General features: G+C 70.2%; 54 protein-coding genes and 4 pseudogenes (1 of these 58 running past the window's edge). 32 read left to right on the top strand and 26 right to left on the bottom strand.

The genetic code is table 11. The features are described from left to right. The 6 genes from gnd to AB0M76_RS29605 form a co-directional block, all read right to left on the bottom strand. Nucleotides 1–200, bottom strand: partial view of a phosphogluconate dehydrogenase (NAD(+)-dependent, decarboxylating) gene (gene gnd / locus AB0M76_RS29630; RefSeq protein WP_365955850.1) — the 5' end (the start) only. It extends 826 nt beyond the left edge of the window; only the first 200 of its 1,026 coding nucleotides appear in the window; it begins with the start codon at nt 198–200; the stop codon falls past the left edge of the window. A gap of 756 nt (nt 201–956) precedes the next feature. Continuing rightward, nucleotides 957–2,186, bottom strand: a complete 1,230-nt coding sequence (locus AB0M76_RS29625; RefSeq protein ID WP_365955785.1) for a cytochrome P450 — start codon at nt 2,184–2,186, stop codon at nt 957–959. Nucleotides 2,187–2,731: 545 nt separating this feature from the next. Then, a complete protein-coding gene (locus AB0M76_RS29620) occupies nt 2,732–3,043 on the bottom strand; it encodes a hypothetical protein (RefSeq protein ID WP_365955853.1) in 312 nt (103 codons plus the stop codon). Nucleotides 3,044–3,259: 216 nt separating this feature from the next. Continuing rightward, nucleotides 3,260–3,679 carry a hypothetical protein gene (locus AB0M76_RS29615; RefSeq protein ID WP_365955784.1) on the bottom strand — a complete coding sequence of 140 codons (420 nt, stop codon included), beginning with the start codon at nt 3,677–3,679 and terminating at the stop codon, nt 3,260–3,262. Between the two features lie 57 nt (nt 3,680–3,736). Continuing rightward, nucleotides 3,737–4,162 (bottom strand): hypothetical protein, encoded by a 426-nt coding sequence (locus AB0M76_RS29610; protein ID WP_365955783.1) that lies wholly within the window; start codon nt 4,160–4,162, stop codon nt 3,737–3,739. 368 nt (nt 4,163–4,530) lie between these two features. Continuing rightward, nucleotides 4,531–5,091 (bottom strand): DinB family protein, encoded by a 561-nt coding sequence (locus AB0M76_RS29605; protein WP_365955782.1) that lies wholly within the window; start codon nt 5,089–5,091, stop codon nt 4,531–4,533. 181 nt (nt 5,092–5,272) lie between these two features. On the opposite strand from AB0M76_RS29605, the gene AB0M76_RS29600 reads away from it, so the two are divergent. The 6 genes from AB0M76_RS29600 (at nt 5,273) to AB0M76_RS29575 (ending at nt 10,501) form a co-directional block, all read left to right on the top strand. Beyond that, a complete protein-coding gene (locus tag AB0M76_RS29600) occupies nt 5,273–5,452 on the top strand; it encodes an IS3 family transposase (RefSeq protein WP_365955781.1) in 180 nt (59 codons plus the stop codon). Between the two features lie 86 nt (nt 5,453–5,538). Further along, the gene (locus tag AB0M76_RS29595; protein ID WP_365955780.1) at nt 5,539–6,663 is read left to right on the top strand and encodes an alpha-hydroxy acid oxidase; all 1,125 of its coding nucleotides are present in this window, start codon (nt 5,539–5,541) and stop codon (nt 6,661–6,663) included. Between the two features lie 510 nt (nt 6,664–7,173). After that, nucleotides 7,174–7,806, top strand: coding sequence for an NAD(P)H-binding protein (locus tag AB0M76_RS29590; RefSeq protein WP_365955779.1), 633 nt, complete (start codon nt 7,174–7,176; stop codon nt 7,804–7,806). Between the two features lie 347 nt (nt 7,807–8,153). After that, complete coding sequence (locus tag AB0M76_RS29585) at nt 8,154–9,092, top strand: alpha/beta hydrolase (protein WP_365955778.1); 939 nt, start codon at nt 8,154–8,156, stop codon at nt 9,090–9,092. A gap of 10 nt (nt 9,093–9,102) precedes the next feature. Then, a complete protein-coding gene (locus AB0M76_RS29580) occupies nt 9,103–9,822 on the top strand; it encodes a YafY family protein (RefSeq protein ID WP_365955777.1) in 720 nt (239 codons plus the stop codon). An 85-nt stretch (nt 9,823–9,907) separates the two neighbouring features. Then, nucleotides 9,908–10,501: a hypothetical protein gene (locus AB0M76_RS29575; RefSeq protein WP_365955776.1), complete on the top strand. Its 594-nt coding sequence runs from the start codon at nt 9,908–9,910 to the stop codon at nt 10,499–10,501. A gap of 123 nt (nt 10,502–10,624) precedes the next feature. Here AB0M76_RS29575 and AB0M76_RS29570 read toward each other — a convergent pair. Then, nucleotides 10,625–11,224: pseudogene (locus AB0M76_RS29570) on the bottom strand (amidase family protein); the annotation flags it as partial. A gap of 925 nt (nt 11,225–12,149) precedes the next feature. Here AB0M76_RS29570 and AB0M76_RS29565 point away from each other — a divergent pair. Then, nucleotides 12,150–12,398 carry a hypothetical protein gene (locus AB0M76_RS29565; protein ID WP_365955774.1) on the top strand — a complete coding sequence of 83 codons (249 nt, stop codon included), beginning with the start codon at nt 12,150–12,152 and terminating at the stop codon, nt 12,396–12,398. Nucleotides 12,399–12,643: 245 nt separating this feature from the next. On the opposite strand, the gene AB0M76_RS29560 is transcribed toward AB0M76_RS29565, so the two are convergent. Both AB0M76_RS29560 and AB0M76_RS29555 read right to left on the bottom strand, forming a co-directional pair. Continuing rightward, nucleotides 12,644–13,273 carry a hypothetical protein gene (locus AB0M76_RS29560; protein WP_365955773.1) on the bottom strand — a complete coding sequence of 210 codons (630 nt, stop codon included), beginning with the start codon at nt 13,271–13,273 and terminating at the stop codon, nt 12,644–12,646. 456 nt (nt 13,274–13,729) lie between these two features. Beyond that, nucleotides 13,730–14,551, bottom strand: coding sequence for an SDR family oxidoreductase (locus tag AB0M76_RS29555; RefSeq protein ID WP_365955772.1), 822 nt, complete (start codon nt 14,549–14,551; stop codon nt 13,730–13,732). Nucleotides 14,552–14,724: 173 nt separating this feature from the next. Here AB0M76_RS29555 and AB0M76_RS29550 point away from each other — a divergent pair, with 173 nt between their 5' ends. Further along, complete coding sequence (locus AB0M76_RS29550) at nt 14,725–15,093, top strand: dihydrofolate reductase family protein (protein WP_365955771.1); 369 nt, start codon at nt 14,725–14,727, stop codon at nt 15,091–15,093. 75 nt (nt 15,094–15,168) lie between these two features. On the opposite strand, the gene AB0M76_RS29545 is transcribed toward AB0M76_RS29550, so the two are convergent. Beyond that, the gene (locus AB0M76_RS29545) at nt 15,169–16,557 is read right to left on the bottom strand and encodes a hypothetical protein (protein ID WP_365955769.1); all 1,389 of its coding nucleotides are present in this window, start codon (nt 16,555–16,557) and stop codon (nt 15,169–15,171) included. 851 nt (nt 16,558–17,408) lie between these two features. Between AB0M76_RS29545 and AB0M76_RS29540 the strand changes: the two genes are divergently transcribed. From AB0M76_RS29540 to AB0M76_RS29510, 7 genes and pseudogenes are all read left to right on the top strand, one after another. Then, entirely contained in the window at nt 17,409–19,190 is a 1,782-nt protein-coding gene (locus AB0M76_RS29540) for an N-acetylglutaminylglutamine amidotransferase (RefSeq protein WP_365955768.1), read from the top strand. A 156-nt stretch (nt 19,191–19,346) separates the two neighbouring features. Continuing rightward, nucleotides 19,347–21,446 (top strand): prolyl oligopeptidase family serine peptidase, encoded by a 2,100-nt coding sequence (locus AB0M76_RS29535; protein WP_365955767.1) that lies wholly within the window; start codon nt 19,347–19,349, stop codon nt 21,444–21,446. A gap of 255 nt (nt 21,447–21,701) precedes the next feature. After that, nucleotides 21,702–22,077, top strand: a pseudogene (locus tag AB0M76_RS29530) (GNAT family N-acetyltransferase); the annotation flags it as partial. A gap of 621 nt (nt 22,078–22,698) precedes the next feature. Next, nucleotides 22,699–23,991, top strand: coding sequence for an alpha/beta fold hydrolase (locus tag AB0M76_RS29525; RefSeq protein WP_365955766.1), 1,293 nt, complete (start codon nt 22,699–22,701; stop codon nt 23,989–23,991). A gap of 12 nt (nt 23,992–24,003) precedes the next feature. After that, complete coding sequence (locus AB0M76_RS29520; protein WP_365955765.1) at nt 24,004–25,578, top strand: alpha/beta fold hydrolase; 1,575 nt, start codon at nt 24,004–24,006, stop codon at nt 25,576–25,578. A gap of 47 nt (nt 25,579–25,625) precedes the next feature. Then, on the top strand, nt 25,626–26,714 hold the full coding sequence (locus AB0M76_RS29515; RefSeq protein WP_365955849.1) for a serine hydrolase domain-containing protein: 1,089 nt from the start codon (nt 25,626–25,628) through the stop codon (nt 26,712–26,714). A gap of 390 nt (nt 26,715–27,104) precedes the next feature. Beyond that, nucleotides 27,105–27,470: a PRC-barrel domain containing protein gene (locus AB0M76_RS29510; RefSeq protein ID WP_365955764.1), complete on the top strand. Its 366-nt coding sequence runs from the start codon at nt 27,105–27,107 to the stop codon at nt 27,468–27,470. A gap of 110 nt (nt 27,471–27,580) precedes the next feature. Here the strand turns inward: AB0M76_RS29510 and AB0M76_RS29505 are convergent, their stop codons facing one another. After that, nucleotides 27,581–28,546, bottom strand: coding sequence for a LysR family transcriptional regulator (locus AB0M76_RS29505; protein ID WP_365955763.1), 966 nt, complete (start codon nt 28,544–28,546; stop codon nt 27,581–27,583). Nucleotides 28,547–28,646: 100 nt separating this feature from the next. Between AB0M76_RS29505 and AB0M76_RS29500 the strand changes: the two genes are divergently transcribed. Further along, nucleotides 28,647–29,846: a M6 family metalloprotease domain-containing protein gene (locus AB0M76_RS29500; protein WP_365955762.1), complete on the top strand. Its 1,200-nt coding sequence runs from the start codon at nt 28,647–28,649 to the stop codon at nt 29,844–29,846. A 68-nt stretch (nt 29,847–29,914) separates the two neighbouring features. Here AB0M76_RS29500 and AB0M76_RS29495 read toward each other — a convergent pair whose 3' ends face one another. Then, on the bottom strand, nt 29,915–31,669 hold the full coding sequence (locus AB0M76_RS29495; protein ID WP_365955761.1) for an ABC transporter substrate-binding protein: 1,755 nt from the start codon (nt 31,667–31,669) through the stop codon (nt 29,915–29,917). A 205-nt stretch (nt 31,670–31,874) separates the two neighbouring features. Here AB0M76_RS29495 and AB0M76_RS29490 point away from each other — a divergent pair, with 205 nt between their 5' ends. From AB0M76_RS29490 to infA, 4 genes are all read left to right on the top strand, one after another. Next, nucleotides 31,875–33,140 carry an alpha/beta fold hydrolase gene (locus AB0M76_RS29490; RefSeq protein ID WP_365955760.1) on the top strand — a complete coding sequence of 422 codons (1,266 nt, stop codon included), beginning with the start codon at nt 31,875–31,877 and terminating at the stop codon, nt 33,138–33,140. Between the two features lie 86 nt (nt 33,141–33,226). Then, nucleotides 33,227–34,405, top strand: coding sequence for a M6 family metalloprotease domain-containing protein (locus AB0M76_RS29485; RefSeq protein WP_365955759.1), 1,179 nt, complete (start codon nt 33,227–33,229; stop codon nt 34,403–34,405). 448 nt (nt 34,406–34,853) lie between these two features. Further along, nucleotides 34,854–35,618, top strand: a complete 765-nt coding sequence (locus tag AB0M76_RS29480) for a GNAT family N-acetyltransferase (RefSeq protein ID WP_365955758.1) — start codon at nt 34,854–34,856, stop codon at nt 35,616–35,618. 56 nt (nt 35,619–35,674) lie between these two features. Continuing rightward, nucleotides 35,675–35,899 carry a translation initiation factor IF-1 gene (gene infA, locus AB0M76_RS29475; RefSeq protein WP_365955757.1) on the top strand — a complete coding sequence of 75 codons (225 nt, stop codon included), beginning with the start codon at nt 35,675–35,677 and terminating at the stop codon, nt 35,897–35,899. 326 nt (nt 35,900–36,225) lie between these two features. On the opposite strand, the pseudogene AB0M76_RS29470 reads toward infA, so the two are convergent. Further along, a pseudogene (locus AB0M76_RS29470) lies at nt 36,226–37,020 on the bottom strand (AraC family transcriptional regulator); the annotation flags it as partial. A 45-nt stretch (nt 37,021–37,065) separates the two neighbouring features. Here AB0M76_RS29470 and AB0M76_RS29465 point away from each other — a divergent pair. The 3 genes from AB0M76_RS29465 (at nt 37,066) to AB0M76_RS29455 (ending at nt 38,648) form a co-directional block, all read left to right on the top strand. Further along, nucleotides 37,066–37,347 carry an SDR family oxidoreductase gene (locus AB0M76_RS29465; RefSeq protein WP_365955848.1) on the top strand — a complete coding sequence of 94 codons (282 nt, stop codon included), beginning with the start codon at nt 37,066–37,068 and terminating at the stop codon, nt 37,345–37,347. A 154-nt stretch (nt 37,348–37,501) separates the two neighbouring features. Then, on the top strand, nt 37,502–37,801 hold the full coding sequence (locus tag AB0M76_RS29460; RefSeq protein ID WP_365955852.1) for a hypothetical protein: 300 nt from the start codon (nt 37,502–37,504) through the stop codon (nt 37,799–37,801). Between the two features lie 253 nt (nt 37,802–38,054). Then, nucleotides 38,055–38,648 carry an isochorismatase family protein gene (locus AB0M76_RS29455; RefSeq protein WP_365955756.1) on the top strand — a complete coding sequence of 198 codons (594 nt, stop codon included), beginning with the start codon at nt 38,055–38,057 and terminating at the stop codon, nt 38,646–38,648. Nucleotides 38,649–39,253: 605 nt separating this feature from the next. Here AB0M76_RS29455 and AB0M76_RS29450 read toward each other — a convergent pair. Then, nucleotides 39,254–39,694, bottom strand: coding sequence for a hypothetical protein (locus AB0M76_RS29450; protein WP_365955755.1), 441 nt, complete (start codon nt 39,692–39,694; stop codon nt 39,254–39,256). 596 nt (nt 39,695–40,290) lie between these two features. Here AB0M76_RS29450 and AB0M76_RS29445 point away from each other — a divergent pair. After that, the gene (locus tag AB0M76_RS29445) at nt 40,291–40,731 is read left to right on the top strand and encodes a hypothetical protein (protein WP_365955753.1); all 441 of its coding nucleotides are present in this window, start codon (nt 40,291–40,293) and stop codon (nt 40,729–40,731) included. Between the two features lie 205 nt (nt 40,732–40,936). Here the strand turns inward: AB0M76_RS29445 and AB0M76_RS29440 are convergent, their stop codons facing one another. The 9 genes and pseudogenes from AB0M76_RS29440 to AB0M76_RS29400 form a co-directional block, all read right to left on the bottom strand. Further along, the gene (locus AB0M76_RS29440) at nt 40,937–41,554 is read right to left on the bottom strand and encodes a hypothetical protein (protein ID WP_365955752.1); all 618 of its coding nucleotides are present in this window, start codon (nt 41,552–41,554) and stop codon (nt 40,937–40,939) included. A gap of 690 nt (nt 41,555–42,244) precedes the next feature. Then, nucleotides 42,245–42,433: a transposase gene (locus AB0M76_RS29435; protein ID WP_365955751.1), complete on the bottom strand. Its 189-nt coding sequence runs from the start codon at nt 42,431–42,433 to the stop codon at nt 42,245–42,247. Between the two features lie 43 nt (nt 42,434–42,476). Beyond that, complete coding sequence (locus tag AB0M76_RS29430) at nt 42,477–42,935, bottom strand: hypothetical protein (RefSeq protein WP_365955750.1); 459 nt, start codon at nt 42,933–42,935, stop codon at nt 42,477–42,479. Further along, on the bottom strand, nt 42,932–43,444 hold the full coding sequence (locus AB0M76_RS29425) for a sigma-70 family RNA polymerase sigma factor (protein WP_365955749.1): 513 nt from the start codon (nt 43,442–43,444) through the stop codon (nt 42,932–42,934). The genes AB0M76_RS29430 and AB0M76_RS29425 overlap by 4 nt, the downstream gene beginning before the upstream one ends. Continuing rightward, the gene (locus tag AB0M76_RS29420; protein WP_365955748.1) at nt 43,441–43,899 is read right to left on the bottom strand and encodes a DUF3995 domain-containing protein; all 459 of its coding nucleotides are present in this window, start codon (nt 43,897–43,899) and stop codon (nt 43,441–43,443) included. The genes AB0M76_RS29425 and AB0M76_RS29420 overlap by 4 nt, the downstream gene beginning before the upstream one ends. A gap of 196 nt (nt 43,900–44,095) precedes the next feature. Further along, a pseudogene (locus AB0M76_RS29415) lies at nt 44,096–44,212 on the bottom strand (tetratricopeptide repeat protein); the annotation flags it as partial. A gap of 40 nt (nt 44,213–44,252) precedes the next feature. Then, complete coding sequence (locus AB0M76_RS29410; RefSeq protein ID WP_365955747.1) at nt 44,253–45,314, bottom strand: tetratricopeptide repeat protein; 1,062 nt, start codon at nt 45,312–45,314, stop codon at nt 44,253–44,255. Then, nucleotides 45,311–46,693: an AAA family ATPase gene (locus tag AB0M76_RS29405; protein WP_365955746.1), complete on the bottom strand. Its 1,383-nt coding sequence runs from the start codon at nt 46,691–46,693 to the stop codon at nt 45,311–45,313. Before AB0M76_RS29405 ends, AB0M76_RS29410 begins: the two co-directional genes overlap by 4 nt. Before the next feature lie 97 nt (nt 46,694–46,790). Next, nucleotides 46,791–46,985 carry a hypothetical protein gene (locus AB0M76_RS29400; RefSeq protein WP_365955745.1) on the bottom strand — a complete coding sequence of 65 codons (195 nt, stop codon included), beginning with the start codon at nt 46,983–46,985 and terminating at the stop codon, nt 46,791–46,793. Between the two features lie 341 nt (nt 46,986–47,326). Between AB0M76_RS29400 and AB0M76_RS29395 the strand changes: the two genes are divergently transcribed. The 4 genes from AB0M76_RS29395 (at nt 47,327) to AB0M76_RS29380 (ending at nt 50,991) form a co-directional block, all read left to right on the top strand. Further along, the gene (locus AB0M76_RS29395) at nt 47,327–47,866 is read left to right on the top strand and encodes a winged helix-turn-helix domain-containing protein (protein WP_365955744.1); all 540 of its coding nucleotides are present in this window, start codon (nt 47,327–47,329) and stop codon (nt 47,864–47,866) included. After that, nucleotides 47,863–49,176, top strand: coding sequence for an MFS transporter (locus tag AB0M76_RS29390; RefSeq protein WP_365955743.1), 1,314 nt, complete (start codon nt 47,863–47,865; stop codon nt 49,174–49,176). The genes AB0M76_RS29395 and AB0M76_RS29390 overlap by 4 nt, the downstream gene beginning before the upstream one ends. A 368-nt stretch (nt 49,177–49,544) precedes the next feature. After that, nucleotides 49,545–50,108 (top strand): papain-like cysteine protease family protein, encoded by a 564-nt coding sequence (locus tag AB0M76_RS29385; protein ID WP_362636663.1) that lies wholly within the window; start codon nt 49,545–49,547, stop codon nt 50,106–50,108. A gap of 10 nt (nt 50,109–50,118) precedes the next feature. Continuing rightward, on the top strand, nt 50,119–50,991 hold the full coding sequence (locus AB0M76_RS29380) for a hypothetical protein (protein ID WP_365955742.1): 873 nt from the start codon (nt 50,119–50,121) through the stop codon (nt 50,989–50,991). A gap of 73 nt (nt 50,992–51,064) precedes the next feature. Here the strand turns inward: AB0M76_RS29380 and AB0M76_RS29375 are convergent, their stop codons facing one another. After that, nucleotides 51,065–51,556, bottom strand: coding sequence for a 2'-5' RNA ligase family protein (locus AB0M76_RS29375; RefSeq protein ID WP_365955741.1), 492 nt, complete (start codon nt 51,554–51,556; stop codon nt 51,065–51,067). Nucleotides 51,557–51,651: 95 nt separating this feature from the next. Between AB0M76_RS29375 and AB0M76_RS29370 the strand changes: the two genes are divergently transcribed. Next, entirely contained in the window at nt 51,652–51,798 is a 147-nt protein-coding gene (locus AB0M76_RS29370) for a hypothetical protein (RefSeq protein WP_365955740.1), read from the top strand. A gap of 273 nt (nt 51,799–52,071) precedes the next feature. After that, nucleotides 52,072–52,524 carry a hypothetical protein gene (locus AB0M76_RS29365; RefSeq protein ID WP_365955739.1) on the top strand — a complete coding sequence of 151 codons (453 nt, stop codon included), beginning with the start codon at nt 52,072–52,074 and terminating at the stop codon, nt 52,522–52,524. A 386-nt stretch (nt 52,525–52,910) separates the two neighbouring features. Here the strand turns inward: AB0M76_RS29365 and AB0M76_RS29360 are convergent, their stop codons facing one another. After that, nucleotides 52,911–53,057 carry a hypothetical protein gene (locus AB0M76_RS29360; protein ID WP_365955738.1) on the bottom strand — a complete coding sequence of 49 codons (147 nt, stop codon included), beginning with the start codon at nt 53,055–53,057 and terminating at the stop codon, nt 52,911–52,913. 303 nt (nt 53,058–53,360) lie between these two features. On the opposite strand from AB0M76_RS29360, the gene AB0M76_RS29355 reads away from it, so the two are divergent. Next, nucleotides 53,361–53,738 (top strand): hypothetical protein, encoded by a 378-nt coding sequence (locus tag AB0M76_RS29355; protein ID WP_365955737.1) that lies wholly within the window; start codon nt 53,361–53,363, stop codon nt 53,736–53,738. A 315-nt stretch (nt 53,739–54,053) separates the two neighbouring features. After that, nucleotides 54,054–54,257, top strand: a complete 204-nt coding sequence (locus tag AB0M76_RS29350; protein ID WP_365955736.1) for a hypothetical protein — start codon at nt 54,054–54,056, stop codon at nt 54,255–54,257. Between the two features lie 155 nt (nt 54,258–54,412). On the opposite strand, the gene AB0M76_RS29345 is transcribed toward AB0M76_RS29350, so the two are convergent. Continuing rightward, nucleotides 54,413–55,623 (bottom strand): IS3 family transposase gene (locus AB0M76_RS29345; RefSeq protein WP_365955847.1). Its coding sequence is split into 2 segments (ribosomal slippage): nt 54,413–55,332 and nt 55,332–55,623, totalling 1,212 coding nucleotides; the frame shifts between segments, so codons are not numbered across the junction. Between the last annotated feature and the right edge of the window lie 20 nt (nt 55,624–55,643).

The raw sequence follows: 55,643 nt of genomic DNA, 5'->3' as shown, positions 1-55,643 counted from the left end.
ACCATGAGCCACACGGCGCGGGGCCGTTCCAGCCGCTCGACGAGCTCCTCCAGCGAGAAGGCCGGGGTCGCGCCCTCCCCCTCCAGTGCCCGTACGGCGTCGGGGCTGACGTCGTTGACGAGGCACCGGTGGCCGTCCTGCATGAGCCGGCGCACCAGATTGGCACCCATCCGGCCGAGTCCGACCATTCCGAGCTGCATGGGTGCGTCCGATGTCATCGCCGTGCTCCCGTTCTCCCGTTCCTGGCCGCGGGCCCGCATCACGCAACAGGCGCCGTCCCGCGTGCGCGGCACCGCCCGCGCCACCCTTCCCCCTCCGCGCCCACTGTGGCCGCCCACCACGACCCCGGCACCCGGAACTCCGCCACTCGGCCCTGTCGGTGGTCTCAGGACACGGTCTGCCGGATGGCGGTCTGCGGCAGGTGCAGGCCGATGGCTCCGGTGCCGGAGCGGCGCAGTCGGCGTCGACCGCCGCGGCGCCCGGGTGTCCGGGCTGTACGCCCTGGTCGACCAGCACCGGGCGGGGCAGGGCGACGGTGTCAGGTCGCGCCCGGCAGGACACGCGCGTTGTCGACGTAGCGGCACAGCGCGCCGTCCTCGGGGCACCTCAGGCCGACCGAGATGCCCATCCACGGGTACGCGCGGGGTACATGTCTCCGTCCTTGATGCCGACCGGTATGCAGCAACCCACGCAGAAGCACTCGCCTTTGGCGACTTCGAACTCGTCGGCTCCGGTGCCGCACAGCACGCACTCGACGGCCAGAGCCTCGACGCGCCCGCCCGGCTCCGACGGGCGGCATCGCGCACCATGCGCAGTACGTCATCGGGCCCCGCGGAGGGCTTCCCCGTAGTTCCGTACGTCCACACGGCTTCGTCGTCTATAGTGCGGATCCTCGCACGCGGCCCCCTCCGGGTTCCCTGGCGGGCAGCCGTCGGGCCGGGCGGCGCCTCGCCGGGTCACCAGGTGACGTACAGGGCCTGCGGTGAGCGGTGGATCAGCGTGGGCTCCATCTGCGGCCGTGGACGGCCCTGGTCCAGTCGCAGTTCCGGCATGCGGCGGAGGAACAGCTCGAGTGTCAGGCGGAGCTGTTCGCGCGCCAGTTGGGAGCCGGGACAGCCGTGGGGCCCGTACCCGAAGGCGAGGTGCTGCCGGTTCCCGGGCCGGGTGATGTCGAACTCCCCTGCCCGCTCGTATCGTTCCTCGTCGCGATTGGCCGAGCCGTACGCCACCATTACGGCGGCCCCCGCAGGCAGTTCCGTCCCGGCGAGGGTCACCGGTCGGGTGGTGGTCCGCCGGAATGCCTGGATGGCGGTGTCGTGGCGGGCGGCCTCCTCCACTGCCGCGGGGACCAGAGACGGATCGGCGCGGAGCATCCGCCACTGCCGCCGGTCGTCGCCGAGCAGGTGCAGCAGCGTCGTGCCGATGAGGGCGCTCGTGGTGAGGAATCCGGCGATGAGCAGGTTCTGCAGGCTCGTCACCAGTTCGTGGCGCTGCTCGAGGGTGAGCTCGGCGTCACCGGGGGCCAGGGCGGCCACCATGGCCGAGCACATGTCGTCCCGCGGCCGGGCGCGGCGGTCGCGGACGTACCCGTCCAGCAGATGCTGGAGCGCGACCACGTCCTCGGCGGCGGCCGCCTGCCCCTCGGGCGGCAGTGGGCGGAACAGTAGTTCCTCGGCCCGGTAGCCGCCGCGCACGGCAGCGGGCACGTCGGCGGGGTCCAGCCCGATCAGCCGTCCGACCACCATCCCGGGCAACCGCCGGGCGTACACCTCCACCAGTTCGGCGGCCCCGTCCGCCGCGAAGCCGTCCGCCAACTCCCCTGCGCACGCACGGGCGTACGGCAGCAGCGCCGCCACCCGGGCGGCGGACAACCCCCGGTTCAACGGGGCTCGGAGCCGCCTGTGGGCCTCGGCGTCGGTGGACACGACGGTGGGACGGGGCCCGAACCCCCGAGGCAGGACGCCGAGCGCCGCTTCCGAGAGTGGGATGTCCGGCAGCAGGGCGTTGGCCGAGGAGAAGTCCTCCACGCGCAGCAGCACTTCCCGCACGTCCCGGTCGCGCGCCACCAGCCACGCGTCGAACTCGGGTACGTACAGCAGCCCCTCGGACCGGCGGGCGCGGTCGTAGAGCGGATACGGGTCGCGGTACAGCTCGTCACGCCGCGCCTGGACGTCGTGCCATGCCACTGGGGCCTCCGGATCACGGTCGGGACCGGGCGGGGGTCACGGCCGCGGGTGACCTCCGGTGCGCCGGGTCATCTTGCCCGAAACCCGCCCGGTCCGGTAGGGCGCCTGCCAGGAGGCGGTCGTCGCCGAGAAGCGCGACCTCCACGGCGCCTTCTGGGACTTCGAGCAGAGGATCAAGCCGTCGGAAGTCGCACGGCGGCTGCGGGTGAGCGTGAAGTCGGCCTGTCAGTGGCACCAGTTGTGGCGGGACGGTGGTGTGCAGGCGCTGGCATCCCGCGGTCCGGGCGGATCACGGTGCCGTCTGTCCCCGCGGTCTCTGGAGAAGCTGGCCGGGTATCTGGAGCAGGGTCCGGCCGCACACGGCTGGGTGGAGGACCAGGTATGGACCGCCTCAAGGCTTGGAGGCCGCATGGAGGACAACAATGAGGGGCCCGTCCGATCGAACGGGCCCCTCATCAACCTTCATGGACCGACTGGCCCGCGATCGCCCCGCCGGGAGACCCTTGTTCGATCAGCGCCCTCGATCGGGGTACGACAACGGCTTCTTACGACTTCAGGGTCACTGAGCGGCACTCGTCCCAGCCGACTCTGTCTTCACAGATGTTCATGTACTTGTACAATCCAACGCTTCCGGAGCCGCAGCCGCCCTGGCTTCCGTTGTAGTCGGCGTACTCTCCGGTTTCGTTACTGCCGTACGCATTGCCGAAGTGGATGTAGACCTCGTTGCCGTCTCGTTCCATATCGCAGACTTCGAACCGCTGGGTCGAGGTGTCATAGGTTGCGTAGTTGGCCCCGTAGCTGACGGAGTAGCTCGCGGCGTGTGCCGACAGTGCGGTCCCCATCGCGAGCGCGGACACCATGGCGAGTGTGGAAGCGGTTCTGAGTACGGCTCGTTTGGCCCTCATGGATCCCCCATTGGTTGTGGACTGTTGTACTGAGACGAGAGTGATACTGTGCGCCGCCCCCGATTCCCGGACAGCATGTTTCGGCCCGTGCGGTGTCAGATCTGCGCTCCAGGGAGGTAGGTGTGGTGTTTCAACCCCGATTCCGCCGGGGTTGCCGTCAATCTTGGGTCAGCAGCTCGGGATGGACACCCAGCGGCTCCCGTTCCAGTAGTCGGCCTGATCGTTCCCCTGGCCGGACAGGTAGTAGGCCGACACCCAGCCTTGGCTGCCGGCGGGGGTGTCGAGGTCGGTCCACAGCCACCAACGGTTGAAGTTTCCCTGGCCGTCGTTGACTTCGGCTCCCCAAGCCCGGCAGAAGACGTAATTGCTTCCGGCGTAGAGATAGCCGTTGGGTCCGCACGGATGTCCGTTGCTCGTTCCGCAGACCGGGTTCGGGTATCCGCTCGCCAGGGTGAACGTCGTGATCCAATACTTGTTGTAGGCATGTGCCTGCGGTGCGGCGAGGGAGACGTTCGCCGCGAGCGCGAGCAACAGGGCCGTGAGCAGCACGACGGTGTTCCGTACGGTCGTGGCAGCGCGGAAGTGCATGGATTCTCCAGGTGACGTGAAGGGCGCCGAGGAGGCCGTGCTACGGGAGCGGTGTGGCTAGAGGCGGCCGGACCAGTAGTCTTCGCAGGACGGCACCGGATTGGTCTCGGAGGAGATGTCGGTGTCCTTCATCCAGCCCCACGCGCCGTTGTCGGCCTGGGTCAGCAGCCACCGATACGGATGGATGTCGTTGCCGTTGTACTGACCGTTGTCGATCCTGCAGGCGAACCAGCTGGGATTGGAGTACATGTAACCGACCACGGTGTTGGGATAGTCCATGTCCCTGGTTGCGCCCCACACCGGTGCCCCGGAGCGGTTGTGGCACATGTACGCACGGTACGTGTAGTCGCCCCCGCTGTTGACGTTGAAGCCTCCGTTCCAGCATCCGCCGGCCGCATGGGCGGGGACGGCAGTGCCGATCACGGCGCCTGCCAGGACCGTGGCCGCCGCGACCATCTGGGCTGCCATCTTGCGTACGTGCATGAGGGCTCCTTGGTGAAGGGGTAGACGATGGCAGTGCGTCAATCCTTGGTGCTTCAAGGTCAGTTGACTCAGGCCTGTCGTGGTGGAACGACGCTAACGCCGTTGCCCGGAGGCATGCGACCTCTGGAAGTAGGGGTTTCGCCGGTCGGCGTGATGTGGTAGCAGACCCAGGTGACCCCATCGAACCCAGCCCCACCGAACGGCATCGAGCTGCGCCGAGCCCGGGCGAGGATCGCGAGACTGTGCCGGGAGCCCTCACACGCCGCCTGGGGATGACACAGACAGTGCGCGCCGCGGCCATACTCAGGGCCTTGGCCGACCTGCGCGACCTCGCCACCGCCCGCGCCGGCCACGTGAAGGACGTCGCCCTACCTTGTCCGGTGCGCGTACAGGTCCCTGAGCAGAGAAATCTCCGCTCCGTGGTGGATCGTCTCGCGGTTGATGTGCAGCACGAGTGTCGCCATCGGCTCCTTCCCGTACGCGCCCTCGGCCTCGCCGCACGGCCGCGCCAGGCCCTCCTCGCCCAGGCCGCGCACCCCGGTGACCCATCGTGCATACGTCGCGTCGAGCTGGTCCAATGCCTGCGCCGCGGTGCCCGGATACGCGTATGTCATGTAGTCCACGGGCGGTCCGCCGAAGTGTGAGGCGCTGCGCGCGCCCAGCACGCCGACGAGGATGTGCCCGAGGCGCCAGGCGATCGTCGTGACCGGCGCGGGAACCGGCTCCGGATAGGACCAGTCGATTGTGAAGTCACCGGAGCCGCCCTGCACCGGGGCCGTGCCGGTCCCGCGCGGGCGCACGGTCCAGCAGTCCGGTACGGGCTCCCAGAAGAATTCGTCGTCGGTGAGGCCGTCCAGACGTGCGCGCAGATGGTGCTGCCAGTGCCAGTCGAGTTGGTCGACAAGGAGTGTGTTCCAGTCCAGTGCCATGGGTTCCACGCTAGGGCGGGGCCGCTCCGGGCGCTCCTGGGGATAGCCCGGCGGACCAATCCGGATTGAGCAATGCTCAAGACCTGTGGATCGGGCTCGGGGAGGACGTACCTTCCCGAGTGATCGATTGACGGTCATCGAGTAGGCCGGTGTTCGCAGCACCGGTCGGGAAGGCACGCCCGTGCTCACGCCGGTCAGCGCTGACGGCGGCGACCGAAGCCGCAGCCCTGCCGCGGGCCCGTGCTTCCAGTGGCTCACCTATTACAACGACTGGCGGCGTCACGGCGCGCTGGGCTACCTCTCCCCGATCGAGTTCGAACAGCAGCACCACAGGACAGCGAAACGCCAGCTCGCAGCATGAACCCCTGCGTCCATACTCCGGGGGTCACCTCAGCTGGCCGGAACCGGGCTTGCCTGTCGGTGGGCGGGCCTGGTGAGGTGATGTCCGTGGCAGCGGACAAGGACAACCCTGACAGCTCGCCCGGTGGCTGCGGCCGGAGCATGGTGACGCTGGACGACTACTACACTGCGGCGCGTTCCCGGGTCGAGGCCTCTGCCTGGGACTACATCGACGGCGGCAGCGGGGATGAGACGACCCTGCGCGAGAGCCTGGCCGGCTACCGGCGCTACCGGCTGCGCCCGCGCGTCCTCGTCGACGTCTCCCGGTGCGACACGCGCACCACACTCCTCGGCTCCCCCGTAGCCCTGCCCGTCGCCGTCGCCCCCACCGGCTTCCACGGCTTGGTCACGCCCGAAGCCGAGTCGGCCTGTGCCCGCGCCGCGGGAGAGACGGGCGCGCTCATGGTGGTCAGCACGTTCGCGACCACACGACTCGAGGACATCGCACGGGTGGCGCGGGGACCGTTGTGGTTGCAGCTGTACGTCTTCCGGGACCGCAGCGTCAGCGAGGATCTGGTCAAGAGGGCTGAGGCGGCCGGGTACCGGGCGCTCGTCGTCACCGTGGACGCCCCGGTCAGGGGGCGCCGAGTACGGGATCTGCGCAACGCCTTCGCCCTCCCCCCTGGAATGACACCGGCGAACTTCCCCGACACCCCCGCCGACGGCTCTTCGGCCGAGCTGGCCTCGCAGCTGGCCCGCCGCATCGACCCTGCCTTCACTTGGGACGATCTGGCCTGGCTGCGCTCGCTGACCCGGCTTCCGATCGTTCTCAAGGGCGTGCTCACCGCCGAGGACGCGGCCCGCGCAGCCGAGTTGGGGGTAGCTGCGATCGTGGTGTCCAACCACGGCGGCCGCCAGCTCGACGGCTCGGTCACCGCTCTCGACGCGCTCCCCGAGGTGGTCGGCGCCGTCGCCGGACGCTGCGAGATTCTCATCGACGGGGGCATCCGCCGCGGCTCGGACGTGCTGGTCGCCCTGGCGCTGGGCGCCCGCGCGGTACTGGTGGGGCGGCCAGTGCTGTGGGGCATGGCCGTCTCAGGGGCCGAGGGCGCGCGAGCGGTACTGTCCATCCTGGCCTCCGAGTTGGAGACCGCCATGGCACTCTGCGGCCGTACCGACCTCGCCTCTCTGGACACGAGCCTCCTTCACCCCACACCCCACCGCCCCTGTTAAGAGATATCCGGCAGGTCGCTCTGCAGCTGGTGCTCATGCCGACCGCGGCGACTGCTGACACCGAGGCGTTCTCGCTGGTGTAGCGACAGCGGATGCCCCGCGCCACCGCTCGCCGAAGGATCAGGCCCTAACCGATGCCTGTCGGCAGAGAGGTGGCGCTGCATTTCAGCCCAGCGATGAGGCCAGTCCGGGCCCGCCGTAGGCACAACGTGGCCCTGGCCGGGTACTGGCGGCCGGGCGGGCCGCTAGGCTCGTGACCGGTCCGGCCTGGTGCGTCTTGCCGAGTCACGCTTCCGTCCGGCGGGGGGTTCCCGGTGTTGCTCGACATCGTGTGCCGCCCGCCGCGGTCCGTCGCGTACGGGCGTCCCCGTGCCGCGCCGTACCACCCGGCCACGGTGCGCCGAGCAGTGCGGGGCTCTCGAGTTGATCGCCGTGAGCCCGGCACACCGGAACCCGGGCTCGGTGCCGCGCCTCGCCCAAAGGACCAGCCCGCACACAGAAAGCCTGATCATGCAGCTCACCGTCCTCGGCGCCACGGGCCCCATCGGCCAGCACGTACTCCAGCAGGCCCTTGCGGCCGGGCACCGGGTCACCGCTCTGGTCCGTGACGCGGCCCGGCTGCCGCAGCGCGACGACGAGCGCGTTACCGTCGTCATCGGCGACGCCGCCTCCGCCGCGGACGTCGTAGAGGCGGCTCGGGGCAGCAAGGCCCTCATCTGCGCCCTGGGACCGGGCAAGGACTACAAGTCCACTCTCGCCACGCGCACCGTCGGCCCCGTCCTGGAGGCCATGGCCGCGGCCGGCGTGGAGCGTCGCGTCTGGCTCTCGGCTCTCGGCTCGGGCGACACCGCCCGGCGCCAGTCGCTCTTCCAGGCCGGGGCGTCGAGGCTGGTGATGGGCCCGCTCATGGCGGATAAGGGCATCGCCGATGAGACCATCGCCCGCAGCGACCGCGCCTGGACCATTGCCCTGCCCGTGATGTTCGCCAACGGCCAGGCCACGGGCGACTACGAGAAGATCCCACTGGACGGAACCCAAGGACGCGTCGGCGGGAGGATCAACCGTGCCGATGTCGCGGACTTCCTGCTCTCCGCTGCGACCAGCGACCTATGGATCCGCCAGCGCGTCATCCTCACACGCTGAGCCGTCCGAGCGGCCGGATCGCCCGGACCGAGGTCTCAGAAGCCCATGGCACACACCTCGAGGATCGCGACGAGCATGTCGAGCGAGGGATGCGCCCCGCTCTGTGTTCATTCCGCAGTCCGGTCAACGACTCGGTGCCGGCCGCATGTGCATCCGATGACGATGCGGCGGGGGTTTGCGGGAAGGGTCACGTAGTCGGCCAGGTTGGCGAGCCGTTGGCGGGCACCGGGGGTGTTCAGGACGACGTCCTGGGTGGTGGCGTGGCTGGCGATGCGACAGGAGCGTGACGCGGCTCACCAAGAAAGGGTGACAGGACGTTGTCGCGGACGGATGTGACCGTTGGCAGCATGACGATCACAGATGAGGACTGCCTCGCCGATACCCTGGCATTCAACGAGCAATTCGAGGCCGCTGCCGTGAGCCGGCCGACGCGCGAAGAGACGCCAGACGCAGCCCTGCTGGCCGCCCTGCGGCGTAACCGGCTCGGTGGCGACACGCCACCGGTAAGACTGCCGCACGGCCAAGACCGCGTCGTTGAGGGTGGGGTGAGGGTACGGGCCTTTGTGCCGGACCACGTTGACGGCGTGTACCTGCACTTCCACGGAGGCGGCTGGATGTTCGGTTCCGCGGACGGGCAGGACGAGAGACTATGGCTGCTCGCCGAGCAGGCACGGCTGGCCGTGGTAAGCGTCGACTACCGCCTCGCGCCGGAACACCCCTTCCCCGCCGGGCCCGACGACTGCGAAGCGGCTGCCCGATGGCTGGTGAAGCACGCCACGGCCGAGTTCGGTACCGAACGGCTGCTGATCGGCGGCGAATCGGCCGGGGCCCACCTCAGCGTCGTGACGCTGCTGCGCCTTCGTGACCGGCACGGCATCACCGGCGCGTTCCGGGCGGCCCACCTGCTCTTCGGCCCCTACGACCTGTCAATGACACCAAGCCAGCGATCGTTCGGCGCCAAGCGGCTGCTGACCAATACCGACACACTGCGGCGGACCTATGAGCTGTTCACACCGTGCATGAGGGCGGAGCAGCGCCGTGATCCCGAGGTCTCGCCGCTGTTCGCCGACCTCGCCGGCATGCCGCCGGCCCGGATCGTCGTCGGCACCGAGGATCCACTGCTGGACGACTCGCTGTTCCTGGCCGGGCGGTGGCAGGCGGCAGGCGCGCCCGTGCAACTCGGTGTCGTCGCCGGGGCGATGCACGGCTTCACCCTGTTCCCGCTGACCGTCACCGAGCGGGAACTGCGGCGCCAGCAGGACTTCCTGTCCACCACCGGACGGTAGCGTCGTCGGCATGAACCGCACCGCCCGACTGTACGCACTGGTGGAGGAGTTGCGTGCGGCGGCACCGCGGCCGTTGACGGTCGCGGCGCTCGCCGCACGATTCGAGCTCAGCAAGCGTACGCTGCAGCGCGACCTCCAAGCGCTGATGGAGACCGGCGTCCCGGTACGCACCACACCCGGGCGAGGCGGTGGCTGGTCGATCGACCCGCGGATGACCCTGCCCCCGATCCAGTTCACCGCCGATGAAGCCTCGGCACTGGCCGTCGCCCTCGCCGCGACCGACGCCTTCACCCCGTACGCCGGCGCTGCCCGCACAGCAGCCCAGAAGATCGCGGCCTCGATGACCGGCCCCGCCACGGCGGCGGCACAGGAACTGGCCACGCGGATCGTTACGTTGTCCTCGCCGGCCGGCTCCACCGTCCGTGCCGCAGTGGAACAAGCCCTCACCACCAACACGGTCCTACGGCTGTCCTACATCGACGCGGCAGGACACGAAAGCGACCGCACGGTGGAACCGGCCGGACTGCTGACCGCCAACGGCCGGTGGTACCTCATCGCCTGGTGCCGCACGCGACAGGCTGGCCGGGGCTTCCGGCTGGACCGCATCACAGCAGCGGCTCCCACCACGGAGCAGGCTCGGCCCCACGACCTGACCGAACTGCTACGCGGCTCCGCCGGAGCCGGCGCCGTGCACCCCACCACGCTGGCTTCACTCACGCCCCCCGCCTGAAACCAACCGAAGGCACCACCCCGGTGAACCCTTCCGGTCACTCGGCGGCAGCAGCACCAACATCACCGGCCTCAACGGTGACACCGTGGTGGGGACGTCGTCGGTGTCGGGCGACGTGGTCACCCACGCGTTCGCGTACAGCCTGCGCACCCGGACGATGTCCGATCTCGGCACCCTCGGCGGTAGCTCCAGCACGGCCAACGACATCAGCGGTTCAACCGTGGTCGGTCAGTCTCGAACGGCCCGCAACGGCCTCACCGGATACGCCTACGACCTCCGCACCGGCATCCGCACGGACCTGGGGTCCCACTTCCTGACCGCGCAGCTGATCAGCGGGAGCACCGTGGCCGGCGGCGACGGCTTGCTCTCCAGCTCGTTCGACCTCATGACACACACGAGCGCCGCGATCGGCTCCGGGCGTGGTGTCACCGAGGTCAAGCAGATCGCCGGGAACGTCATGGTCGGTGACAACTTCGCCCCCAACTCCTTCGCCTTCGTCGCCCGCGTCGACAACGGCGACTTCACCTACCTGGCCTCCCTCGGCGGCCTCAACTCCTCCGCGACGCAGGTCAACCGCCAGGGCGTCGTCGCAGGCAGCGCAGCACTACCGTCCGCTGACCCGTTCACTGCCAACGGCCCCTTCCATGCTGCCGTCTGGGTGCCGCACACGGTGGCGTAGGGGAGCGAGGCCGCGCGGGGTGAAGGTGTGCGGCTGCGGTAGGCCTGCTGCGCGGACCTGGCGGTCCGCCGAAAAGCCGGGGCCAGGGCCGGGGGACTGCGGGGATCGGGCGGACGGGGCTGCGCCCGCCCACACGGCAGGCTTGCGCTCCGCCCAAGGCGCCGCCTTCTCCAGTTGCGCGGCGAGTCGGAACAGCACGTCCTCGCGTCCGTAGCCTGCGGCGAACTGGACACCGATCGGCATGCCGCTCGCCGGGTCGAACGCGAGCGGCACCGACATTGCGGGCGTGCCGGCGACGTTGAAAGCGGCGGTGAACGGCGAGCGGTAGAACAGGTGCTCCAGCCAGCCCAGCCCGTCAGCATTCTCCGCGCCCTGGCCGTAGGTGTTCAGGGTCACCGGCACCTCGGGGAGGGTGGGCGTCAGCAGCAGGTCCTGGTCCCCGAAATGGCCGCCGATCGAGCGGGCGACCCGGTTGCGTACGTCGAGGGCGTGCACGAACTCCGCGCCGCTCACCCGGAGTCCCCACCGGTAGCTCGCGAGCATCTCAGGTTCGACGGTGGACTCGTCCACGGGGCGGCCGAACGCCCCGGCGAAGCCGTCGATCCACGTCACCAGGTTCGCGGACCACAGGCGGGCGTTGGCGAGGACGAACTCCTCCCAGCTCACGCCGAGATTCACGATGGTTACGTCGACCTGGTGGCCGAGTGATTCCAGCAGCCGGGCGGCGGCCAGGGTGGCCTCCCTGGGCGCTGCTGCGACGATTGACGAGTCAGACGGATCAGTGGGCCGAAGCCGAAGGCGAAGGCGAAGGCGGTGCCGGGGGCGCGCAACGCGGCGCCCGTTCCCGCGCCATGAGCGGCCGCGTACGGAAGGAGGAAGCGTGAGCCACGACGACGCGGCGGCGGGGGCCCACCCGGTCCAGGACCTCCGGGCCGCGCTGACTGCACTGGCGACCCCGTCCGCGCCGAGCAGCAGCGCGCCTACCTGAGAGCGACCCGCGCCACCTCGGGATCGGTGTACCCGACCTGCGGCGCTGCGCTACCCGCCCCTGCCGGAGGCCAGGCGTGCTCCCGGCCCGCCGGCGGGCGAGGCCTGACGACTCGCCCGGATCGGTGCAGCCGCTCTGCTCCCGCTCGCCTCGCCGTTCGTCGTCGATCGAGGAACGGGGCAGCTCCTCGGACGGGTCGGCGAGAAGGTCGACCGGCACGGGCCCTTCCGGGATGGGATCGCCCGCCTCGACCTCAACCTCCTCGGCTGCCTGATTGAGGCCCGCGAACGCCCGGCACCGTACCTCGCCGCGTTGACGGGATGCCCGAGTACGTCAACGAGTCGGTACTTCGCCTTGCCGTGCACGGCAGCAGACGCCGCGGGCTCGGCCGAAAAGATCCGAAAGAGACCTGGCGGCGGAGATCAGCGCAGACCAGGCCGTTGACCGGGGCGGGGTCTTCCGGCATCCGCTGCGGTCCAAGCTGCTACGCCTGGACGTCATGCTGGAGGACATGCCGAGGTTCTCAGCCGGGTCGGCGGCGGCTGCCGTGTGAGCGGTCGGCGGGGGTCGCCGGACCCCGATTCGTCCGTACCGGGGTCCGGCGGCCCGTCCCGGCGATACCGTGGTGACACACGTCAGATGACAGCCCAGGAGTCCCGGATGAGCCAGCAGCCGGCCACCGCGCCCGTGCCCGCGCCCGTGCCCGAACGCCAGCCCCTCGACGAGCACGCCGCCGCGTCCGTCCTCGCGTACGCGGCCGACCAGCGCGCGAAGGTCGATGTCCTCGCCTCGGCGCTCGAGGACATCGCCGCGAACGGCTACCCGTCCCCGGAGACCGGCGTGCTGTGGGAGACCGCTCGCGACGCTCACCTCGCCCGTTTCGCGGACGAGCAGTCCCGCGTTGCCTGACCACTCCGCGCGCCGCGCGCGTCGTCATGGTGGAGCCCGCGCTCACCCAGCTCGCCAAGCTCACAGTTTGCTGAGCTGGTGAGGGGTAGGGCGGCACACTGGCACGCGGCGACCGGCAGCTTCCCCCTATACGCAGCTGGGCCCGGCGGGCTATGGCAGCTTGAGTGTCACGCAGGTGGGGCACGCGATGAACGGACCTCGCAGGCCATCTCCCCGCTCGCAGTGAGTGCGGTGACCTGGATACCCTATGCGTTCCGCGGGACCGAGACGGGCACGCTGACGCGCTGGGCGACCTCGCCCTTGTCATTGGGTCGAAGGGTGCTCTCGTACAGGTTTTCGTTCCCGACTGGTTCTCCGTCTTTGTTCACGCCGTTGACGTACACGTCGATGGTGGCCCACCTATCGACACCGTCCGCGTGGACGTCGAAGTTCAGCCTCAGATCGGGTCTGTGGCCCTCGATGACGACGTGGGTGACGTTGGGGCGCCCGTTCCCGCCCGCCGCCTGGGCGGCGCCGACGACGGCCACGATCAACGCCGCCATGTAGAAGATCACTCCCAGCACCAGGACTATGGTCTCCCCAACGTTGCCCCGGCGGGTGGGGTGGATGAGCAGGGCCACGACGCTGCACGCGATAGCCAGGATGGCGCAGAGGGAGGCGACGTAGATGGGCCAGGATTCGTTGTTGAGGGCGACGAAGACCACATCGCTCGTCAGGCCGAGGGTGGTCTTGATCCCCGCGACGGCGACCAGGGCGCCGGCGAGGATCTTGGCGACGTCGTCGAGGCGCTTGCCGACGCCGGCCTGGAACTCGCCCGGGTCCGCCGTCAGCGGCTGACGTTCGTGGCCCGCGCCCGGCCTCGGGACCCAGCTCATGGCATCACGCTACGGGCGGGGCGGGAAGCAGGCCCTTCGGAGCTAGCCTGAAGGGGCGTAGACCGAACGGTGGGTCACAGGTCGTGAAGATCACCGTGGAGGTTCCACCGCGGTGGATCCGGCGCTCACTGCGGCGTTGTTTCGGGACGCAGACCGCGGCGGTGTGCCGGTGGGCTGACGGTGCTGTACCGAGCCGGCCGGCGGGGGAGGGCTCCTACGGAGGGTGCTCCAAGGAGGCCGGCGTTCGACCTTTCCTGCTGCTGTCAGATCGGCCGGTGCGCCACACCGGCGTCTGCGGAGTGTCCCGCCTTCCCGTCATGACCCCGGAGACTTCACTGCGCCCAAGGCAGCCATGGGGCGCCGTCCGGCCCGCAGGCGGCCCGCACTCACGCGAGCACAACGCCGGGCCCCATGCCGGCGGGCGCGGGTCAACACGGCGGCGCCTGGGCGGCTGCCTCACGTACGCAGGTATGAGGCCCCGTTGAGGTCCAGGACCGTCCCCGAGGCCCATTCGGCGACCGGTGAGGCCAGCCACAGCACGGCCTCCGCGATCTCGTCCGCCGATGCCACCCGCCCGAACGGACTCTGGGCGCGGATCGCCTCGCCCTCCGCCCCGCTCAGCCGGTGCGCGACCCGCTCCGTCTCGAAGAACCCGGGTGCGACGGAGGCGACGCCGATTCCGTACGGGGCGAGGTGCACGGCGAGGGACTGACCCAGCGCGTGCACCGCCGCCTTCGTCGCCCCGTAGGCCGGATGGTCGGGCTCGCCACGGAAGGCCCCGCGCGAGCCGACATTGACGATCCGGCCACCGCCGCCCTGCCCGATCATCCGGCAAGCCGCGAGGTGGCAGAGATTCGCCGTCGCGAGGAGGTTGACGGATACGTGACTTTGCCAGGCGGCCGCCCAGTCCTCGTACGAGGTGGTGGCGAGCGGGTGCGGGAGGTTCACGGCGGCGTTGTTGACGAGTACGTCCAGCCCGCCGAGTCCTCCGACCGCTGCCTCGGCGACGGCGTGCGCACCGTCCGGGGTGGACAGGTCGCCTCCGGCGAGCACGTGCCCCGTACCGACAAGGGAGCCGAGGGTTTCCTCGGCTTCCTCGCGCCGCGAGCCGAAGTGGACGGCTACCAGGTCGCCATTGGCGGCGAACGCCTGAGCGAGCGCACGGCCGAGCCCGCGCGAGGCACCGCTGACGAGCACGCGACGGCCGGTGGGCGGGAAGACGCGTGCGGAGGGGGAGGCGGAGGTGGAGGCGGAGGCGGAGGGCGCTGCGTGAGTCATGTGGATCATGATGCCCCTCGGTCCGCGCGGCCGGGTCAGCGCTCCGCCCCGCTCTGCCTCGCGCCCTGCAGCGATGAGTCTGCCGGCGCCGACAGGCCTACCCGCCCGAACGGGACGACCAATTCATCGGGAGTAGGCCATGGGCCTCATTCTTCAACAGCGTCCCGAAGTACGTGGCCTCTCGCGGCCGGCCCGACCTCTCGTGGGCCGGGTCCACACAGCTCGGCCCGGACCTGGCCGGCGCGGTGCGTGAGATCCGTGACCGGCACGAGCACGTGAAGGTCGTCGGGAGCCTGAACCTGGTGCAGACCCTCCTGCGCGAGAAGCTCTTCGACCGTCTCGACCTCTGGCTGCATCCGATCGTGCTCGGCGTCGGGAAGAAGGTGTTCGACGATGGCGCGGTGCCCACCAACGTCACGCTCCTCGAACCGCCGGTAGCCGGTCCGAAGGGCACCGTGTACCTGCGCTACGGGCTCGCCGACGGCACGCCCAGGACGGGGGACATGAGCGCACCCGATCGCGGTGCCGGGCGCGACGACTGAAGCCGCCCCACGGCCAGGTGCACCCAGCCCTCCTCTTCGGATTGCTCACAGCAGTTCGAATGCCTCCACGGAACGTCAGCCGGTGCAGCCCGGGACTGCGCCGGCAGGGCTGCAGTTGTTCGGCTGGTTGTCGCGGATGACGTCGCCGTTCAGGGTGAGGATGCCGGACGCCTTGAAGATGCCGCCGCCGTCGCCCGCCCGGTTGTGGGTGATGGTGTTCTCCTCCAGCGTGGTGGTGCCCAGTCCCGTGGTTCCCCCGGCGTGGTAGAGGCCGCCGCCCTGAGCGGTGCCGTTCTTCGCGGTGACCGTGTTGCGCAGGACCTTGTTGCGCTTGGCTGTCAGGGTGCCGCCGTCAGGGTTGTCGAGGCCGCCGCCCTGGGCCGTGCCGTTCAGTGCGTTGGCGGTGTTACCGGTGATGTGGCTGTCGGTCAGGTCGAGTGTGCCGAACGGGCCCATGCGGATGCCACCACCGCGCGCGGTGCCGTTTTCGGCGACTACCCGGTTGCCGCTGATCTTCACGCCGCTCACGGTCATCAGGGAGTTGTTCGCGATACCGCCGCCCTGGGCGACACCGTGCGGAGCGTCCGATGTGTTGTTGCTGATGGCGCCGCCGGTCACGGTCAGTCTGCCGGGCTCCGGAATGCCGTTGGAGACGGTGGCACGCGCGATTCCACCCGGGGCGAAGGAACGGTTCTTGCTGATGACCGTGTTCTCGATGGTCGTCTCGGCGAAGCTGATGATGCCGGCCCCGAAGGCAATGCTCTGTGTGTCGGCCGTGACGGTCGCAGTGTTCCCGGTCAGCCGGGAGCCGGTGACCGTCAGCGGACCGTCGTTCGCGACGGCGCCGCCCGCGGCGAGACCGCCGACGGCGCTCCCGCTGTAGATCACATGGTTTCCGGTCACCTCGGTCTCGCTCACGCTTCCGGTGCCGGGGTTGTCGATCGCGCCGCCCTGGGCGAACACGTCGGACTTGGACGTATTGCCGATGAACTTGCTGCGGGTCACCCTCATGGTCCCGGAGTTGGAGATGCCGCCGCCGCAGGCCAGGCCCGGGGGGTCGGGGAAGGCAGGGCAGTCCGTGGCGAAGCCGCCACTGATCGTCGTGTGCGTGAGCGTGAGGTTTCCCGTCGGACCGACGAAGAGGATCCGGAACTTCGGCACCTTGTTCCCGCGCTCGTCCCGCCTGATCGTGGCCCCGCGCCCGTCGATGGTGATCTCACTGGTGATCACCGGCAGCCCGTTGCCGGGGTTCACGGGGTCCGGCGATGTCAGCTTGTACGTGCACTTGCGCGCCAGCTGGAGCGTGTCCGGTCCCGGTGAGCTGTTCGCCGCGTTGATCGCCGCGACGAGGTCCGGGACCGAGCAGCGAACCTGCACCGTGGCGGCGTGAGCGGCCGGGGCGGGGACCGCCACCACCGCGCCCGCCACGAGGCCGAGGATGGCCGGGACATGCCGACGAGACATCGGGGATTCCTCCTTCTGCTGTGTACGGCCGGCCGTCAGGGGACCGCAACCAGCCGAGCCCAGCCGACCATGTGCAACCGCCGTCTGCTTCCCGGCGTGATCCGTACAGGCGGGCGGACAGCCCGGACGGAGCATGAAGACGCGCGAACGGACCAGGGCGAGTGAAAGGAGCCGCCCTCCAGGCGGCCCTTTCCGCAGGAAACGGCACGATCCACTGCCGCCCGGAATGAGGACGCGCTCATTGAGGTCCCGATCGTGCGCCGGAGGTGTTCCAGCCGGCGCCGTTGGGTGCGCCGAGATGCTCGCGGAGGCAGTCGGCGCGGTCGTGTCCGGATCGTAGGTGAACTTGTCGCCGGTGGTAGGGCTGTTGCTGTTGCCGGCGCCCTCGGGGCTTGATCTTGTCGTCGGGCCCCTTGCCGCGGGACGGGGTGCCGGGCTCGAGGTGGACCGGGCCCTGGCCGGGCCTGTGGGGACGCTGCTGCGCCTTGCGGCCCTTGCCCGGCTCTTGGACTCGTCCTTCGTGCCGACAATGGCGGCGACTCTTTGCTGCGCGAGGTCGGATTTTGCCGCCCATGCGCACGAAGCGTAATGTTTCGTACCATATCGGACATGACTCATGGTGTGGCCGGGTGGCCTCGGTGCATGGGGCGGCGCGGGTGGGTGTCCGTTTTGAAGGGTGCCCGGGCGGGCATGCGCCTTGCATGTCGATCGCCCGTTCGATTAAATCTGCCCGGCGTCGGTCGAACTGATAACAGGAGTGCAGTGATGGTGTACGTGCCCCGGTCCTCCGCGGAGAGCGAGGTCCCGAGGGGGCGGCGCTCCCGAAGCGCTGTCCTGGCGGTGGGTGCCCCGTGTGCGGCCTGAGCGGAGAGATGCGTTTCGATGGCCGGCGACCCGATCTCGCGGCTGTGGAGCGAATGACCGATGCGCTGGAGCCCCGGGGTCCCGATGGCAGAGGAGCGTGGTCGCAGGACTCAGTGGCCTTGGGCCATCGCCGCTTGAAGATCATCGATCTGTCCGAGCGCGGTGCTCAGCCCATGACCGACGCGCAGCTGGGTCTCACCGTGGTCTTCAACGGTTGCATTTACAACCACCGTGAGCTGCGTGGCCGACTGGAGGGGCTGGGACATCGCTTCTTCTCCCGCTCCGACACCGAGGTGGTCGTCAAGGCGTACGCCGAGTGGGGCTGGGAGTGCGTCGAGTCTCTCGTCGGCATGTTCGCCTTCGCCGTGGTCGAGCACCACACGGGCCGCGTCGTACTGGGTCGTGACCGGCTGGGCATCAAGCCCCTGTACGTCGCCCAGGACAGTGACCGCCTCCGCTTCGCCTCCTCCCTGCCCGCCCTGCTGGCGGGTGGGGGAGTCGACACGTCCCTCGACCCGGTGGCGCTCCACCAGTACCTGAGCTGGCACGGCACGGTCCCGGCGCCCCGCACCGTGCTCGCCGGCGTCCGGAAGATCTTGCCGGCGACCGTCCGCGTCATCGAGCGGAACGGTACCCACCGTGACCACTGCTATTGGCAGCCGTCGTATACCCGGCACTCTGAGCTCGGCGAGGACCCGGTGCTCTGGCAGGAAGCGGTGCACGAGGCGCTGCGCACGGCGGTAAGGCGGCGCACGATCGGGGACGTCCCCGTGGGCGTGCTGCTTTCGGGTGGTCTGGACTCCAGCTTGATCGTGGCGTTGCTCGCCGAGGAGGGGCAGACCGATCTCGCGACCTTCGCGATGGGCTTCGAGGCGGCGCACGGTGAGGACGGGGACGAATTCCGGTACTCGGACATGGTCGCCCACCGTTTCGCGACCGACCACCACCAGTTCATGATCCCGTCCGACCGGCTCCCGTCCGCGCTGGAAGCCGCGATCGGTGCCATGAGCGAGCCGCTGGTCAGCCACGACGCCGTGGCGTTCCACCTGCTGTCGGAGCAGGTCTCCAAGAAGGTCAAGGTCGTGCTGTGCGGCCAGGGTGCGGACGAGGTGTTCGCCGGCTACCACTGGTATCCGCGGATCGCCTCGGCCACCCGGTCGGGCGCCGCAGACACCTACGCCGATGTGTATTTCGACCGGACGCACGCCGATCTCATCGCCATGCTGCACCCGGACTTCGTTGCCGGCCACGACGCTTCGATGGACTTCGTCCGCAGCCACATGGCCGGCCCCGGAGCCGAGACCTCCCTCGACGCCGCCCTGCGCATGGACGTCCACGCGCTCATGCCCGACGACCCGGTCAAACGGGTCGACAACATGACGATGGCCTGGGGTCTGGAGGCGAGGGTGCCCTTCCTGGATCACGAGCTCGTCGAGCTGGCCGCGGCCTGTCCGCCGCGGTTGAAGCTCGCGCAGGACGGCAAGGCCGTACTCAAGGACATCGGACGCACGGTCCTGCCTCCCGAGGTCGTCGACCGCCCGAAGGGCTACTTCCCGGTGCCGGCGGTGCGGCACATGGCCGAGCCCGTGCTGGCTCGGGTACGGGACGCTCTGGCGGCCCCGGAAGCGCGCCGGCGCGGGATCTTCGACGAGCGCCTCGTGGACGAGCTGCTCGCGGCACCCAACCGCTATCGCGCCAAACGTGGGGCCAACACCCTTTGGCAGGTGGCGTTGTTGGAAATCTGGCTCCAGGCCCACGACATCCACTGAGTGGCAGGAACCTTCGGAAGCGGAAGCCTGGGAGAGGCGGCCATGCCCCCGCAGAACCCACTTGGTACGGCAGGCGGGACGGCGGACCTCCCTGATGCCCCGGCGTCCGCGACGGGCCGCGGGCCAGGCCCCGTGCCGGCCCCCGTGCCGGTTCGGATGCCCGACCACCGCAGCCCCGACCCGCCGACCGTCCTCGCTGCCCACGGGTGCTGGTACCCGTCGGCCGATCCCACGGGTGAGCACGTGGCGTTCATCTGCGACCGCGCAGGGGTCCCGCAGCTGTGGTGCGGGCCCGCGCGGGGGGCGGAGGCCCATGTGCTGGACGGTGACCCCGAACCGGTGACCGAGGTCTCGTGGTCACCCGACGGGCGCTGGATCGCGTACACCTCGGCGCCAGGCGGCGGCGAGCACACCCGGGTCCTGGTGGTACGGCCGGACGGAACCGGACGCCAGGTGCTCGCGGGAGCCGAGCCGGGAAGCTCGGCTCACCTCGGGTGCTGGACCCGCGACGGGACCGCCCTCGCCGTTACGGTCGCCCAGCCTTCCGCGGCGGGCTCGGAGCACGGTGGGCCAGGGCACCCTCCGCCGGACGCCTACGGTGCGTCGGCGGCCGGTGGAAGGACCCCCGGCGCGGCATGGTCCGAACGCGGCGGCCCCGCGACCCTGCTCGGAGGAGGGGCCGCGCACGAGGTCGTCAGGCAAGACCCCGCACCACCGTCCGTGCTCGGGGCGGGTCGCCGCCCGGCCGCAGACGGTGCACTGGTCCCGGACCTCGGCCCGGCCCGAAGCGACGGGCTGGCCGCCTACCTGGTCGACCCGGACGGAGTGAACGCGCCCGTACTGCTGTGCGGCGAGGAGGGAGCCGCTTCCCTCCGCGTGTGCGACACGAGCGCGGACGGTCGCTTCGCGCTCGTTCGCCGCGGTCCGCGCGGCCTACGGGAGGCCCTTGTGGTCGACACCTCCTCAGGCCGCACCACGTTCTCCCTGCACGTCGCTGATGGGGACCCCTGGATCGGCCGGTTCTCAGCCGACGCGCGGACCGTATGGCTGCGCAGCGACACGGAACGGGAGTTCGCGGCCCTCCTGCGGATCAGGCTGGATGAGGGGGGCGCGTGCCATGGCGTGTCCGTCGCGGTCGAACGCGAGAAGTCCGCCCTCGACCTGCTGAGCGTGCCCGACCACGGCCGGTGGGCCGTTCTCGCCTGGAACGTGCACGGCGCGACAGAGCTTGAGAGCGTGGGACTTCCCTTCTCCGGCCGGGACGGCGGCGTCGGACCGCACCATCGCCCGGTGCTGCCCCACGAGGTGGTGACCCGCATCGCGCCCTTGGAGCGCGGTGGACTGTTCGTCGCCCTGTCGGGATCCCGGAGAAGGCCCGGCATCTGGGAACTGGACCGAGGCCTCGTGCCCGCACGCGCCGGCTGGTCGGCCCGGGACGAGGACGCGGTCCCGCCCGGGCGGCCTCCCGTACGCCCGGTGCCCCTGCGCTGCCGTGCCCGGGACGGTCTGACGCTCGGAGGCTGGTACTACCGAGCGCCGAGCCAGGATCTGGGCCGCCCTGCCCCGTGCGTCATCCACCTCCACGGCGGCCCTGAAGAACAGGAACGGCCAGTGTTCAGCCCGCTCTACCACGAGCTCCTCGGCAGGGGCCTGGACGTGTTCGCCCCCGACGTCCGCGGCTCGTCCGGCTGGGGGCGGTCCTTTGTGGACGCCGACCTCGGCGCCGGCCGGTTCGCGGCGATCGACGACGTTGCCGACTGCGCCGCACACGTGGTCTCGCTCGGGTACGCCGACCCCGTGAGACTGGGGGTGATGGGTCGCTCGTACGGCGGCTACCTCACCATGGCATCCCTCGTATGGCATCCGGACCTCTTCCGTGCCGGGGTCGCCGTTTGCGGGATGTCGGACTTCGCCACGTTCTTCGCCGGTACGGAACCGTGGATCGCGCAGTCCGCCGCCGCCAAGTACGGTCACCCCGAACACGACCGGGAATTGCTCCGCACGCTGTCGCCGATGAGCCGCGTCGATCAACTGCGCGCTCCTGTGCTGGCCGTCCACGGCGAGCACGACACCAACGTGCCACCGACGGAGTCGGAGCAGTTCGTCCGCGCGGCGCGCGACCGGGGAGTAACGGCGCAGCAACTGACGTTGCGGAACGAGGGCCACGAGTTCCTGCGAGCGGACAACCGGCGGCTCTACCGGCGTGCTGCAGCAGACTGGCTGGAATGGCACCTCGGCCGAAGTCCGATCCCGTGACCAGGTCCAGGGATGTCCACGGTCGCCTTGGCTCCCGCCGTACCCGGCGCGCCGGAGGTGCGGGTGCCGTTGTCGTTGTTCGAGGCGATCGACCGGCTTCCCGTCGCGGAGGACCCCTTGACCGGCCGTGGGCCCGGCCGTAATTCGCTTGCCCTGGCCACGGGGCAACGCTGCACTGTGGCCGGACACCACGCGTCGTGGTGCCGGTATTTCGAGCAGGCAGCGGCGGCAATGGAGATGCGTTCCACGACCTATGAGGGCGGCGGGCTCTGGTGGTCGGCGCTCGAAATGGACCGCTGCCTGCTCGACCTGACGGCGGACGGGCGGCCCGTCGGCACCGCCGCCGCCACTCCTTCGAGCTCACTCTGCCCGGTGAGACCCCTCGTCCCGGCCGCCGAGGTGACCGCCCGTCGGCGTCCTGCCCTCACACCGGCGCAAGGGCGAGCGCAGCGCGATGATGCGGCATCAGCTCGCCGAGTTGCGGGCCCGCCGGGAGTTCCTCTCCGTGCTGCTGGCCTCCGAGGCCCAGATCGACGGCAGGTTCGGCTACGGACCGGCGACCTACAGAGCGCGGATGACGGTGCCGCGCCAGCAGGCCGCCCTCGCCCTCCCCCCCCGGGCGCGCGCAACGGCCGCCCACGCCGACTGCGGGCAGAACGCCGTGACTTGAGGGCTGCATCACCTCAGCGCGGCTGTGGCGGCGTAGGAGCGCGTACAAGCTCAGCAGCTTGTACGCGGACAATCGGAACCACCGAAAGTGCGATGGAGCCGCATCTTCTTGTCCCGCCTCTGGAAGACATCCGGCGACGGCCGGAGATGGCAGCGACACGCGGCCGAGCGGCCGCGAGTACCAGTGGCCGCCTCCCGTCGTTGTGCGCGTGTTCGGACCACCCGGTAGCCTTGATTACGTGCGTTCCGCCCACACCGCCGTGGCATCGCCCGGAGGGGCAGCTGTCGATCGGCAGAGGAACGGGATCACATGGCAGAGCACGGCTTCCATATCGGTGTGCCGGTTGCAGGGGCTGCTCTGGCCCTCCTGGCAGCCCTCGGTCCGACGCCGGCGGGTGCCGCACCACCGCACACCGATACCACCGATATCACCGGGCCTGGCAGGGCCGCCGCGTCGCGGTTCGTGCCGGGCCCCTGCCCCAGGACACCTGAACCGATCGAAGCCCTGGCCACCGCCCGGTGCGGTGTCCTGGAAGTCCCCGAGAATCGTGCCCGCCCCGGCGGCCGGACGATCAGGCTGGCCGTGGCGGTCATCCCGCCCGTCTCGGCGAAGCCCGCCCAGGACCCCGTGGTGTTCATGTCAGGCGGCCCCGGTGGCGAGACGTTCGACGACATCCCGTTCCTGGTCTCCTCCGGCCTGAACCGGGATCGCGAACTGATCGTCATGGCCCAGCGCGGCAATCTCTACGACAAGCCCAACCTTGCCTGCCCGGAGTTGGACCGCTTCTACGCCCAGTCGGTGGGGCTCCCGTCCTACACACCGCAGACGGAAAGGCTCATGCTCAACGCGGTGAAGCCGTGCCGGGACCGCCTGGCAGCCGACGGGACCGACCTGAGCGCCTACAACAGCACCGAGAACGCCGCCGACTTCGCCGACCTGCGCACCGCACTGGGCATCAAACAGTGGAACGTCTACGGCCACTCCTACGGCAGCAACCTGGCCTTGACCTACCTGCGCCTGCACCCCCAGGGGATCCGCGCGGTGGCGCTCGACTCGGCCGCCCCTGCACAGTACGTTTCCCTTCCGTTCGCCTGGGCCAACGCCCGGGAGGGGCTCGACAACCTCTACAAGGCCTGCGCGGCCGAGCCCCGTTGCAAGAGCCGCTACCCGGACCTCGAGCGCACCCTGAACGAGCAGGTGCGCAAGCTGGAGGCCCAGCCACTGACGCTGAACGTCCGGCCGCCGCAAGGCGGAGACCCGGTGAAGGTCGTCCTCGACGGCGGCGCCCTGCTGAACCTGCTGGTCGCCAAGGCGATCCCGTTCAAAGACGTCCCGGCGGCGATCGACGAACTCGGCCGCGGACGTCCTGAGCGCTTCGCCCGGGCCCGCGCCGCCGGCTCGGTCCAGGTGGTCGGCCAGACCGCCCACGGTCTGACGCAATCGGTGGTGTGCAGCGAATGGGTGCCCGATCACTCGCCGTCCGACGTACTGAAGGCAGGCCGCGAAGCGTTCCCCGAATGGCCGGAATCGGTCCAGGCCCAGGCGCCCCAACTGGCCTTCCAGGACCGGCTGTGCCGCATCTGGAACGTCCCGGACCGCACCGCCGTCCAACGGGTGGCCACCACCAGCTCGGTGCCGACGCTCTTCATCAACGGAACGTTCGACATGAAGACCAGTCCCAGCTGGGCGCGCAAGACGGCCCGAACGCTGGCCCACGCGACCACCGTGGAGGTGCCCGGGATCGGGCACTGGGTGGTCCCGCAGTCGCCCTGCGCCCAGAAGGTGCTGGCATCCTTCCTCACCCGCCCGACCGCGCCCGACACCGGCTGCGTGGCGGGGCTCAGGTGGGAACCGTACACGATCACCCCGAAGTGACCGGGAGGACTGATGGCACGGTCACACGTACCACGGTTGCGCACCGGGTCGGCCGCAGCGGCGACCGGGATGCTCCTCACCGGTCTGTTCGCGGCGCCGGTGAGCGCGCAGGAAGAGACGCCCGCAGGAGCGACCGGCACGGTCGCCCGCACCGTGGGCGACGCCGGCTTCGAGCCGGGCCCTTGCCCGAAGACGGCGGATCCGGTCGCCGAGCTCGAAGGGGCCCGCTGCGGCACGCTCACCGTGCCGGAGAACCGCAGCAAGCCGGACGGCCGAAAGATCACCCTCGGCGTCGCGATCGTGCCGGCCAAGGCCGACAAACCGAAACCCGACCCGATCGTGTGGCTTGCGGGCGGACCCGGCGACGACGCAGTCGGGGAGGCGAAGATGGCGATCGACGGCGGCCTGAACCGCGACCGTGACGTGATCTTCATGTCCCAGCGCGGCACGTACTCGGCCGACCCGGCACTCACCTGCCGCAACATCGACGAGTTCAATGCACGCGCGACTGGTCTCGTCTACGACGCGCCGTCCACCGAGCGCGAGCACGTCGCGGCCACGAAGGCCTGCCGCGAGAAACTGGCGGCGAGCGGGGCCGATCTCAGCGCCTACAACGACATCGAGAGCGCCGCCGACTACGCGGACCTGCGCACCACGCTGGGCCTCAAGGAATGGAACGTGTACGGCATCTCCTACGGTACCCAGCTGGCGCTCGTCTACATGCGCCTGCACCCCGACGGAATCCGGTCGGTCGGCATCGACGGCATCCTGCCGCCGTCCACCGGAGGGTCGGCCGTGACATGGAGCGCCGCCAAGCAGGGCTTCGACGGCGTGTTCAAGGCCTGCGCGGAGCAGCCCGCCTGCAACCGTCGCTATCCGAACCTGGCGGCCACCTTCGAACGGCTCGTCCGTGAACTCGAAGCCAAACCGGTCACCACCACCATCACGCTTCCCGACAGCCAGAAGCAGGTGAAGGTCGTCCTGGACGGCGGAGCCCTGGTGAACTGGATGACCGCCGCCACCCACGTGGCACCCCAGGTACCCCGCGCCCTCGACGAACTGGCCCACGGCAAACCCCAGCGGATCGCCGAGCAGTGGGCGGGCGGCAAGTACAGCCCCCAGGCCATCGGCCGACTGTCCCACGGGCTCGTCTACGGCGTCTTCTGCAGCGAGTGGACCCCGTACGAGACCCAGGCAGAAGCCCTCCGCGCAGGCCAGGAAACCTACCCCTCGTTCCCCCACTCGGTACAGGCCCAGGCCCCGCTGCTCACCTCCCTCCGCCCGGACTGCGACGTCTGGAACGTCCCTGCGGCGCCCCGCTCCATCCGCGACGTCACGAAGAGCGACATCCCCACCCTCGCCATCTCGGGCGGGTTCGATGCCCAGACCGCAGCGGCCAACGGGCCGTACGTGGCCCGCACCCTGCCCCGCGCCACCGTCGTCACGGTCCCCTACGTAGCCCACGTGGTCTTCGCCACGTCGAAGTGCGCGCAAGCCATTGCCGTCTCCTTCTTCGACACCCCCACGGCCCCGAACACCGACTGCCTCAAGGACCTCAAGCCTCCGAAGTTCGAGATAGCCCCGTGAGCCGACCTCGTTCGAGGCAAAGAAGGAAGGCGGTGTCCGTGAACCGGATGGCGTTGTTGCGCACCGCCGGGGGCGCCATGGTTGTGGCCGCACTGGCCGGTACCCCGAACCCGCAGGCATACGCGACCGGCGAGGACCGCGAGAATCGCAGTGCAGCAGTTCTCCAGAAACTGGTGGCTTCCCCCGACGGCCCGGGCTGTGCCGCAGCGGTCGGCAGACGCGGCAACGTCGTCTGGGAGGCGGGGAGAGGGAAAGCCGACCTGGCGACCGGGCGAGCCATTACACCTACGACGGTCTTCGACATGGCATCCAACTCCAAGCAATTCACTGCAGACGCCATCCTCTTGCTCGCCGGGCGGCACCGTCTCGCGCTCAACGACCCCCTGTCCAAGTTCGTCGACAACGCACCCGACTGGACCCGACGCGTCACGCTGGCCGACCTGATGCATCACACCAGTGGCATTCCCGACTACGAGGATCTGCTGCATGCCAAGGGTGTCGAACTGACGGATCCAGCCGGCCAGCAGGACGCGATCACGGCCGTCCTCGCCTCACAGCCGGACGATCCGCCAGGCCGGCGTTTCGCATACTCCAACTCCAATTACATCCTCCTGGCCCATGTCGTCGAACGGGTCACCGGCAAGCCGTTCACAACGTTCATCCAACAGGAGTTCTTCACCCCGCTGCAGCTGCGCATGACGTTGTCCCCGGCGGCAGACGTTCCCGGCAAGGCGAAGTCGTACGACGAGAAGAAAGGCTCGTTCACCTCAAACTCCTCCCCTTGGACACAGTACGGAGACGGATCAATCCAAACCACCGCTGGCGAACTCGTCCGCTGGGCCGACAATTACCGCACTGGCCGCATCGGTGGAACGCAACTGCTCGCCGGAGTCACGGAGGGAGCGGTGAGTGTGGGCGACGTCCTGCGTGCGCGTGGCGTCGAGGAAGGCCGATACGGCGCCGGAATCCTCCTTCTCCCCGACAAGAGCCTGGTGCACCGCGGCGACTGGGAGGGGTTTCACAGCACCTTCAAGGTGAGCCCGGACCGCAACACTGCGGTCACCGTCGTGTGCAACGTGGAATCACCCGACAACTTCCGTGCGGCAAACCAACTGCTGGACATCTGGACCAAATGACGCGACGGCTGCCCTGGGCAGGTATGACCGGTCGTTGGTGTAGTGCCTGGGCGGGCCCTCTGACCTGGGGGTGTTCAGGTCGATTGGCCGGTGTGGGGCTCCGTGGGCGTGGCCAGGCCGTAATGCCCTCCTGGTGCCCGCCACCACGCGGCTCGGGCGGCTCGGGAGTCCGTGCCGCTCACCGCCATGGACTCCCATGACCACGCGTATGGCCAGTCTCGGCCAGCCCAAGCGGTGGAAGCGCACTCTTTCTCGGAACGAACCGAAGGTCCCGCACACCGGGGAGTGAGGCCGCGGGCACTGGGCAGGCGCGCCGTCAACGGAGATCCCTTCGCGCCCGAGGGCACAGGGGGCGGAGGGCCACGGTTCCGATCGAAGGAGTTGTTTCGCATGACGGAAAACGTGTGGGCCTACCGCGTCGGCGTCGACTACCTGGCGGCCGACCTCACCGGCTACGGGGTCGAGGCGCTCGACGGCAGCATCGGCAAGGTCGACAAACACTCCGACGAGGTCACCGACGCCTACCTGGTCGTCGACACCGGCGTGTGGATCCTCGGCAAGGAGGTCCTGCTCCCGGCCGGCCTGGTGACCCGCATCGACCACGTGGCGGAGAAGGTCTACGTGGACCGTACGAAGGAACAGATCAAGGCCGCTCCGGAGTTCCATCGGGACGAGCACCTCGGGACCGCGGACCATCGCGAGGTCTTGGGCAGGCACTACCTCTCCGGCATGCCGTTCGGCGTCCCGCCCGCCTGACCGGATGCCCGGCGATGGTCTCGCGGCGTACGTTTGCCGACGGCGATCGGGGTCAGACGCCCAGACGAAGGCCGAGCCATTCTCATATGCGAGGGTGCCTGACCTGCTGTTTATGCGGAGGGCTGGGCCAGTGCCGGGTGTCGGCGGCGCCAGTTCGCGTAGACCGGGCTGGCGGCGCAGCTGTCCAGGTAGCCGGCCGCCGCCGTGCGGAGGATGGCGTCGCCGTGGGGGGTCAGTGGGCCGTCGCGGTGCCAGGCCAGGACGTGGCGGTACCAGAGCGGGTTTCCCGCGAGGGGACGGACGGTGACGCCGGGGGTTTCCGCGAAGGTGGCCTGGCAGAGACTGACGGCCAGTCCCGCGCGGACCAGTTCGATCAGCTGGCGCCCCTCGGCCTCGTGCGGGGCGGACGGGCGCCGGCCGGTCAGCGCGCACACGGAGGACCAGTACTCGCGGGTGCGGTCGCCGTCCGGCCGGGGCATCGCCCAGTCGTGGTCGGCGAGTTCGGTCAGGGACACGGCCTCCTGGCCGGCCAGCGGGTGCGTCGCGGGCAGCAGGGCGAAGACGGGTTCGGTGACCAGGGGGGTGAGGACCACCCCCTCGCGCGGAGGCAGGACCTGCTCCGGGTGGTCGCCGAGCACCGCCGCCTCCAGGCGGCCGGCGGCGAGGTCGTCCAGGAGGGTGACGGGGGAGTAGTGGCACCGGGACGTCACCTCGGCCTCGGGCAGCAACCTCCCTATGGCCAGGATGAGGTGGCCGATGAGGGGAGCACCGACCGATCCGACGCGGACCCGGTCCGGGGAGGCCAGGTGGCGGGCCGCGCGGGCGGTGTCGGCGAGGAGGGAGTCGATGCCCGGCAGGACGGCGTGGGCCCGGGCCAGCACCAGCTCGCCGAAGGCCGTGGGTGTTGCTCCGGCCCGGCGCCGCTCGAAGAGGACACCGCCGAGCATCGACTCGATGCGGCGCAACTGCGTGCTGAGGCCGGGCTGGGTCATGGACAGCGCGGCGGCCGCCCGGGTGAGGCTGCCGGCCTCGGCGATCGCGCACACCACCCGCAGGTGCCGTACCTCCAGTTCCATGCCGCGCATGTTATGGAGCGGCGACAGCTTTCGGACAGGAGCCGGATCCCGTCAATCTTATGTGAAATGTCACACGTGATTTACGGGAGGTTGTGCGTCCATGAGACCCAGATCCAAACCCATCCACCGCCTGACGGCCACGCGCGGGCTGCCGGCCGCCCTGGCCGCCGCACTGCTGCTCCTCCTGCTGGTGGCGCCGACCGCCGACGCCGTTGACAGCCCGTCGGCCTGCGCCCTGCGCGGTACCACCGGCTGGACGGACGAGGGGCACGACACGGACTACTCGGTGTTCCGGCGTCCCGTCGGCACGGTCAAGGTCGCCATGATCTTCGTGGACTTCCCGGACGCACCGGCCACCGAGGCTCCAAGTGAGGACTCCGCGCAGATCACGCCCGGGGCGGACTGGCTCTGGTACGCCTCGTACGGCAGGACCTGGCTCGCGATCGACCAGCACCAGCGGTGGGTTCGCATGCCTCGCGCCTCCACCGACTACGGCTTCGCGCGCGGCCTGACCCACGAGACGCACGAGGCGTACGTCAAGGACGCGGTGGCGGCCGCCGATCCGTACGTGGACTTCTCTGGCTACGACATGGTGTACGTCGTGCCGACGCGCAACGCGGCGGCGATCTCCTTCACACCCACGTACGTGTATGAGCCGGGCACGGCAGGTGTGGTGGCCGACGGCCGCCGGGTCAAGTGGGCGGTGACCTTCGGCCAGGACATGTGGCACTGGGGTGCCAAGCTGGTCGCCCACGAGACTGCGCACACCTTCGGGCTGCCCGACCTGTACGCCTTCGAGGCGGGCAACGACGCCCATCGCTTCGTCGGCGGCTGGGACGTGATGGGCCTGATCGGCGGCCGGGGGCCGCAATTCTTCGCCTGGCACTCCTGGAAGCTCGGCTGGACCGGGGACGGCCAGGTCGTGTGCCGGGCCACGAAGGGCAGCGACACCGTGTACCTCACGGCGGTCGAGTACGGCAGCGGCACCAAGATGGCGGTGATCCGCACCGGCCCCACGACCGCGTACGTCGTCGAGTCCAGGCGCGGGATCCAGGCGGACGCGGGCTCCTGCTCGACCGGCGCCCTGGTCTACCGGGTCGACGCCTCCGTGCGGACCGGCCAGGGGCCGGTCAGGGTGATGGACGCCAAGCCGGCCGCCGCACCCGCCGGCGGCTGCCGCCCGCTGGACGACGCCCCGTTCTGGGCCGGCGAGTCGTTCACCGATGCGGCGGCCGGAGTACGGATCGACGTGCTCGCCGCCGACGGGTACGGCGAGACCGTACGCATCACGAAGTCGTAGGCGCGGCACGGACGTGCCAATGCCCCCGGCTCCATACCAAGGAACCGGGGGCACCGCGCGGGGTGGGGTCAGGTGCCGCTCTTCGCCGGGTCCTTGAGCCCGATCGTGGCGTAGTCGAGCTGGCCGCCGAAGGACGTGTGGCCGAAGGCGCCGGCGATGTTGGTGCCGAGCAGTAGCGGCATGCGCTCGATTACGGCGGGCGCCGTCGGGGCCTTGGCGAGGATCTCCCCGTCCAGCTGCCGCCACGCCGTGTTGGCCTGCGCGGCGTCGGTCATGCCGGCGATCTCGTCCATCCGCTTCATCGTCGCCTCGTCGCGGAAGAGCGAGTGGTTGCCGGAGTTCCCCTTCTCCTTGATGTAGCGGCCGTCGAACAGGAAGGGCAGGAAGGTGGAGCCGGAGGGGTAGTCGGGGCACCAGCCGGTGTAGACGAGGTCGGTGCGGTTCTTGGTGTCACCGATGGTGTCGTAGAAGGCCGACGGGTCGACGGTGTCGATGGTGACCTTGATCCCCGCCCGGCCCAGGGACTGCTGGACCGCCTCGGCAGCCCCCTTGTCCCCGTTGGAGACGGTGATGGTGGTCGTGAACCCGTCCGGCTTGCCCGCCTCCTTCAGGAGCTGTTTCGCCTTCTCCACGTCACCCGTGGCCGGGATCCCCAGTGTGTCGGGCTGCTTGCCGCCGAAGAGCGAGCCGGGCATGAGTGCGGTGGCGGGGTCGTTGAGGGCCGGGCCGCCCGAGGCGGTCAGCACCGCTTCGCGGTCCAGGGCGTACAGCACGGCCTGCCGGACCTTGACGCTGTCGAAGGGGGCGCGGCCCGTGTGCATCTGCACCATCTCCGTGCAGTTGGTGGACTCGGCCAGCAGCCGCGCGCTGACGTCGGCCTTGGTGAGCACCTTGGGGGTGCTCTCGGGGCGCAGCTTGCCCCAGGAGACTGCAGAGGCGTCCACGCCCTCGGAGGCGATGAGCCGGTCGTCGATCTGATTGGCCCTCAGTCCCATCACCACGACCAGCTTGTCCGGGTACGCCTTGCGCACGGTGTCCGTCGCCGGGTCCCAGTGGGGGTTGCGGACCAGCACCAGCCGCTTGTCCCGGTCGTACGACTCGATCTTGTAGGGGCCCGAGGAGAACGGGCGGCTGTCGTACTGGGGGCCCTTGTCCTGGACCCTGGGCACCGGGGCGAAGGTGGGCAGGACGGTGGCGTTGGGGAATTCCGCGAAGGGTTTGCGGAGTTCGAAGACGATCGTGTGGTCGTCGGGGGTCTTGACGGAGTCGAGGTGCTGTCCCTGGGCGGGGCCCCGGTAGCCCTCGGCGCCGGCCAGGTAGCGGGCGGCGTAGTCCGGGCCGCCGGGCAGGTCGGGGGAGAAGGACCGCTCGACGTTGTACTTGACGTCCTGGGCGGTGATCGGGGTGCCGTCCTCGTACGTGAGGCCGCTCTTGAGCTTGAAGGTCCATGTCTTGGCGCCGTTGGAGGAGACGCCGAGGTCCTCGGCGAGGTCGGGGACCAGCCCTCCGCCCTTCGCGCCCGGTTCCGCCTTGTACGTAACCAGCGTGCGGTAGAGCAGCCGGGTGCCGAAGTCCATGTCGCCGATCACCCAGTTGCGGGCCGGGTCGAGGTGGGTGAAGTCCTGATTGGACAGGATGGTCAGTGTGCCGCCCTTCTGCGGAGTGCCGCCGACCGTGGCCCCTGCGTTGGCGAGCGCGGGGTTCTTCCCGTCCTTGTCCTGCCGACTGCCGCCGGAGTGGTTGCCGTTGGAACAGCCGGCCATGCCGAGTGTGACGGTCGCCGCCAGGGCGGTGGCGACGGCGTGGAGAGTGCGCTTGTTCATCAGTGGTCACTCCGTGAACAGTCGGGCAGCCCGAGGAGGATGGAATGTGACCGATAACATAGTTATGTGAAATGGCACTGACAATTGTCGCACCTCCATAGCACGGAGTTATGGGCAAGTGGGGGCTCCACGACTCCCGTTGGTCGCGCGACGCTGTAGCGCAATGTCACACGTCACTATGCGGCCGCAGCCGCGAAAGGGACCCATGAACCCCGCGTACGCGACCGTCGACCACGACTTCACCGTCCCCCTGGACCATGCGGCCGCGCACGGCCCGACCATCCAGATCTTCGCCCGGGAGGTCACCGATGCGCGCCAAGCAGGCTGCCAACTCCCCTGGCTGCTCTATCTCCAGGGCGGACCCGGCGGCAAGTCACCCAGGCCCTCGGCCGGTTCACCCGGCTGGCTGCCCCAGGCCCTCAAAACCCACCGGGTCCTGCTCCTCGACCAGCGCGGAACGGGCCGCTCCACCCCCGTCACCGCCCGTGCGGCCTCCCGGTTCCCCTCACCGGCCCGGCTGGCCGACCATCTCGGCCACTTCCGCGCCGACTCGATCGTCGCGGACGCCGAATTCATCCGCCGGCAGCTGTGCGGCGACGAGCCCTGGGAGACCCTCGGCCAGAGCTACGGCGGCTTCATCACTCTCACCTATCTCTCCCAGGCGCCCGAAGGGCTGCGGGCGTGCTACGTGACCGGCGGCCTGCCAGGCGTCTCGGCCACCGCCGAAGACGTCTACGCCCGCACCTACCCCCGGGTGCGGGACCGCGTCCTCGACTTCTACGCCCGCTACCCCGACGACGCAGCCCGGCTGCGCGAGATCGCCCGCCTCCTCGCTGCCACCGATGTGCGCCTGCCCGACGGAGACCGGCTCACCCCCCGCCGCCTGCGCACGCTCGGCCTCGCCCTCGGCATGGGCGACGGCTTCGAGCGGATGCACTGGCTCCTCGACGAATCCCTCGACGAGGAAGGGAAGCCGACCGACACGTTCCTGCATCAGGTGATGACACTGACCGGCTTCACCGACAACCCGCTCTTCGCCGTCATGCAGGAGACCCTGTACGGCCAGGGCGCGCGGCCGACGGCCTGGGCGGCGTCCAGGGCGCTGGCGGACTTCCCCGAGTTCACCGAGGACGCCGACCCCCTCCTGCTCACCGGAGAAATGATCTACCCCTGGATGTTCCGCGAGATCAAGGGCCTGCGCCCCTTCGCCGACGCCGCCGATCTTCTCGCCGAACGCCCCGACTGGCCACCGCTGTACGACCCTCGCCGCCTCGCCGCCAACCGGGTCCCGCTCGCCGCACTCGTCTACCACGACGACATGTACGTGGACGCCGGGCTCTCCCTGCGCACCGCGCGCGAGGTCGGCGCCACCCGGGTATGGGTCACCAACGAATGGGAACACGACGGCGTCACCGCCTCCGGCGGCCGCGTGCTGTCCCGCCTGATGGACCTGGCCGCGGGTCGCGCGTAGGACCCTCGCAGGTCCCTCCCGCCCCGCCACGCAGCTCCCTCCCGCCCGCCCGCGTAACTCCTCAACCTGCCACCGACGGGAGAGACATGACCAACCCGCTCCACCGCCTACGGCCGCTCGCCGCGGCCGTCGCCCTCATCTCCTGCCTGTCCGCCCCCACCGCGGCCGCTGCCCCCGGCTCGCCGCCCCCGGCCGCCGGCTGCGTCCTCCCCGGCCGGACCGGCTGGACGGACGAGGGCCACGACACCGACCGGACCCAGTTCCAGCCCGCCACCGGAACCCGCCGCGTCCTGACGCTGTACGTGGACTTCCCCGACGCCCCGGCCACCGACTCCACCGAGCCGTACGCCGCTCACCTCGCCCCGGCCTCCGGCTGGATGGGCCGCGCGAGCTACGGCCGTCTGCGACTGGACAACACCTCACTGCACCGCTGGATCCGGATGCCCGCCGAGTCCACCTCCTACGGCTTCGCGCGCGGCCTCACCTTCGAGGCCCACGAGAAGTACCTCCGCGACGCGATCACGGCCGCCGACCCTTACGCGGACTTCTCCCGCTATGACATGGTCTATGTCGTCCCCGCCAGGACGGCGACCGCCATCCCCTTCTCACCGACCTACCTGTACGACCCGGCGGCGCCCGGCATCACCGTCGACGGCACCCGCCTCAAATGGGCCGTCACCTTCGGACAGGACATGTGGCGCTGGGGCCACAAGGTCGCGGCCCACGAGACCGCCCATACGTTCGGGCTGCCCGACCTGTACTCGTTCACCGGCGCCACCCACCAGTACGTGGGCGGCTGGGACGTCATGGGCAACATCGCCGGCCACGCCCCGCAGCACCTCGGCTGGCACTCCTGGAAGCTCGGGTGGACCCGCGACGACCAGGTCGCCTGCCTGCCCGCGTCCGGTCGCCGAACGGTACGGCTGACCCCGGTGGAACGGCCCGGCGGAACCAAGATCGCCGTGCTGCGGGCGGGCGAGACGACGGCATACGTGGCGGAATCCCGCCGTGCCGAGGGCAATGACGCGGCCGCCTGCTCCACCGGCGTCCTCATCTACAAGGTCGACTCCGCCGCCCGCACCGGCGAGGGCCCGGTTCGGATCATGAACGCGAACCCGACCACGACCCCGCCCACCGGCTGCACCCCGCTGGACCTGGCCGCGTACGCACCCGGACAGAGCTTCACCGACCCCGCGACCGGCGTGCGCATCGACGTCGTCGTGGGCGGACGGACGGGAGACACGGTGCGGCTGAGCAAGGAGTGACTTCGGTCCGGCCGCCGTCCACCTGATTCCCGTGGATTTACCTGCGTCCCGCCGGCACGTCGCACCATCCAGGCCGTGTTTTAGGTCGGGATTCCGATCAGATGCTTCCTCCCCAGGGCGATCTCGGATGCGTCAATGGGTGAGGAGCCAAGGCACAGGCGGCGCCGATCCAGCTTGGCGAACCACCGATCGTGCTGTCGCAGGCTGAGCTTGATCAGTAAGGGTGTCGTGCTGCACCGACCATCAGCTGGAACGGTCGGGCCGCCCCAAAATGAGTTGAGCGGGAAGCCCCCGCTGGGTAGTGTGCGGGCACCGTGACAGGACGTGAGGAGGTGGGACCCGTGAACGTTGTATCGAAGTGGGTGCTCCCTCCTTCCATCACGGTGTGCGACTGACTCAGGTGTCGTCGGAGCGCCCTTGACAAGGCACTTCTGAAAGGCGACAACCTATGAACTCTGTGATGGTCACCCGGACTGCCGAGACGCAGTGGCAGGCCGTGTCGGACGGTCGGATCGTCGGCCACGGCGACGTCTCGAACCGGTCCGACGGGCGGCTGTTCGTCAGTATCGACGTCTGGCAGGACACGGTCTTCGTCCGGCTCGCCAGCGCAATGTTGGCGGACCTGCCGACCCCGCTCCACACCCTCGTCGGTGCGGCCGACCTGGACCTGAAGGCGCGTTGGGAGCAGGTCGGCTTCACCGTCGGACGCCGTGAGCGGGAGTATGTCGTGCCCACCACCCCCGGCGTCACCAGGTTCGGCACCATGCCTCCGCCTGCGGACGTGGAGGTGCTTCCCGGCGCCGAAGCTGATCCGGTCCGGCTGCGCGCGCTGGACCGCGCGATCCGCGAAGAAGTCGAAGCTGCTGTCGGCTGGCGGACCATGCCGGCCGAGGTGGTGCCGAATCCCGGCGGTTCGATGCCGGTGGACCTGGCGAAGTACGCCGTGGCGGTACGGAACGGCCGGTACGTGGGGTTGGTGCGGGTGGTACCGATCCGCCGACGGGCCCGAATCGGGCTCATCGCCGTGCTGGCCGACCATCAGCGCCATGGCGCCGGGCGGGCACTGCTGGCCCACGCGCTGGGCTCGATGCACCGCGACGGCATCGCGTCGGCATGGGCCGAAGTGGACGAGTCCAACACCGCCGGCGTCGCGCTGTTCGAAGGGGCAGGCGCCCGACGAACGGGCGGCTACCTGGAGATGGTCCGCAGCTGACCCCCCCTCACTCGCGCCACCCACTCGGAATCATCAAACGAGAGAAAAGAGAGACATTGCCAAGAACAGCCAAGGGCCTGGAAGTCGAAGGCACCGTCGTCGAATGCCTGCGCAACGCAACTTTCAAGGTGCAGCTCCAGAACGGGCACCACGCGCTCGCGCACATCAGCGGGAAGATCCGGAAGAACTACATCAGGATCCTCCCGTACGACCGGGTGCTCGTGGAACTGAGCCCGTATGACCTGACCCGCGGCCGGATCATCTATCGGTACCGGACCTGAGCGGGGAAGCGTGCGCCCGGATCGCCGGGCGCACGCTTCGGCTCGGTGGCCCGGCCGGGTCGGCGTCGGCGTGACCGCACCGCGCTCAGGGTCGGGCGCGGGGCCAGTGCGCAACTGGCAACGCCCCGGTCATCCGGGTCCGCGGACGCTCCCAAAGCCGCGCGAACCCAGGGCGATCGCAAAAATGCCCTGCAGGACGGGACGTCTCACCCTCCGCCGGACGTTCTGGCCGGATATCGCTGCGGCATTCGATGTGCCACGGCCGCCCCGGGCACCGCCGGGCGGATCGGCGCGGGGGGCCATGCCGTCCCGCGGGGCGCGGCGAGGCGCAGGCGTGCGGCGTCCTTGCTGGGAGGCGTGCCGAACTGGCGGTGGTACTCGCGGCTGAACTGGGACGGGCTGTCGTACCCGACGCGGTGGGCGACGCCGGTGACGTCACCGGGCCGGGAGGCGAGCAGGAGGCGGGCCTCCTGGAGCCGGATCTGCTTCTGGAACCGGATCGGGCTCATCGTGGTCACCGCCTGGAAGTGCCGGTAGAAGGCGGACTGGCTCATCCCGGCCTGCCGGGCCAGGTCCTCGACCCGGAACGGCTGCGCGTAGTGCCTGCGGATCCATGCCACGGCCCGGGCGACGTGGCTGAGGCTGCTGTCGGCGAGGCCGAGCTGGCGTACCGCGGCGCCCTGCTCACCGGTGATCAGGCGCCACAGGATCTCGCGCTTGACCAGGGGTGTGAGCACGGCCCGGTCGAGGGGCTCGTCGAGCAGCCGCAGCAGCCGCAGCAGCCGCACCACCGCGTCGAGCAGCGGAGCGGGCGCGTCGCAGACGGCCAGGGCCGGTACGGCGCCGCCTGCGCTGCGCGGGGCGCTCGAGGGCCCCGCGTGCAGCAGCAGCTCGGCGACTGCGGAGGGATCCAGTACCAGGCCGAAGCCCAGGGCGGGACGCTCGGGGCTCGCACGCAGGAACTGGCCGGTGATCGGCAGGTCGACCGAGGCCACCAGGTACTGTCCGGGGCCGTACTCGAGGACCCGGTCGCCCAGGGCCAGGCGTTTGGTGCCCTGGGCGATGACCGCCAGCACGGTGCCGGTCATCGCAGGCTCCGGCGGGTCCGACCGGGCAACGCGGCAACTGCTGCCGCCCCCGAACCCGGCTACTCGGCCTACGCCGCGATGAAGGGCGGCCTGAACGTTCTGACCCGGTACATGGCCAAGGAGTTCAGTCCCCGGGGCATCCGGGTCAACGCGGTCTCGCCCGGCGCCACCCGCACCCGGCTCTCCGACGACGCGTTCACCCGCTTCCCTGAAGTCATCCCGGAACTCGCCGCACGCACCGCCTTCGGCCGGGTCGGCGAACCCGACGACATCGGCGAGATGATCGCCACCCTGGTCGGGGACGAGAGCCGCTGGGTCACCGCACAGAACATCGAGGTCTCCGGCGGCTACCAGCTGTAGGACCGCAGTCCGCGACGTCAGCGCCCGAGGCGCCCGGCCCCTCAACCCGGACCCGCAATCCCGGTCCGGCCCCCTCCTCGTGCGCGGATCTCCACCCCTGTCTCCATCGGTGGGGTGCAGGCGCTGCGTGCCCGCTCACCGCAGGCTGGAGGGCATGACCACGACCACATGGATCACCGGCATCGCCCTCATCATGATCGTCTTCCGGCAGCTCCGCGAAGGCCGGCTGACCCTGAAGTCCTACCTGCTCCCGCTCGGGATCGTGACCTTCGTGGGATTCAGCCACCTCCACACCGTCCCCAGGGGCGGCAATGATCTCGTGCTGATCGGCGCCGCCGCCTCCAGTCGGCCGACCTTCTCCCGTAACACCTGGCAGTCGCAGCTGGGTCAACAGGCTGGGCAGCGGCAGGTATCCGGTCTCGGCGAAGCGAGCACGCAGCGATACGGGGTGTGAGGGCAGGGTCGGAACGAGCACAGCCCTACTCCTTGGGCAGGCTGGGGGAAACGCCAGATCACGCTTGCAGCCGTCCAGCGCGCTGTGAGCCGTCCCGTCGCCGTCCTGAGGTGGAAATCGCCTTCGAGCGCGAATCGTTCCTGCGGTGAATGTCCTCGGCTGTGTGGGTGAGCGTAGCCCGCTATGCCTCCGGCGGATGTGAGGAGGCCGGTAGAACGCGGGGGTCGTTCCGTCGTCCTGAGGGGTGTTCGTGATGAGCCGAGGCTTGATCGTCGTGGATGTGCAGAAAGACTTCTGCGAAGGAGGCAGCGTTCCCGTCGCGGGAGGCGCCCAGATCGCCACCGCGATCGCCGAGCTGGTGGAGCAGAGCTCGGACGGTGACTACCAGTATGTCGTGGCCACCCGGGACCACCACATCGATCCGGGAGGTCACTTCTCCTCAAACCCGGACTTCAAGGACAGCTTCCCCGTGCACTGTGTGGCCGGAGACGAAGGCGGCGAGTTCCACCCGAACTTCGCCCCCACGGTCGCCGGCGGCAAGGTCCATGCCGTCTTCTTCAAAGGCGCCCACAGCGCCTCCAAGAGCGGCTTCGAAGGCGCGGACGCCGAAGGGACCTCCCTCGCGGACTGGCTGCACGCCCGCGGGGTGAGGGATGTCGACGTGGTGGGCATCGCGACCGACCATTGCGTGCGTGCCACCGCTCTGGACGCCGCCGCGGCGGGATTCGGCACACGGGTACGCCTGGACTACTCGGTCGGCGTCGCCCCCGAAACCATCGCCTCCACCCTGGACGACTTCCGCCAGGCCGGCATCGAGGTGTCCGGCCAGGCACCGGTGCCGAGTTAGTCCAGCGGGCAGGCCGACGTCCTCACTCCGTGACGGTTGACGTTCGCGGATCCGGTCTGCGGACTGCTCGTTGGATTGGCCGGTGCACGCCCCCGGTCCGGGTGCCCTGAGCCTTCGGGGCGGGGCGCCCGGGGCTGGCGTCTGCCAGGATCCGCCCGTCCGGGCCTGGGACGGAGCCGCCTCCTCACCGCGCGCAGCGGTGTCGGTTCAGGCGTCAGCCCCGATACTTTCCGGCTTCGTGGTCGGCTGGTTCCGGCCGGGGTTAGGGTCTGTGGCAGCCCGTGCCGATATGGCGTGCGCGGGTGAGGCCCGGTGCCCAGAGCGCTCTGGGGGCAGCAGTACCACCGGGCCGCCACAACATCCCGGCCCGGGGCTCTCACCCGTTTGGTGCGGGTTCACATCCTGCCGCGTGCAGATTCTTGGCAACCCGCTCGATCCCGACCGCGTACGGCGCTGGGCGACTCGCGAACAGCGCCGCCTTGCCTCCCGGGGGCGCCTCACCACTCGGGCGGACAGTGTCAAGAGCGGGAAGGCGGTCTGAGAACCGTCAGCGGGAATTGCCACGCGTCTTCCGACTGCGGTTCTTCAGGGCCTCGGCGGGGTGATCAGTGCTGGCTGTTCAAGAAGCCGATTGCGACCGCGCCCCACCAGGCAGCTTGCGATACGGATGCCGTCACGGCACCACGGATCAACAGCGAGCGGCGGACGGGGCCGCCGTCGACGGCGGCCAGCCGGCGGTGCAGGGCGGACGCCTGGACACCGTTGAGTGAGAGCACCAGGACGAGGCCGAGTTTGACGCAGGTCAGCGGTGAACTGAGATCGGGGTGGAGGAAGGCACCGCTGAAGAGCAGGCCGCCCAGGCCGGCCCACACGGGTATGTGCAGGGGCGCGGTGAAGTCGAGAACCTCACGGAGGGTCTTGCGGCCCATGAGCCACAGGGCGCCGTAGTAGTCGATGGCGAGTACCGCACCGAAGCCCAGGACCAGGGAGGCGAGGTGCACGAACAGCGCCGCGGTGTGCAGGGTGATGTCGGCGCGCAGGTGCAAGGCAATCCACGTGGTGGCTGCCCACCCAGCGCATACAGCCAGGGACGCCACTGCGGTCCCACACCAGTCGGGGAGCTGGAGAAGTTCTGCTTCCCGTCCAGATCTTCGTTGGGTCGCGGTTGCGTCGGCGGCGGACATTGCTGCTCCAGGGATCCTTCTGCAGGGTGTGCTCACACCAGCAAGGAGCGAGCAAAGGTAAGGCTGGCCTAAGTGTAGACAGTCGTCAAGGTGGCCATCCGCACAGTGGGCACGGCACTGCGCGGCCATGGCTCACGCACACGCGCGGGGTGGTGCTTGCTGGTCCGATTCGGGCCATGACCTAGCATGGCGCGCAGGTCGCGACGCCTGCCTCTGTCGCGCCGGGCCTGGTCCGGAGCGCTTCTGGTGTGTGCGCCCCTCCCGATCTGCACCGGTTGTGCGTGTCACGGACGTGACGTCCGGCCGCCCGCGAGGCTGATGGGGGCCGGCCTGGCCCGCGCCACGCCTGTGTCCCTGCACGCTAGTCGGCCAGGTGTCGCAGCGCTGTGGGCCGGTGTTGAGACGTGGCCGGGGCCCTGGTGTGCGCGGGTGGTGGCCGGGCAGGCTAGTTTGTTTGGATGAGTCTCCTTGATGATGTGGCCGAGCGCGACGGCTGGCGGTGCTGGGTCTGTGACGAACCGGTCGACCCCGACGAGTCGGTGAACGACCCGCGGGGGCCCAGTGTCGACAGCCGGACCGCCGACCGGAAGGCCAAGGTCGCCGAGCGGCTCGCGCACCGCGGGTGCAATTCCCGCAAGGGTGCGGTCAAGGTGGTCATCGCCTGGCCGGAGCGCCTGTACGTAGTCGAACCCGCGCCGCTGATCGCCGTTGCCGACAGGCTGGAGCGCAAGGGGGGCCGCGAGATGGTGGGCCGTTGTCCGACCAGGAAGGACGCCCAAGAGGCGGCGGATTGGCTGGTGGACCGGTTCTCCCGACTGGTACCGGGGATGCCGGTGAACGCCGGCATCGAGGCGGGCGGCGGCCAGTTCCTCGTCATCCTGGCCACCGGCCGCCGCTGATCGGGGATCACCGCGCACACTCGCGTCGAGATGGTGGTCATCTGACTATCCAACGACGCAAAGCCTGGCCAACTACTGAAGTTGAATGGGTGATGTCGGTCAGCCATGTGCGATCACGGGGCGTCCTGGTCCCAGCTGCGACTCGGTCCGTGACTACGCCGTCTGCGTCGAGCCCAACGTCGGGGTCCGCACCGCCTCTGACGGGTCAGCATCCTCGGTCGTAGATCGCCCGCAGCCACGGTTCCCTGACTGCGGGCATCCGCGCGAGCGTGTACCGGAACGCCTCCGTGGACGGCTGGAACGGGTACACCGGGTGCGACGGCAGCGGCTCGTCCCGCTCCACGCCTGCCGGAAGCCCGCCGACCACCGGCAGCCGGGTCCGGTGTGGCGGGAAGGCGAGCTCAGCCCAGAGCGCGGCATCCATAGGTACCGGCACCGCCCCGCCACGCGGCTGCCAAATGTCTCCGGTCTGCGGATGGACCGGTACCAGCACCAGGTCAGCGGCCGGCTCGCCGAACCCCGGTCCCGCCAGGTCCAGCCGCTTCGCACCTTCCTCGGCGGGCAGCAGCGCGCCGAGTGCCCGGCCGAGGAGCTCCGCAACCGGCCCGGGCGCCACCTCGACCGGCGCGCCCCCGGCGGCCACCACCAACTGGGCGAGGGCCACGCCCGCCGGGATGTCCCGGTACTCGCTCAGCCGGTGCCACAGCGCGCCGGTGGCCAGCAGCTCCGCCCAATCCATGATCGGCCGCTCCGGCGGGCCGGGCAGCCGCACTACCGCCTGCGGGACGAGCCGGACGACCTGCCAGCACCCGCAGTCGTCCATCCGCGTTCCAACCGGCAGATCGCAGCCCAGGCAGGCAAGGTTCGGCCCGTCTCGCCCGTCGATCCCCATGCAGTAGCCCCCCGGCCCGTTCGAGGATCAGCCTGGTGCCGCGCATGTCGCCGGGCGCGAGGAGGACGGTGTCCGACGGTCCGTTGGACAGCGCGCCAAACGGCGCGAAGCGCCCCCGCTCCGCCGCCTCGCGCGCCCCGACCTCGTCCCACTGCCGCCACGGCGGCCCGTACGGCGCGGGGTCGACGGCGTAGGACCCGGCCTCCAGCAGTGGCGGGTGCAGGGTCTCCCAGTGGGTGTCGGCCAGGTGGATCGGCAACGCCACCTCCGACACCGCCGCCGTCAGGACTGCACCGCAGCCCGCACACCCGAACACCGCCAAGCTGTCCCCTCCCGCCGTCGAAGCCCCTGCATCCCACCAAGCAGGCGGACCGGGGAGCAAGGGGTTTTCAGACGACGCTGAACGCCCCACCGATAGGCAGAGCGGGCCTCGATGTCCCGGTCGCAGCCTCAGGAAGCCGGAAGCCGGAAGCCGCGCCGGACTGAGCCGCTGAAGGTGATTCGTACCGTCGGTCAGCCGTCCACGATGAGGCCTGTGCCGGCGAGACAGCCGTCGACCAGGTCCGGCCGGTACTGGATCGCAGGGCGGTGAAGGCCTTCCCAGGTGCCGTCGGCCGCCCATTACCGCAGCCGGTTGTGGGCGCCCTTCCACGAGCCGAAATGCTCGGGCAGGTCCATCCACGGCGTCCCGGTGCGGTACTTGAACGCGATCGAGTCGATCACCTGCCGGTGATCCCGCCACCGCCCACCCCGCTTCGGCGTCCGATCCGGCAGCAGCGGCTCGATGCGCGCCCACTGGGCGTCAGTCAACGACACACATCAACCAACGATCCGATGATCTGAAGGAAACGGCCTAGACCCCCGGCGGGCCCGTGACCAGGGCCTCCAGGCGGGCCGCCGCGCGCGCCAGTTCGCGCCGGGTGCCCAGCGGGACGATCGCCGCGCGGGCCGGGATCCGTACGCCGCCCGTCAGGGCCACGCGGGTGCCGCCGCCCGGTTCCGGGGCGGCCGCCATGCCGATGATCAGGAACCGGCTCTGGAGCCAGCACCAGCCCGGCCGCAGGTGTCCGCGCAGCCGGGCGCGGAAGCCGTGGCGGCTGCGGGCCAGGGCCTCGACGCGGTCGCCGCTGACCCGGACCACGCGCACGCGGCGCATGTCCGGCTGGAAGTCGCCGAAGCCGCCCTCCAGGTCGCCCATCACCGCCCAGACGGCCTCCACGGGGGCCGGGAGGACCCGCTCGACGACCCGGGCGCCCGGGATGGCGGCGGCCATGATGCGCAGCCGGGTGACCGCGTCCACTGCGTACGTCATGCCGACCACGCCTTCCGGAAACTCGAACGGGCCCGGCTGAGCCGGGATTTGGCGGTGCCGGGCGGGATGGCGAGGAGGGCCGCCGCGGCGTCCTCGTCCAGGCCCTCCACGTCCCGCAGCACCAGGACGGCCCGGTGGTCGGGGGAGAGGCGGGCCAGGACGTCGGCGATGTCGGCCGCCAGCTGCGGGTCCCCGCGCTGGGGTACGTCGGCCAGCTCGGCGGCGGGCCGCGCCCGGGCGGCCCGGCGGGCGACGCGGACGGCCTCGCGGACGGCGATCACGCGGACCCATCCGTACAGGGCCTGGGGGTCCTTGAGGGTGCGCAGGGAGGTGAACACGGCGACGAGGGCCTCCTGCGTGGCGTCGGCGCCGTCCGCCAGGGCGATCGGCTCGCAGATCCGGTCCACGTACGGGGTGAGGTGGTCGAGCAGATCGTGCAGCGCGAGGGTGTTCCCGGCGCGGGCGGCCCGCGCCAGGGCCACGCCCCGCTCACGGCGTTCGGTGCTCACGCAGCGACCCTCTCAGGCCGCGGGCCGCGCAGGACGCGCAGGGCCGCCCAGCCGAAGCCCACGCACAGCGGCGTGTACAGGAGCAGGTTCAGCTGGTGGAAGGCCGGGCCCGCCTCGCCGATGCCCGCGTCCAGGCCGAGGGCCCAGCCGGCTCCGGCGAGGGCCCGTACCCCCAGACCGGCGGTGACGGCGCCGGTGACCAGGGCGGCGGGGCGCCCGCCGCGGCCGTGCGCGCGGGCCGCCACCGCCGCCGAGGCGACGGTGAGGGCGGCGGCCAGGGGCAGGACGACGGGCGGGGTGAAGGGCACGTCGGCGCCGAGGACGGCCAGGGACAGGGCGCGGGCGTCGGCGGCGGGCCAGGTCGCGCCCGTGGCCCAGTACAGGTGGGCGAGGGCGTCGGCGGCGAGGAGGGCGGCGAGTGCCTGCCCGGCGCGGCGGGTGGTGAGGACGGTCATGGGATGCTCCCCGGGGTGTGGGTGGCGGAGGTACCGGCACCCCGAGGAGGCGGCGTGGCCCGGGAACGTTCCCTGTGGGACGTGTCACACCGGGCCGGTCGGCCTTCAGGGCGAGCAGGACGTGGGTGTGCATCAGCCAGGCGCTCACCGACTCGGGTTCGACGCGCAGGGCCTGTTCGACGGTGGTGAGCGCCTGCTGTTCGTCGCCGAGGCGGTGCCGACAGCGGGCGAGCAGCACGAGTGCGGTGGCGTCGTCGGGGTCGCCGGCGAGGTGCTGGGCGGCGAGTGCGGCGGCCTGCTCGTAGCGCCCCAGGCCGAGGAGGGCGTCGGCCTATTGTGCAGGGCCCGGCTCATCAGACCTTGTCCCGGTCGTGGGTGATGCTGAGCAGGTTCGGTACGAGTGCCAGCCAGAACAGGACCTGAGGGACCGTGCGCTCGGTCCACGGAAGGGCCACGAGCAGCAGCGCGCACAGGGTGGCCCAGGTGGCCTGGCCGAGCACGACCCTGGGCCAGAATGAGCGGCGCACGAGCGCGAACACGGTGAGCTGTGCCCCGGTCCGCAGCCGCCGGTAGCGGCGCCAGGCGCCGAAGCCCCACACCACGGCCATCAGGATGAGCGCCCACAGCCGGGTGCCGAGATGGACGGGCAGCTCCTTCGCCTCGCCCCCGGTGGGGAAGACGTCGACGGTGACGGCGGCCATGACCAGACAGAGCAGGGCGAGCCATCGGGTGCCGCGCAGCATCCGGTAGACGGCCCTGTCGAGGTCGGAGCGGAGCGACTCGGAGTCGGGGGCGGCGGCGAGTGCGCCAGCGTAGAGGTCGGCGGCCCGGGCGGCGGACGTGCCGGGCTTGCGGGCCTCGCGCCCGGTGACCTCGGTGACGGCGAGCTGGTCGGTCGGGTCGATGCGCAGGAGCTGCCGCACGGACTCCTGCACCAGGTCGGAGCGGCTGTTGAACGCGGCGACCTTGTACATGGTGTGCCACGTGTCGACGACGTCGGGGCCGAGCCGTACGGCCTCCTGGGCCTCCTGGAGTGCCTCCTCCTTCGTCCCCACGAAGATCAGCATCTCGGCGCGCTGGGCACGCGGGCCCCAGCGTTCCGGCGCGAGGCGGATGGCCTCGCGCTGCGACTGCTCGGCCTCGGGCAGCCGGCTCATCCTGCGCAGGGCGAATCCGCGCATGAAGTGCCCATCGGCGAGCTCGGGATCGAGCTTCAGCGCCTGGTCGGCGGCGTCGAGCCCCTCCTCGTTGCGGTCGAGAGCGGTGAGACAGCGGGCGCGCGCGGTCCACGCCTCGTGGTCGTGGGGTGCCTCGGCGAGACGCCGGTCGAGGAGGGCCAGGGCCTCCTCGCGCCGCTTCATGCCGTAGAGCTCGAGGGCCTGTTCGACCCGTGGGTGCAGGGATGTTCCACTCACAGCTTGCGCTTCTTCTTCAGGTAGGCGACCAGGTCGTCGTACATACCGCCGTCGTTGGCGAACATGGCGACGTTACGGGCGGAGACGAACCAGGATTCGCTGGACGGCTTGATCTGCTTGGCCGCGTTCAGGAGGTCCTTGGTGCCGATCATGCGGACGGTGCCGGAACGGGCGGAGTCCAGGAGCGCGTACTCGGCCGCGCTCTCGCAGACATGGGCGAGATCGGCGCCCGAGAAGTCCTCGGTGACCTTGACGATCTTGCCAAGATCGACGGACTCGATGGGGCGCTCGCGCAGGTGGTAGCGGAGGATCGCCTCCCGGGCCGGGGCGTCGGGCGGCAGCACGAGCAGGGTGCGGTCCAGGCGGCCGGGGCGGCGCAGGGCGAGGTCCACGTCCCAGGGGACGTTGGTCGCGGCGAGCACGAAGACGCCTTCGTTCTGTGCGGCGTTGATGCCGTCGAGCTCGGTGAGGAGCTGGTTGACGACATTGCGCAGACCGCCGTGGTGCGTACGCGAGCGCTTGGCGCCGAGCGCGTCCAGCTCGTCGAGGAAGACCACGCAGGGCGCCTGTCGGCGGGCGGCCTCGAAGATGTCGTGGACGTTCTTCTCCGAGGTGCCGATGTACATGTCGAGGATGTCGGAGAGCGAGACCGACATGAAGCCGGCACCGAGTTCGCCGGCGACGGCCCGCGCGATGAACGTCTTGCCGCAGCCGGGCGGGCCGTAGAGGAGCAGGCCGCCGCGGAGCGACTTGCCGTACAGCTTGCGGAGTTCGGGATTGCGCATCGGGGCGAGGAAGGCGGCTTCGAGCCGGTCCTTGACCTGCTGCATGCCGCCGACGTCGGCGAGGCGTACGTCGCCGGGGGCGTCGATGTCCCAGGCGGACGCATCGGCCGGGTCGCCGCTGCCGTCCGCGGTCAGGGGGGCCTCGGTGGCATCGCCCGCGCCGGCGGAGTCGGCGGGGTCGGCGGGGTCAGTGGGATCGGTGGGGTCGGCGGCGAAGCGGGGGCCGACGACGTCGGCGACCTCCTGCTCGGCGGCGGACCAGTCGAAGGCGGGGGGTTGGGTGCCGTCCGTGGCGGGTGAGGGGGCGGCGGACGCGGCGGCCTGGGGCGGGGTAGCGGTGGGCGGGGGCGGCGTTGCGGTGGCCGCGGGCGGGGGCGTGCCGACCGTGGGCAGTTGCATGGCGCGGACCATCAGGTCCCGTACGGCTTCGTCGCCCGGCGCGTGCTGCAGCGCGACCGCGGCTTGCGTGACGGCCTCGTCGTGCCTCCCCTCCGCGAGGAGCAGTTCGGTGAAGTGCAGCCGCAGGGGCACGTCTTCGGGAGCGGCGGCGACAGCGGCCCGCAGGCTACGGATGAGAGGTGACTCGTCGGACATGGGGTCAGCCTAGAAAACGGCCCGCGGCTCTCGGTCACCGGGTGCGGTCAAGATCGACAGGCGCGGGGAGCGCGTTGGTCCGGCGGCGTCCGGCCGGCTACCACCAGTACGCGGGATACCTCGGTGCCCCGCGGCGTACCCGCGAGGCGGCGCGGCACGTCAGGACGAGCAGGATCGTGGAGCCGAGCAGCAGGGTAACGAGGCGGAGCGGCTGGGGCGCCTGGAGGACGATCACGACGACGGTGGCGCAGCCCGCGGCGTGCAGGGTACGGGCGATCGTGGTCAGCGCCATGGTCAGTCCGGCGGAGGTCCGTCTCGTGATCGCCCACAGGCCGCACTGTAGAGGCCCGACCAGGGCGGGTGCGTTGAACGTGGCGCTACCCGGGTCCGTGGCGGGACCCAGCCGCGGTGGCTTCAACCGGCCGGGCCCCCGCGCGGTTTCGTGACGAGTCAAGGGCTCGGGCGGTGCGGATGAGCTTCCGCGACTGGCGGAGCGAAGTCGCCCGGGTGCGGGTTGAGCGAGGTCGGGAAGGAGAGCGCAGGAGCGCAGGCCTCGCGTGTTGGACAGCCGATTCCGGAAGACCGAACGAAATCCCCTTGCCCAATGGTCAAGAATCGTTGACCATTGGGGACATGTCTACCGATGATCTTCCCGAGACGTTCCACGTCACCACTGACGAGCAGCTACGCGCCGTCTCCAATCTCACGCGTCACCGGATCATGGCCGTGCTCCGCTTCGAGCCCGCGACGATCACGCAGATCGCCGAGCGGGTGGGCCTCGCGAAGGGAAGTTCCAGCTACCACGTACGGCTGCTCGAACGGGCCGGCCTGGTGAAGGTGGTACGAACGCGGAAGGTCCGGGGGGTCACCGAGCGGTACTACGCGATGGCCGCGCGGGCGATCGTGCTGCCGGATCCCGGCGAGGGAGGGCCGGATGTGCTGATGCGGCATGCGGTGGCAGACCTGGAGGCATCGCCGGCGGATGGCGAGCGGCACGTACGGATGGCGCATCTGCGGCTCACCGACGATCAGTTCGCGGAGCTGGGGGCGCGCCTGGAGGCACTGGCGGACGAGTACCGGGAGCTGTCCGATCCGTCTCTGCCGGACGCGTCACTCGTCTTCGCACTGTTCCACCCGGCACCGCGCCAGCAGGCCGAAGCGGACGCCAAGTGACCTCAGACGTTCGGAAGCTGCCGACCGGATTCGGACGGCTGTGGACTGCGCAGACGGTGTCCTCGCTCGGTGACGGGGTGACGCATGCCGCGCTGCCGCTGCTCGCGTTGACGTTGACGCGGGATCCCATGGCGCTCGCCGTCGTCACGGCCGCCGGAACGCTGCCGTGGCTGCTCTTCGGGGTGCTCGGCGGTGCGCTGGTCGACCGCTGGGACCGCCGACGCACGATGTGGGTCGCGGACGCGGCGCGTGCGGTGCTGCTCGCGATACCGGCAGCGGCGGCCGCGCTCGACGTGCTGAGCATTCCGCTGCTCGCGGCCGTCGCCTTCCTGCTCGGCCTCGGCGGACTCTTCTTCGACACGGCCGCCACGGCCTATCTGCCCGATCTGCTCGGCCGCGACCCCGCACTCCTGGAGCGCGCCAACTCCCGACTGCGCGGCACCCAGACCGCCGCGTCCGGTTTCGCGGGGCCGCCTGCGGGCAGCGCCCTGCTCGCGCTCGGGCGGGCGGTTCCACTGCTCGCCGACGCGGTGTCGTTCGCGCTCTCCGCACTGCTCGTACGGTCGCTGCCCGCCGCGCCCCGGCCCGTACCGCAGGCCCGCGAGTCGCTGCTTCGGCAGGCACGGGCCGGAGCCTCGTACGTCTTCCGGGATCGGTTGCTGCTCGGGCTCGCGCTCCGTCCGGCGGTCGGGAACGTCGCCTTCCTCGCCGTGGAGACCGTACTCGCCCTCTTCGCGCACGATCGTCTCGGCATCGACACCTTCGGCTTCGGCCTGCTCCTCACGGCGGAGGCCACCGGCGGCCTGCTCGGCGCGGGCATCGCCTCCTTCCTCGGCCGACGACTCGGCACCGGCACCGCGCTCACCTGCACGGCCGCCGTCGAAGGACTCGCCGTCCTGGGCCTTGCCGTCGCCCCGAACCCGTACGCCGCCGGGCTCGCGCTCGCCGTCTGCGGAGCGGGCATGGGCGCCACGATGGTGCTCGCCCCCTCCCTCCGACAGACGATCGTCCCCGCCCAGCTGATGGGCCGGGTCGCCTCCACCTCCCGCATGCTCGCCATGTGCGCCGCCCCGTTCGGCGCCTTCCTCGGCGGCTGGCTGGCCACCACCTACGACGTACGCACCCCGCTCTACACCGCCGCCGGCCTCCTCCTCACCATGACCGCCGTCACGTCGACCATGACCAGCAACCGCCGGGTTGAGGCGGCGCTGCGTGCCGCCGCCCCGGCCGATGACCCAGATCACCCGGAATCCTGGGATCCCGTTCAGGAGCGTGCCGCGTCCCCAGGGGCGTCAGTCGATCAGGCTTGAGGTTTCGGCGACTACGGGAATATCGCACGCTTCAAAATGCAGCGCCGGGCCGCCGCCCGCGGCCGCAGCGCTCAGCACCCCTGACAGTCGCTCTGCGACGCCGTGGTCTTTGGGCCGACAGGCCCGCAGGATCTTCCAGTTCTTCAGTCGTCGGTTAAGCCGCGTTCGGCAGCGCCGGGCTTCATCCGTGCATCACGGGATAACGCCCGCCCCAAACGAAACAGCCGTTATTCGCAGGATTACATGACAAGTAATCAGTAGGGGTTGAATTGATGTAGACACCCTATGTCTTCGGAATGCTGCGCTGTCATATTCGCATCAGATCGCCCCGCTCATCTCGTTGCACCCATCAGGGGGAAGGCAGGAACATGGGCAAATTCAGGTATGGAACCACGGCGTCGGCCATCGTGCTGGCCGCCTTGGGATCGCTCGCGGCCGTGGGCGGCACGGCTCACGCGGAAGCGGGTCAGGACACCATCAGCATGCTGAAGCAGGAGAAGACCCAGTGGTGCTGGGTCGCCTCCGGGCTGACCATCGCCAAGTTCCAGGGCTTAGGCTCCACACAGACGGACTTCTGCAACCGGGCCCAGCCCTACTACGGCTGCAACAACCAGCCCGCCACGCTCGACGACATGGCCAGGGGCTGGAGCAGCCTCGGCATGGCCCACACCGGCTCGGGCCTGAACAGCGCGGCCACGTTCAACCAGGTGTACACCGACGTCAAGGCGGCCCGGCCGATCGGTGCCCGCATCGGGTGGACGTCCGGTGGCGGGCACATGAACGTGGTCTACGGCTTCGACACGTCGAACAACACGATCGCCGTGGCCGACCCGTGGCCGGACACCACCACGTACACGTGGTGGAACTACAACGACTACGTGAGCAACAGCTCGTCCAAGTGGACGCACTCCCGCATCGGCATCTCCCGCTAAGGCAGGCGACATGCGCGACACCGAAATGTCCAGCAAGCGGACGGGCTCTCGCTTCTCCCGCCTGTCCATCGTCATCGCACTGAGTGCATCCGCGCTGCTGTCCGTCGTCGGTCCGGCCCATGCGGTCCCGGCCAAGGACCCTCTCCCGGCCGACATCCCCGACTATCAGGCTGCCCTCGACACGGTGAAGTCCACCGATGTGCGCAACGCGGTCTGCCGCTTCCTGCGCACTCCGGTGCCCACCGGCGATGCCGGCGGGCCAGTGCAGACGATCCCCGAAACGGCCGAGCCGTGCCAGGACCTCCCGGTCTTCACGATCAAGGACCCGGTGGCACGGAACGAGATCACCCCCGGGTTCGTAGCGGGCACCGCCAAGCCGCTGCCCACCGAGGCGATCAAGCTGACGCAGCTGGTCTCCTCGCTCAGCACCACCGTCAACGGCCGCAACGCAACCGTCATGCTCGCCCCCACCCAGGGCGGCGGCTGGCACCTGGCGGCCATCCGCGACGGCGACAGCGACGCCACATACGCCGGCAAGGCCACCCTGGGCATGCTGGTCTTCACCGAGCCACAGATCCGCGGCTGGTACCAGCTCAAGCTCACCACCGTCGAGCCACTCAACGACGAGGCCCGGCAAGGCCTTGGCGGCCAGGCGTCGGTGTCGCTCAGCGACTACCAGAAACTGGTCAAGGCCCGCTACGCCGACAAGCTGCCCGGCTCGGAGTACGACACCAACGGCTACTCCAGCGGCTACAGCCCCCAGCGCAAGGCGGACGACGCCTCGTCCTCCACCCTGCTCCTTGCCAGCGGTTCCAGCGCGGCACTCGCCCTCGTGGGAGGGGCCGCTGCGCTCCGTCGGCGCCGGCGCGCAGGCACCCGCTGAGCCCGACCCGCACACGCTCTCGCTCCGTCCCGGCAGCCAGCCGGGACGGTTCGGGGGGATTGGCGGGTGGGGTTCACAGCCCGTCTGGGACGCCGAGTGGCGCGGTGAACCGCGACTGCCAGCCTTCCTCCGTCAGCACCGCCAGTTGGACCGCTGCCGTACGGGTGCGCAGCGGCAGGAGGCTGTCGATCGCAGTGCGGACTTGGGCGGCGGCTGTCGGGTTGTCTGCACCCATAGCGATCGTGACATGGGCGGCGGGCCGTGCCCCGAAGCGGCCTCTGTACGGGCGCAATCCGGGCCACTGGGCGCGGAACGCATCGACGATCGGTTGGAGTTCCGGAACGGTGACGGCGACGAAGCCGGGCGCCGTCACGAGCTCCTCCAAGAGCAGATCAGCTGTAGGGAAACTCGCTGCCAGGGAACGCACGGCCTTCTCGTCCTGACCTGTCAGCGCCGATTCCGGCACGAACGGGTAGAGGAGCGAGACGTGCGCCGGCAGCCCACGACGCACCAGAGCCGGGTCGATACGCCACGCCGCATCGAGGAGCGGGGCGGCATCGGGCAAGACAATGACGACGGCAGTGGTCCCTGGCTCTGGCACGCCGTCATCATCGCAGGCCGGTCCGCTACTGCGCCCATTGCACTCCGAGGTGGGCGAGGGTGCGGACCGGGCGGTCGGGCTCGGCGTGGCGTGGAGGCGTTTGGAAGCGGGAGAGAATCGAGGCCGCCCGCATCAACGCCGTCCAGTTCTCCGGCCTCGACATGGCGCGGATCGTCGTCGCCGCCGACCCCACCGGCGGCGACTAGTCTAGCTGCGCCGCCGGCGCTTGGCCCAGCAAGCCACCAGCGCCGCCACCACCCCCATGCTCTACTCCACGAGGGCATCACCGGCGCTGACAGCGAACGACTCCAGCGCCTGCACAACCTGCGGCGGACCGGTGGCGTAGACCCCGGTGAGGTAGCCACGCCGAGAGCGCCGATCCCTTCGCAGGGCTGACCGCCGGCTGCCGGGCCGCCCGGGCGGGCTGCCGATATCCTGGGACCGAGATCGGGGGCTTTCCTCATCCGGAAGGCAGCACAATGCGGCGTCGATACCTCATGCTCCTCACAGCCCCGCTCCTCGCCTCCTCGGTGGCCCTCGCCCCCGCCCACGTGGCGCAGGCCGGAACCGCCGGGACGAGCGGGGTCAAGCAGGCGGTGAAGGTCACCAAAGTCGAAGTGGTCACCCTGCTGAAGCCGGGGGAGACCGTCGAGTGCAACGGCACTCCTGTGGCCATGGCCTTCGACGGAAAGATCACGGCGACCGGGCCGGGCACGGTCCGCTACCACTGGACCGTGAACGCCAGCCGCGCGCGGGTCTCCCCGGGATCCTTCGCCTTCGGCGCGGGCACCTCCACCAAGGTCGTTCTTGAGGTCGTGGACATGCCGGCGCCCAGGAACGCCAAGGCGGTGACCGGGTACGTCACGCTCCACCTGCCGGACCAAAAGAAGAGCGTCCGCAGCGAGCAGGTGACGTTCCCCTGCAAGAAGTGAGCCCTACTTCTTCTTGCGCTTCAGCAACAGGCGGCGCGGCCGCCACGCCGCCGGGGTGCCACTCTGTCACCGGCTCGCCGGCGCAGGCACGATGCCCGCCGCACCCCGGCCCTCGTTGGGCGGCACGTGACCCCGAACCTGATCCCGCTCGGCCACACCGCCTTCCTCCACGCCCGATGCGGCCTCTGCCTGGCTTCGGTTCCCTCTGCCGCCTTGAACAGCCCCCTGGAGCCGTGTACGAAGCGGGCCGCGCCGCGGCCGCCCGCAGCCGTGGCGCTACCGGCCTGGCCGCCCGGTGGCCGGCCTACTTCGTCGCGTTTGACCTGTTGCCCGCGCCCACGCTTGGCGGGCCGACACCCCCGGCGGGGCGGCCCGCACTGCTGCGCTCACTCCTTGCTGGTATCCGGGGTCCAGACTGCCGGCCCGCCGCCGCGCCACGCGATCAGCAGCGCATCGTCCAGGCGGACGTTGTCCGGGTCCAGGCAGGCCTGGCGCGCGAACTCCAAAAGGTCGCCGGGGCCCAGGTTGGCCATACGGGTGTCGGCCCCAGCGGTGGTGCGGTCCGTGGGGCGGGTCGCGGGTCGGGAACCGTTCCGCCGGATCCTGCGTGAGCTCTTGATGGGCAGTCGGCTGGTGGAGGGGATCTGATGAGAACGCGGACGATGGTGAGCGTGGCGGTATCGGCATGCGTGGCGCTGGTGGCGTGCGGGTGCGGTCCGGAGAAAGCGAAGGAGAACGCTGACGCGAAGCCTTCGCAGCCGTCCGCGTCCACACCGGCGAAAGTGCCGTCGGGCACGCCGTCCGCGTCCGCCGGAACCGAGAAGCCGTCGGCCACTGTGACCGGTAACCAGCCCGCGCCCAGGACGAAGGAGCGCGCGATCCAGCGGTACGAGCAGTACCTCCACGGCCTCGGGCGTGAGGACATCGACACGGTCTGCGAAGTGGCCGGGCCCGGCGCGAAGAAGGCAGAGGACCAGGGCTTCGGTCCGTGCAGGTCGACGTACGTGATCGTGTTTCAGATGATCTCACCCGAGCAGAAGAAGGCCCTGCAGACCGCCATGGTCGATCCGCAGCGCGTCCCCGTGCGCACCCTCGACAAGATCGAGATGCCACTCGAAGCGGTCAGGTCCTCCGCCACCTTCTCCGAGGAAGAGCTGGGCAGCTACACCCTGGAGTATCTCAAGAACGACTACTACGTCACCGACGGAAAGTGACCCTCCGTACGCGGAGACCCTGGCGGCAGAATTCGCGTGCCACAAGTGCCTTCGTGGGCCATCAGGCTGAGCCGGGCGCTACTCGATGTCGAGTGGCTGCCGTCAGTCGCCTTTCACTGTGAGGCCGACGGGCGGGGTGGGGATCGCGTCCCTCCTCGGCACTGAAGGTCCGGCCGCCCCTGCGACGCTGCCACACCGGGGAGGGGCGTCATCCGTGTGCCTCGCTTCGCAGTCGACGTGATGCAGACCGTCGCTGTGCGTGTCAGCGTGATCCGAGAGGAATCCGTACCCCACGCATCAAGAGGAGTCGCCGTCATGGACGGTTCGCAGGAGAAGCGTCAGGAGCCGGGCAAGGGCCGCGAGGCGCAGGAACACCATCGCCGCCCCGGAGACCCCGCGCAGCCCCAGCCGGGCAGGCAGTCCCGCGAGAAGGGACAGAAGCCCGGCCAGAAGGAGGCCTCGCGCCGCCGCGAGGACGACCTGCTGCGCGAAGAGGACCTGCACGACGAGGGGCTCTGACCAGCGCACCACTCGCCCCCACGCCCAGACCCCGGCCCGTCCACGCATCGGCTTTCATGCGGGTGTCATTTCCGGCGATCGCCTAAAAACCGGGCTGCCGACGGGCAGTCCGGGGGCAGGTCCGCATGGGCCTTGACCCCGGATTTCGAACACGTCTATACGGCTTGGGCCAGGGTAGTTGTTGCTGGTCGGAAGGTGTTCTCGTAGGCGATCGGAGATCGCTGACCGAGGCGGGAGTGCCGGCGTCGGGTGTTGTATCGGGTCAGCCGGCGGAAGGCGTCGAGTCGCGCTTCACACTCGCTCGACCAGCCTTTGCGGCCCTTGAGCGTCTCCCTCCTGAAGGCGGCGTTGAAGCTCTCCTCTGCGGCATTGTCCGCGCTGGACCCGACCGCGCCCACGCTCTGCCGGACCCCTGCTGACCGGCAGATTTCAGCGAAGGCCCTACTCGTGTATCGCGAGCCGTGATCGGTGTGCATCACCGCTCCGGCCAGGCTCCCGCGGGTCCGCTCCGCTGCCGCCAGGGCGTCGATGACGAGCTCGGTTCGCATGTGATCGGCGATCGCCCACCCGGCCAGACGGCGTGAGGCGAGCTCGATGACAGCCGCGAGGTGGAGCGGCTTCGAGCCGCTGACCGGCAGATAGGCGATGTCGCCGACGTACTTCGTGTTCACCGCGGCCACGGTGAAGTCACGACCGATCAGATCCGGTGCCTTCGCCGCCGTCGGTTCCGCGACAGTGGTCCGGTGCCGGCGGCGCAGACGGACTCCCTCGAGCCCAATGCTCCGCATGATCCTCGCGACGCGCTTGTGGTTGACCACCAGGCCTCGCTCGCCGCGGAGTTCGGCGGTGATTCTGGGGCTCCGTAGGTGCCGTCGGACTCCTGGTGGATCTCGCCGTATCCGGGCCGCAAGCCGGGCCTCGACGGTCTGCCGGGCCGTCCGCGCGGCCACGGTGCGGCGCCAGTAGTAGAAGCTCGAGCGGGAAACGCCGAGAATGTCGCAGAGCCGCTTCACGCCGTGACGGCGGTGGTGATCATCAACGAACTGGCAGCGGTTCACCAGCGCGTCTCCGTCGCGAAATACCGGGCCGCCTTGCGGAGGATGTCGCGTTCCTCCTCCAGCTCACGGATCCTCTTCCGTGTCGCGGCCAGCTCTGCCTGAACGTCGTCACCGCCCGCCTTCGCAGCGGACAGCGGTGCGGAGTGGGCGCCGGGCCGGCGCCCGTCGGCGGCCCGGATCCAGTTCCGCAGGGTCTCGGTATTCACCCCGAGATCAGCGGCGACCGACTTGACCGTCGCTCCCGGCCTCGACCGGTACAACGCGACCGCGTCCGCCTTGAACTCGGCCGGGTAGTGCTTCATCCCCACGGGGACTCCGTTCTCCTGGA

It is taken from the genome of Streptomyces sp. NPDC051364, from assembly GCF_040682115.1.
In the GTDB taxonomy this organism is placed as follows: domain Bacteria; phylum Actinomycetota; class Actinomycetes; order Streptomycetales; family Streptomycetaceae; genus Streptomyces.
Note: the sequence above shows the minus strand (reverse complement) of the source record. Positions and strands in the feature narration are given on the sequence as shown.

What these genes read in the sequence shown, in the direction of transcription:
- AB0M76_RS29615 (WP_365955784.1), bottom strand. Translation starts at nt 3,679, where the DNA reads ATGCACTTCCGCGCTGCCACGACCGTACGGAACACCGTCGTGCTGCTC.
- AB0M76_RS29610 (WP_365955783.1), bottom strand. Translation starts at nt 4,162, where the DNA reads ATGCACGTACGCAAGATGGCAGCCCAGATGGTCGCGGCGGCCACGGTC.
- AB0M76_RS29605 (WP_365955782.1), bottom strand. Translation starts at nt 5,091, where the DNA reads ATGGCACTGGACTGGAACACACTCCTTGTCGACCAACTCGACTGGCAC.
- AB0M76_RS29590 (WP_365955779.1), top strand. Translation starts at nt 7,174, where the DNA reads ATGCAGCTCACCGTCCTCGGCGCCACGGGCCCCATCGGCCAGCACGTA.
- AB0M76_RS29585 (WP_365955778.1), top strand. Translation starts at nt 8,154, where the DNA reads ATGACGATCACAGATGAGGACTGCCTCGCCGATACCCTGGCATTCAAC.
- AB0M76_RS29580 (WP_365955777.1), top strand. Translation starts at nt 9,103, where the DNA reads ATGAACCGCACCGCCCGACTGTACGCACTGGTGGAGGAGTTGCGTGCG.
- AB0M76_RS29565 (WP_365955774.1), top strand. Translation starts at nt 12,150, where the DNA reads ATGAGCCAGCAGCCGGCCACCGCGCCCGTGCCCGCGCCCGTGCCCGAA.
- AB0M76_RS29560 (WP_365955773.1), bottom strand. Translation starts at nt 13,273, where the DNA reads ATGAGCTGGGTCCCGAGGCCGGGCGCGGGCCACGAACGTCAGCCGCTG.
- AB0M76_RS29555 (WP_365955772.1), bottom strand. Translation starts at nt 14,551, where the DNA reads ATGACTCACGCAGCGCCCTCCGCCTCCGCCTCCACCTCCGCCTCCCCC.
- AB0M76_RS29545 (WP_365955769.1), bottom strand. Translation starts at nt 16,557, where the DNA reads ATGTCTCGTCGGCATGTCCCGGCCATCCTCGGCCTCGTGGCGGGCGCG.
- AB0M76_RS29535 (WP_365955767.1), top strand. Translation starts at nt 19,347, where the DNA reads ATGCCCGACCACCGCAGCCCCGACCCGCCGACCGTCCTCGCTGCCCAC.
- AB0M76_RS29520 (WP_365955765.1), top strand. Translation starts at nt 24,004, where the DNA reads ATGGCACGGTCACACGTACCACGGTTGCGCACCGGGTCGGCCGCAGCG.
- AB0M76_RS29515 (WP_365955849.1), top strand. Translation starts at nt 25,626, where the DNA reads ATGGCGTTGTTGCGCACCGCCGGGGGCGCCATGGTTGTGGCCGCACTG.
- AB0M76_RS29510 (WP_365955764.1), top strand. Translation starts at nt 27,105, where the DNA reads ATGACGGAAAACGTGTGGGCCTACCGCGTCGGCGTCGACTACCTGGCG.
- AB0M76_RS29505 (WP_365955763.1), bottom strand. Translation starts at nt 28,546, where the DNA reads ATGGAACTGGAGGTACGGCACCTGCGGGTGGTGTGCGCGATCGCCGAG.
- AB0M76_RS29500 (WP_365955762.1), top strand. Translation starts at nt 28,647, where the DNA reads ATGAGACCCAGATCCAAACCCATCCACCGCCTGACGGCCACGCGCGGG.
- AB0M76_RS29495 (WP_365955761.1), bottom strand. Translation starts at nt 31,669, where the DNA reads ATGAACAAGCGCACTCTCCACGCCGTCGCCACCGCCCTGGCGGCGACC.
- AB0M76_RS29490 (WP_365955760.1), top strand. Translation starts at nt 31,875, where the DNA reads ATGAACCCCGCGTACGCGACCGTCGACCACGACTTCACCGTCCCCCTG.
- AB0M76_RS29485 (WP_365955759.1), top strand. Translation starts at nt 33,227, where the DNA reads ATGACCAACCCGCTCCACCGCCTACGGCCGCTCGCCGCGGCCGTCGCC.
- AB0M76_RS29480 (WP_365955758.1), top strand. Translation starts at nt 34,854, where the DNA reads ATGAACTCTGTGATGGTCACCCGGACTGCCGAGACGCAGTGGCAGGCC.
- AB0M76_RS29465 (WP_365955848.1), top strand. Translation starts at nt 37,066, where the DNA reads ATGAAGGGCGGCCTGAACGTTCTGACCCGGTACATGGCCAAGGAGTTC.
- AB0M76_RS29460 (WP_365955852.1), top strand. Translation starts at nt 37,502, where the DNA reads ATGACCACGACCACATGGATCACCGGCATCGCCCTCATCATGATCGTC.
- AB0M76_RS29455 (WP_365955756.1), top strand. Translation starts at nt 38,055, where the DNA reads ATGAGCCGAGGCTTGATCGTCGTGGATGTGCAGAAAGACTTCTGCGAA.
- AB0M76_RS29445 (WP_365955753.1), top strand. Translation starts at nt 40,291, where the DNA reads ATGAGTCTCCTTGATGATGTGGCCGAGCGCGACGGCTGGCGGTGCTGG.
- AB0M76_RS29440 (WP_365955752.1), bottom strand. Translation starts at nt 41,554, where the DNA reads ATGGACGACTGCGGGTGCTGGCAGGTCGTCCGGCTCGTCCCGCAGGCG.
- AB0M76_RS29430 (WP_365955750.1), bottom strand. Translation starts at nt 42,935, where the DNA reads ATGACGTACGCAGTGGACGCGGTCACCCGGCTGCGCATCATGGCCGCC.
- AB0M76_RS29420 (WP_365955748.1), bottom strand. Translation starts at nt 43,899, where the DNA reads ATGACCGTCCTCACCACCCGCCGCGCCGGGCAGGCACTCGCCGCCCTC.
- AB0M76_RS29405 (WP_365955746.1), bottom strand. Translation starts at nt 46,693, where the DNA reads ATGTCCGACGAGTCACCTCTCATCCGTAGCCTGCGGGCCGCTGTCGCC.
- AB0M76_RS29400 (WP_365955745.1), bottom strand. Translation starts at nt 46,985, where the DNA reads ATGGCGCTGACCACGATCGCCCGTACCCTGCACGCCGCGGGCTGCGCC.
- AB0M76_RS29395 (WP_365955744.1), top strand. Translation starts at nt 47,327, where the DNA reads ATGTCTACCGATGATCTTCCCGAGACGTTCCACGTCACCACTGACGAG.
- AB0M76_RS29385 (WP_362636663.1), top strand. Translation starts at nt 49,545, where the DNA reads ATGGGCAAATTCAGGTATGGAACCACGGCGTCGGCCATCGTGCTGGCC.
- AB0M76_RS29380 (WP_365955742.1), top strand. Translation starts at nt 50,119, where the DNA reads ATGCGCGACACCGAAATGTCCAGCAAGCGGACGGGCTCTCGCTTCTCC.
- AB0M76_RS29365 (WP_365955739.1), top strand. Translation starts at nt 52,072, where the DNA reads ATGCGGCGTCGATACCTCATGCTCCTCACAGCCCCGCTCCTCGCCTCC.
- AB0M76_RS29360 (WP_365955738.1), bottom strand. Translation starts at nt 53,057, where the DNA reads ATGGCCAACCTGGGCCCCGGCGACCTTTTGGAGTTCGCGCGCCAGGCC.
- AB0M76_RS29350 (WP_365955736.1), top strand. Translation starts at nt 54,054, where the DNA reads ATGGACGGTTCGCAGGAGAAGCGTCAGGAGCCGGGCAAGGGCCGCGAG.